This window comes from Pseudomonas sp. 58 R 3 (genome assembly GCF_900006605.1).
GTDB lineage: Bacteria > Pseudomonadota > Gammaproteobacteria > Pseudomonadales > Pseudomonadaceae > Aquipseudomonas > Aquipseudomonas salomonii.
Window position 1 is genome coordinate 1 of sequence record NZ_CVTT01000085.1, and the last position, 56,976, is coordinate 56,976.

The 56,976-nt window shown below is 59.8% G+C and carries 54 protein-coding genes and 1 rRNA gene (1 of these 55 only partly in view); 32 read left to right on the forward strand and 23 right to left on the reverse strand.

The window, feature by feature from the left end; genetic code table 11:
- The 3 genes from BFP92_RS27660 to BFP92_RS27670 form a co-directional block, all read right to left on the reverse strand.
- Positions 1 to 651 (reverse strand): 16S ribosomal RNA (locus BFP92_RS27660); the annotation flags it as partial.
- A 575-nt stretch (positions 652 to 1,226) separates the two neighbouring features.
- The gene (locus BFP92_RS27665) at positions 1,227 to 2,447 is read right to left on the reverse strand and encodes a CaiB/BaiF CoA transferase family protein (protein ID WP_065931938.1); all 1,221 of its coding nucleotides are present in this window, start codon (positions 2,445 to 2,447) and stop codon (positions 1,227 to 1,229) included.
- A 12-nt stretch (positions 2,448 to 2,459) separates the two neighbouring features.
- Positions 2,460 to 3,641: an acyl-CoA dehydrogenase gene (locus BFP92_RS27670; protein WP_053127241.1), complete on the reverse strand. Its 1,182-nt coding sequence runs from the start codon at positions 3,639 to 3,641 to the stop codon at positions 2,460 to 2,462.
- Positions 3,642 to 3,798: 157 nt separating this feature from the next.
- Here BFP92_RS27670 and BFP92_RS27675 point away from each other — a divergent pair, with 157 nt between their 5' ends.
- The 20 genes from BFP92_RS27675 to BFP92_RS27770 all read left to right on the forward strand — a co-directional run bounded on the left by BFP92_RS27675 (position 3,799) and on the right by BFP92_RS27770 (position 24,408).
- Positions 3,799 to 4,698 carry a LysR family transcriptional regulator gene (locus tag BFP92_RS27675; RefSeq protein ID WP_065931939.1) on the forward strand — a complete coding sequence of 300 codons (900 nt, stop codon included), beginning with the start codon at positions 3,799 to 3,801 and terminating at the stop codon, positions 4,696 to 4,698.
- Between the two features lie 452 nt (positions 4,699 to 5,150).
- Positions 5,151 to 6,272: a Re/Si-specific NAD(P)(+) transhydrogenase subunit alpha gene (locus BFP92_RS27680; RefSeq protein WP_065931940.1), complete on the forward strand. Its 1,122-nt coding sequence runs from the start codon at positions 5,151 to 5,153 to the stop codon at positions 6,270 to 6,272.
- A gap of 15 nt (positions 6,273 to 6,287) precedes the next feature.
- On the forward strand, positions 6,288 to 6,608 hold the full coding sequence (locus BFP92_RS27685; RefSeq protein WP_003187417.1) for an NAD(P) transhydrogenase subunit alpha part 2: 321 nt from the start codon (positions 6,288 to 6,290) through the stop codon (positions 6,606 to 6,608).
- Complete coding sequence (locus tag BFP92_RS27690; protein ID WP_065931941.1) at positions 6,608 to 8,044, forward strand: NAD(P)(+) transhydrogenase (Re/Si-specific) subunit beta; 1,437 nt, start codon at positions 6,608 to 6,610, stop codon at positions 8,042 to 8,044. Before BFP92_RS27685 ends, BFP92_RS27690 begins: the two co-directional genes overlap by 1 nt.
- Before the next feature lie 235 nt (positions 8,045 to 8,279).
- Positions 8,280 to 9,773: an acetyl-CoA hydrolase/transferase family protein gene (locus tag BFP92_RS27695; RefSeq protein WP_065931942.1), complete on the forward strand. Its 1,494-nt coding sequence runs from the start codon at positions 8,280 to 8,282 to the stop codon at positions 9,771 to 9,773.
- A 318-nt stretch (positions 9,774 to 10,091) separates the two neighbouring features.
- Entirely contained in the window at positions 10,092 to 10,307 is a 216-nt protein-coding gene (locus BFP92_RS27700) for a DUF1127 domain-containing protein (protein ID WP_048721398.1), read from the forward strand.
- Between the two features lie 263 nt (positions 10,308 to 10,570).
- The gene (locus BFP92_RS27705) at positions 10,571 to 10,756 is read left to right on the forward strand and encodes a DUF1127 domain-containing protein (RefSeq protein ID WP_065931943.1); all 186 of its coding nucleotides are present in this window, start codon (positions 10,571 to 10,573) and stop codon (positions 10,754 to 10,756) included.
- A 158-nt stretch (positions 10,757 to 10,914) separates the two neighbouring features.
- Positions 10,915 to 11,235: a DUF2388 domain-containing protein gene (locus BFP92_RS27710; RefSeq protein WP_056861033.1), complete on the forward strand. Its 321-nt coding sequence runs from the start codon at positions 10,915 to 10,917 to the stop codon at positions 11,233 to 11,235.
- 107 nt (positions 11,236 to 11,342) lie between these two features.
- The gene (locus tag BFP92_RS27715; RefSeq protein WP_065931944.1) at positions 11,343 to 11,651 is read left to right on the forward strand and encodes a DUF2388 domain-containing protein; all 309 of its coding nucleotides are present in this window, start codon (positions 11,343 to 11,345) and stop codon (positions 11,649 to 11,651) included.
- 39 nt (positions 11,652 to 11,690) lie between these two features.
- Positions 11,691 to 12,011 carry a DUF2388 domain-containing protein gene (locus tag BFP92_RS27720; protein WP_060756468.1) on the forward strand — a complete coding sequence of 107 codons (321 nt, stop codon included), beginning with the start codon at positions 11,691 to 11,693 and terminating at the stop codon, positions 12,009 to 12,011.
- Positions 12,008 to 13,969, forward strand: a complete 1,962-nt coding sequence (locus BFP92_RS27725) for a DUF7844 domain-containing protein (protein WP_058421921.1) — start codon at positions 12,008 to 12,010, stop codon at positions 13,967 to 13,969. Before BFP92_RS27720 ends, BFP92_RS27725 begins: the two co-directional genes overlap by 4 nt.
- A 256-nt stretch (positions 13,970 to 14,225) precedes the next feature.
- Positions 14,226 to 15,533 (forward strand): CitMHS family transporter, encoded by a 1,308-nt coding sequence (locus BFP92_RS27730; RefSeq protein WP_017139070.1) that lies wholly within the window; start codon positions 14,226 to 14,228, stop codon positions 15,531 to 15,533.
- Positions 15,534 to 15,598: 65 nt separating this feature from the next.
- Complete coding sequence (locus BFP92_RS27735; protein ID WP_017139071.1) at positions 15,599 to 16,366, forward strand: TerC family protein; 768 nt, start codon at positions 15,599 to 15,601, stop codon at positions 16,364 to 16,366.
- Positions 16,367 to 16,655: 289 nt separating this feature from the next.
- Positions 16,656 to 18,314: a Na/Pi cotransporter family protein gene (locus tag BFP92_RS27740; protein ID WP_065931945.1), complete on the forward strand. Its 1,659-nt coding sequence runs from the start codon at positions 16,656 to 16,658 to the stop codon at positions 18,312 to 18,314.
- A 58-nt stretch (positions 18,315 to 18,372) separates the two neighbouring features.
- Positions 18,373 to 19,755: a M16 family metallopeptidase gene (locus BFP92_RS27745; protein WP_065931946.1), complete on the forward strand. Its 1,383-nt coding sequence runs from the start codon at positions 18,373 to 18,375 to the stop codon at positions 19,753 to 19,755.
- Positions 19,756 to 19,825: 70 nt separating this feature from the next.
- Complete coding sequence (locus BFP92_RS27750) at positions 19,826 to 20,857, forward strand: DUF5924 family protein (RefSeq protein WP_065931947.1); 1,032 nt, start codon at positions 19,826 to 19,828, stop codon at positions 20,855 to 20,857.
- A gap of 54 nt (positions 20,858 to 20,911) precedes the next feature.
- Positions 20,912 to 22,060, forward strand: a complete 1,149-nt coding sequence (locus BFP92_RS27755) for an ABC transporter permease (RefSeq protein ID WP_065931948.1) — start codon at positions 20,912 to 20,914, stop codon at positions 22,058 to 22,060.
- Complete coding sequence (locus tag BFP92_RS27760) at positions 22,057 to 22,860, forward strand: ABC transporter ATP-binding protein (RefSeq protein ID WP_065931949.1); 804 nt, start codon at positions 22,057 to 22,059, stop codon at positions 22,858 to 22,860. Before BFP92_RS27755 ends, BFP92_RS27760 begins: the two co-directional genes overlap by 4 nt.
- A 1-nt stretch (position 22,861) precedes the next feature.
- Positions 22,862 to 23,800, forward strand: coding sequence for an MlaD family protein (locus tag BFP92_RS27765; RefSeq protein ID WP_056861024.1), 939 nt, complete (start codon positions 22,862 to 22,864; stop codon positions 23,798 to 23,800).
- Positions 23,797 to 24,408 (forward strand): ABC-type transport auxiliary lipoprotein family protein, encoded by a 612-nt coding sequence (locus BFP92_RS27770; RefSeq protein WP_065931950.1) that lies wholly within the window; start codon positions 23,797 to 23,799, stop codon positions 24,406 to 24,408. The genes BFP92_RS27765 and BFP92_RS27770 overlap by 4 nt, the downstream gene beginning before the upstream one ends.
- Before the next feature lie 92 nt (positions 24,409 to 24,500).
- Here the strand turns inward: BFP92_RS27770 and BFP92_RS27775 are convergent, their stop codons facing one another.
- The 5 genes from BFP92_RS27775 to BFP92_RS27795 all read right to left on the reverse strand — a co-directional run bounded on the left by BFP92_RS27775 (position 24,501) and on the right by BFP92_RS27795 (position 28,893).
- Entirely contained in the window at positions 24,501 to 25,730 is a 1,230-nt protein-coding gene (locus BFP92_RS27775) for a nucleoside recognition domain-containing protein (protein WP_065931951.1), read from the reverse strand.
- A 98-nt stretch (positions 25,731 to 25,828) separates the two neighbouring features.
- Positions 25,829 to 27,160: a glutamate/aspartate:proton symporter GltP gene (gene gltP, locus BFP92_RS27780; RefSeq protein ID WP_065931952.1), complete on the reverse strand. Its 1,332-nt coding sequence runs from the start codon at positions 27,158 to 27,160 to the stop codon at positions 25,829 to 25,831.
- A 729-nt stretch (positions 27,161 to 27,889) separates the two neighbouring features.
- A complete protein-coding gene (locus BFP92_RS27785; RefSeq protein WP_065931953.1) occupies positions 27,890 to 28,357 on the reverse strand; it encodes an inhibitor of vertebrate lysozyme family protein in 468 nt (155 codons plus the stop codon).
- Between the two features lie 2 nt (positions 28,358 to 28,359).
- Complete coding sequence (locus BFP92_RS27790; RefSeq protein WP_003170804.1) at positions 28,360 to 28,524, reverse strand: DUF1328 domain-containing protein; 165 nt, start codon at positions 28,522 to 28,524, stop codon at positions 28,360 to 28,362.
- A 78-nt stretch (positions 28,525 to 28,602) separates the two neighbouring features.
- A complete protein-coding gene (locus BFP92_RS27795; RefSeq protein WP_065931954.1) occupies positions 28,603 to 28,893 on the reverse strand; it encodes a hypothetical protein in 291 nt (96 codons plus the stop codon).
- Positions 28,894 to 29,269: 376 nt separating this feature from the next.
- On the opposite strand from BFP92_RS27795, the gene algB reads away from it, so the two are divergent.
- Positions 29,270 to 30,616, forward strand: coding sequence for a sigma-54-dependent response regulator transcription factor AlgB (gene algB, locus BFP92_RS27800; RefSeq protein ID WP_056861018.1), 1,347 nt, complete (start codon positions 29,270 to 29,272; stop codon positions 30,614 to 30,616).
- Positions 30,617 to 30,626: 10 nt separating this feature from the next.
- On the forward strand, positions 30,627 to 32,414 hold the full coding sequence (locus BFP92_RS27805; protein WP_065931955.1) for a KinB sensor domain-containing domain: 1,788 nt from the start codon (positions 30,627 to 30,629) through the stop codon (positions 32,412 to 32,414).
- 122 nt (positions 32,415 to 32,536) lie between these two features.
- Here BFP92_RS27805 and BFP92_RS27810 read toward each other — a convergent pair whose 3' ends face one another.
- The 6 genes from BFP92_RS27810 to BFP92_RS32245 all read right to left on the reverse strand — a co-directional run bounded on the left by BFP92_RS27810 (position 32,537) and on the right by BFP92_RS32245 (position 38,032).
- On the reverse strand, positions 32,537 to 33,313 hold the full coding sequence (locus BFP92_RS27810) for an N-acetylmuramoyl-L-alanine amidase (protein WP_065931956.1): 777 nt from the start codon (positions 33,311 to 33,313) through the stop codon (positions 32,537 to 32,539).
- A gap of 88 nt (positions 33,314 to 33,401) precedes the next feature.
- A complete protein-coding gene (locus tag BFP92_RS27815; protein WP_065931957.1) occupies positions 33,402 to 35,471 on the reverse strand; it encodes a GGDEF domain-containing protein in 2,070 nt (689 codons plus the stop codon).
- The gene (locus tag BFP92_RS27820; protein ID WP_065931958.1) at positions 35,468 to 36,346 is read right to left on the reverse strand and encodes an endonuclease/exonuclease/phosphatase family protein; all 879 of its coding nucleotides are present in this window, start codon (positions 36,344 to 36,346) and stop codon (positions 35,468 to 35,470) included. The genes BFP92_RS27815 and BFP92_RS27820 overlap by 4 nt, the downstream gene beginning before the upstream one ends.
- A 10-nt stretch (positions 36,347 to 36,356) precedes the next feature.
- The gene (dsbA, locus tag BFP92_RS27825) at positions 36,357 to 36,992 is read right to left on the reverse strand and encodes a thiol:disulfide interchange protein DsbA (protein WP_065931959.1); all 636 of its coding nucleotides are present in this window, start codon (positions 36,990 to 36,992) and stop codon (positions 36,357 to 36,359) included.
- Between the two features lie 170 nt (positions 36,993 to 37,162).
- A complete protein-coding gene (locus BFP92_RS27830; protein WP_065931960.1) occupies positions 37,163 to 37,789 on the reverse strand; it encodes a c-type cytochrome in 627 nt (208 codons plus the stop codon).
- Between the two features lie 33 nt (positions 37,790 to 37,822).
- Positions 37,823 to 38,032, reverse strand: a complete 210-nt coding sequence (locus BFP92_RS32245; RefSeq protein WP_236371297.1) for a cytochrome — start codon at positions 38,030 to 38,032, stop codon at positions 37,823 to 37,825.
- A 204-nt stretch (positions 38,033 to 38,236) separates the two neighbouring features.
- Here BFP92_RS32245 and yihA point away from each other — a divergent pair, with 204 nt between their 5' ends.
- Entirely contained in the window at positions 38,237 to 38,878 is a 642-nt protein-coding gene (gene yihA, locus BFP92_RS27840) for a ribosome biogenesis GTP-binding protein YihA/YsxC (RefSeq protein WP_065931961.1), read from the forward strand.
- Between the two features lie 268 nt (positions 38,879 to 39,146).
- Here the strand turns inward: yihA and polA are convergent, their stop codons facing one another.
- Positions 39,147 to 41,924 carry a DNA polymerase I gene (polA, locus tag BFP92_RS27845; protein ID WP_065931962.1) on the reverse strand — a complete coding sequence of 926 codons (2,778 nt, stop codon included), beginning with the start codon at positions 41,922 to 41,924 and terminating at the stop codon, positions 39,147 to 39,149.
- A 74-nt stretch (positions 41,925 to 41,998) separates the two neighbouring features.
- Between polA and BFP92_RS27850 the strand changes: the two genes are divergently transcribed.
- Both BFP92_RS27850 and BFP92_RS27855 read left to right on the forward strand, forming a co-directional pair.
- Positions 41,999 to 42,289 (forward strand): DUF2782 domain-containing protein, encoded by a 291-nt coding sequence (locus BFP92_RS27850; RefSeq protein WP_065931963.1) that lies wholly within the window; start codon positions 41,999 to 42,001, stop codon positions 42,287 to 42,289.
- 55 nt (positions 42,290 to 42,344) lie between these two features.
- Positions 42,345 to 43,298, forward strand: a complete 954-nt coding sequence (locus tag BFP92_RS27855) for a homoserine kinase (protein WP_065931964.1) — start codon at positions 42,345 to 42,347, stop codon at positions 43,296 to 43,298.
- Positions 43,299 to 43,407: 109 nt separating this feature from the next.
- On the opposite strand, the gene BFP92_RS27860 is transcribed toward BFP92_RS27855, so the two are convergent.
- Positions 43,408 to 44,337 (reverse strand): zinc ABC transporter substrate-binding protein ZnuA, encoded by a 930-nt coding sequence (locus BFP92_RS27860; protein ID WP_065931965.1) that lies wholly within the window; start codon positions 44,335 to 44,337, stop codon positions 43,408 to 43,410.
- Positions 44,338 to 44,383: 46 nt separating this feature from the next.
- Here BFP92_RS27860 and BFP92_RS27865 point away from each other — a divergent pair, with 46 nt between their 5' ends.
- The 4 genes from BFP92_RS27865 to BFP92_RS27880 are packed head-to-tail and all read left to right on the forward strand — an operon-like array spanning position 44,384 to position 47,201.
- On the forward strand, positions 44,384 to 44,878 hold the full coding sequence (locus BFP92_RS27865; protein ID WP_170875880.1) for a Fur family transcriptional regulator: 495 nt from the start codon (positions 44,384 to 44,386) through the stop codon (positions 44,876 to 44,878).
- Positions 44,878 to 45,663, forward strand: a complete 786-nt coding sequence (gene znuC, locus BFP92_RS27870) for a zinc ABC transporter ATP-binding protein ZnuC (protein WP_065931967.1) — start codon at positions 44,878 to 44,880, stop codon at positions 45,661 to 45,663. Before BFP92_RS27865 ends, znuC begins: the two co-directional genes overlap by 1 nt.
- Positions 45,656 to 46,444 carry a zinc ABC transporter permease subunit ZnuB gene (znuB, locus tag BFP92_RS27875; protein ID WP_058421933.1) on the forward strand — a complete coding sequence of 263 codons (789 nt, stop codon included), beginning with the start codon at positions 45,656 to 45,658 and terminating at the stop codon, positions 46,442 to 46,444. The genes znuC and znuB overlap by 8 nt, the downstream gene beginning before the upstream one ends.
- Positions 46,445 to 46,481: 37 nt before the next feature.
- The gene (locus BFP92_RS27880) at positions 46,482 to 47,201 is read left to right on the forward strand and encodes a PA5502 family lipoprotein (RefSeq protein WP_065931968.1); all 720 of its coding nucleotides are present in this window, start codon (positions 46,482 to 46,484) and stop codon (positions 47,199 to 47,201) included.
- Positions 47,202 to 47,313: 112 nt separating this feature from the next.
- Here BFP92_RS27880 and katE read toward each other — a convergent pair whose 3' ends face one another.
- Positions 47,314 to 49,455: a catalase HPII gene (gene katE / locus BFP92_RS27885; protein WP_065931969.1), complete on the reverse strand. Its 2,142-nt coding sequence runs from the start codon at positions 49,453 to 49,455 to the stop codon at positions 47,314 to 47,316.
- A 267-nt stretch (positions 49,456 to 49,722) separates the two neighbouring features.
- Between katE and BFP92_RS27890 the strand changes: the two genes are divergently transcribed.
- The 3 genes from BFP92_RS27890 to BFP92_RS27900 are packed head-to-tail and all read left to right on the forward strand — an operon-like array spanning position 49,723 to position 52,228.
- Entirely contained in the window at positions 49,723 to 50,730 is a 1,008-nt protein-coding gene (locus BFP92_RS27890) for a methionine ABC transporter ATP-binding protein (RefSeq protein WP_065931970.1), read from the forward strand.
- Positions 50,730 to 51,404, forward strand: a complete 675-nt coding sequence (locus BFP92_RS27895; protein ID WP_065931971.1) for a methionine ABC transporter permease — start codon at positions 50,730 to 50,732, stop codon at positions 51,402 to 51,404. Before BFP92_RS27890 ends, BFP92_RS27895 begins: the two co-directional genes overlap by 1 nt.
- Before the next feature lie 50 nt (positions 51,405 to 51,454).
- Positions 51,455 to 52,228 (forward strand): MetQ/NlpA family ABC transporter substrate-binding protein, encoded by a 774-nt coding sequence (locus BFP92_RS27900; protein ID WP_065931972.1) that lies wholly within the window; start codon positions 51,455 to 51,457, stop codon positions 52,226 to 52,228.
- Between the two features lie 338 nt (positions 52,229 to 52,566).
- Here the strand turns inward: BFP92_RS27900 and BFP92_RS27905 are convergent, their stop codons facing one another.
- The 6 genes from BFP92_RS27905 to BFP92_RS27930 form a co-directional block, all read right to left on the reverse strand.
- Positions 52,567 to 52,896 carry a BRO-N domain-containing protein gene (locus tag BFP92_RS27905; RefSeq protein ID WP_065931973.1) on the reverse strand — a complete coding sequence of 110 codons (330 nt, stop codon included), beginning with the start codon at positions 52,894 to 52,896 and terminating at the stop codon, positions 52,567 to 52,569.
- Positions 52,897 to 53,466: 570 nt separating this feature from the next.
- Complete coding sequence (locus BFP92_RS27910; protein ID WP_065931974.1) at positions 53,467 to 54,102, reverse strand: SCO family protein; 636 nt, start codon at positions 54,100 to 54,102, stop codon at positions 53,467 to 53,469.
- Positions 54,099 to 54,998, reverse strand: a complete 900-nt coding sequence (gene cyoE / locus BFP92_RS27915) for a heme o synthase (protein WP_065931975.1) — start codon at positions 54,996 to 54,998, stop codon at positions 54,099 to 54,101. Before cyoE ends, BFP92_RS27910 begins: the two co-directional genes overlap by 4 nt.
- Positions 54,986 to 56,065 carry a COX15/CtaA family protein gene (locus BFP92_RS27920; RefSeq protein WP_065931976.1) on the reverse strand — a complete coding sequence of 360 codons (1,080 nt, stop codon included), beginning with the start codon at positions 56,063 to 56,065 and terminating at the stop codon, positions 54,986 to 54,988. Before BFP92_RS27920 ends, cyoE begins: the two co-directional genes overlap by 13 nt.
- Positions 56,066 to 56,075: 10 nt before the next feature.
- A complete protein-coding gene (locus BFP92_RS27925; RefSeq protein ID WP_065931977.1) occupies positions 56,076 to 56,660 on the reverse strand; it encodes a hypothetical protein in 585 nt (194 codons plus the stop codon).
- Positions 56,626 to 56,976, reverse strand: partial view of an SURF1 family protein gene (locus BFP92_RS27930; protein ID WP_065931978.1) — the final stretch only. The gene runs 414 nt beyond the window's last position; only the last 351 of its 765 coding nucleotides appear in the window; its start codon lies beyond the right edge, outside the window; it ends in the stop codon at positions 56,626 to 56,628. The genes BFP92_RS27925 and BFP92_RS27930 overlap by 35 nt, the downstream gene beginning before the upstream one ends.

A 56,976-nucleotide genomic window follows, 5' to 3' on the forward strand; every position in this document is an offset into this window, starting at 1 on the left:
ACTCTAGTCAGTCAGTTTTGAATGCAGTTCCCAGGTTGAGCCCGGGGATTTCACATCCAACTTAACAAACCACCTACGCGCGCTTTACGCCCAGTAATTCCGATTAACGCTTGCACCCTCTGTATTACCGCGGCTGCTGGCACAGAGTTAGCCGGTGCTTATTCTGTCGGTAACGTCAAAACACTAACGTATTAGGTTAATGCCCTTCCTCCCAACTTAAAGTGCTTTACAATCCGAAGACCTTCTTCACACACGCGGCATGGCTGGATCAGGCTTTCGCCCATTGTCCAATATTCCCCACTGCTGCCTCCCGTAGGAGTCTGGACCGTGTCTCAGTTCCAGTGTGACTGATCATCCTCTCAGACCAGTTACGGATCGTCGCCTTGGTGAGCCATTACCTCACCAACTAGCTAATCCGACCTAGGCTCATCTGATAGCGCAAGGCCCGAAGGTCCCCTGCTTTCTCCCGTAGGACGTATGCGGTATTAGCGTCCGTTTCCGAACGTTATCCCCCACTACCAGGCAGATTCCTAGGCTTTACTCACCCGTCCGCCGCTCTCAAGAGAAGCAAGCTTCTCTCTACCGCTCGACTTGCATGTGTTAGGCCTGCCGCCAGCGTTCAATCTGAGCCATGATCAAACTCTTCAGTTCAAACATCTTTGGGTTTTTAAGAAACCCTAAACTTGGCTCAGCAATCGTTGGTTACATCTTTGATTTCTCGCGGAGTAACTTGTGATGCTGATAATCTTGTTGACTATCAGTCTGACTCCACAAGCACCCACACGAATTGCTTGATTCAGTTGTTAAAGAGCGGCTGGTTAAGATCTTTCGTCTCAACCGAGGCGCGCATTCTACAGCAGCCTCATTTGCTGTCAAGTGATTATTTTCAGAAGTTTTCGAAGAATTCTTCAACAACTTCAACCACTTGCGCTTACGATCTCTCGTTAGCGGGAGGCGAATTCTACAGCGTTACACGCTGCTGTCAACACCTCTTTTTCAACTTCCTTCTGGCTTCGATGAACTGAAGCAACCTGCTGCCGAAAACCTCATAACTCTTTGTTTACCAAGGAGTTTTCCGTTTCGACTGCGCCGGAAGTGGGGCGAATTATAGACTTCTAGAATCCGCCGTCAACACTTAATTTAACTTATCTATCAATAAGTTAGAATCGATCAAAAAACAACCAATCCGATCTGATTGATGAGTCTGCCTATATAGAAGAGCAACTTCAGATAACACCAGCAGCCTTCAGCGCAGCCACATTCGACGAATCCAACCCCAACACCCCCTGCAACACCTGCACCGTATGCTCGCCCAATAGAGGAGGCGCATTACGGTATTCCACCGGCGTCTTGGACAACCGCATCGGACTGGCGACCTGAGGCACCATCCCCGCCAATGCATGCGGCAACGCCATCGCCAACCCACGCGCCTTGACCTGCGGGTCGGCAAACACTTGCGCCAGATCATTGATCGGCCCACACGGCACGCCTACTTGCTCCAGCTGTGACACCCACTCAGCCGTCGTCTTGAACACTGTGGCCTGGCGGATCAGCGGAATCAGCTCCGCACGGTTAGCCACCCGCACCTTATTAGTGGCGAAACGCGGATCATCCGCCCACTGCGGCTGTCCGGCCACCTCAGCAAACTTACGAAACTGTCCGTCATTGCCCACCGTCAGGATGAAGTCGCCATCAGCCGTGGGAAAGTCCTGATAAGGCACAATATTGGGGTGAGCATTGCCCAGGCGCCTGGGCGCGACACCCGTCGTCAGGTAATTCATCGCCTGATTGGCCAGGCATGCCACCTGAACATCCAGCAACGCCATATCAATATGCTGCCCACCGCCGTCATGATCCCGGTGAGCCAGCGCCGCCAGGATCGCCACGGTCGAGTACAGCCCCGTCAGGATATCCGTCAACGCCACGCCTACCTTTACCGGCCCAGCCCCTTCATCACCCTCGGGCCGACCGGTCAGGCTCATAAGCCCACCCAGCCCCTGGATCATAAAGTCGTAGCCTGCACGCTTCGCATAAGGCCCGGTCTGGCCGAAACCCGTGATCGAGCAATAGATCAACTCTGGATTGATCTCCTTGAGCGATTCATAGTCCAGGCCATAGGCCGCCAGACCACCCACCTTGAAGTTCTCGATGAGGATGTCGGACTTGGCCGCGAGGTCGCGCACCAGCTTCTGACCCTCCGGACGCGTGAAGTCGATGGTCACCGATTCCTTGTTACGGTTGGCTGACAGGTAATACGCCGCCTCACTGGTATTCTCGCCATAGGCGTCTTTAAGGAAGGGCGGCCCCCACGCCCGCGTATCATCGCCATTGCCCGGTCGCTCAACCTTGATCACCTCAGCCCCAAGGTCTGCAAGGATCTGCCCGGACCACGGGCCCGCCAACACTCGTGACAAATCCAGTACCCGCAGATGTGAAAGCGCGCCCATGCCGTTCTCCTATTAATAGAACGCTTGAAGGCCGGTCTGCGCGCGCCCAAGAATCAAGGCGTGTACGTCATGGGTGCCCTCGTAGGTATTGACCACCTCAAGGTTGACCAGGTGACGCGCCACCCCGAACTCATCCGAGATACCGTTACCGCCCAGCATGTCCCGCGCCATGCGCGCAATATCCAGGGACTTGCCACACGAATTACGCTTCATGATCGACGTTATCTCAACCGCCGCCGTCCCTTCATCCTTCATGCGCCCCAAACGCAGACAGCCTTGCAAGGCCAGGGTGATTTCGGTCTGCATGTCCGCCAGCTTCTTCTGGATCAGCTGGGTCGCCGCCAAAGGTCGCCCGAACTGCTGACGGTCCAGGGTGTATTGGCGAGCGGTGTGCCAGCAAAACTCCGCAGCCCCCAACGCCCCCCAGGAAATGCCATAACGTGCAGAATTCAGACAAGTGAAAGGCCCCTTCAGGCCACGCACGTCCGGGAAGATGTTCTCCTCGGGCACAAATACGTTATCCATGACGATCTCACCGGTAATCGAAGCCCGCAGGCCAACCTTGCCGTGAATCGCCGGAGCGCTCAGCCCCTTCCAACCCTTCTCCAGGACAAAACCGCGGATATCGCCCGCGTCGTCCTTGCCCCACACCACAAACACATCGGCGATCGGGCTATTGGTGATCCACATCTTGGCGCCGGTCAGGCTGTACCCGCCATCAACCTTACGGGCACGGGTAATCATCGCGCCCGGGTCGGAACCGTGGTCAGGCTCGGTCAGGCCGAAACAGCCGATCCACTCACCCGATGCCAGCTTTGGCAGGTACTTCTGCTTTTGCGCCTCGGTGCCAAATTCGTTGATCGGCACCATCACCAGTGAGGACTGCACACTCATCATCGAGCGATAGCCGGAGTCGACACGCTCCACCTCACGGGCAATCAGCCCGTAGCTGACATAGCTCAAGCCACTGCCGCCGTACTGCTCAGGGATCATTGCACCCAGCAGGCCGGTTTCACCCATCTCGCGAAAGATCGCAGGGTCGGTCTTTTCATGGCGAAAGGCTTCGAGCACACGCGGCGCCAGCTTGTCCTGGGCGAATTGCTCAGCGCTGTCGCGCACCATGCGCTCTTCTTCGGTGAGCTGTTGATCCAGCAACAGTGGATCGATCCAGTTGAAGCTTGCCTTGCCAGCCATGAATAAGTCCTCGGGGAAGAAAACAGAAGTCGTGGATGCAGCCTAGGCCGGGCAGCCGCAGAGGGCAAACGAGGTTTACGCATAGGGTTGTGCTAATTTCTCACTTCGTAATGACCGAAGAGCGCACAAATGCGCTTTATGAGTGAGCACAACGTACATGCGCAGAAAAATTCCCAGCACCACCGCCCTGGTCAGTTTTGAAGCGGCGGCCCGCCACGAGAGCTTTACCAAGGCGGCACACGAGCTTTCACTCACCCAAGGCGCCATCTGTCGACAGATCGCCAGCCTTGAGGAGTTTTTGAGTGTCGAGCTATTTCGACGCTCACGACGGGGCGTCAAGCTGACGGAAGCGGGGCTGTCTTATAGCCGTCGCGTTGCCATGCAACTGGACGCCGTAGAGCGCGATACCTTGTCGGTCATGGGGCAGCAGGGCGCGAATGTCATCGAGCTGGCAGTGGTGCCAACGTTCGGCACCCAATGGCTGATCCCACGGCTCAAGGACTTCCAGCAGCAACACCCGGAAGTCACGGTCAACCTCACCAACCGCACGCGCCCTTTTTTGTTTGCCGACACCGAGTTCGACGCCGCCGTCTACTTTGGCGATGCCGATTGGTCAGGCACCGAATCCCACCGGCTGATGGGCGAAAACCCTGTTCCCGTGTGCAGTCCGCGCTTACTGGGCAGTCGTGCACACTTCAGCCCGGAAGAAATCGCCCAACTGCCGCTGCTGCAACAAACCACCCGGCCATACGCCTGGCGCCAGTGGTTCAGCGCGCAACAACTGAACATACCTCGCGACATGACAGGCCCTCGTTACGAGCTATTCTCGATGTTGTCGCAAGCGGCCATGCATGAAATGGGCATTGCACTGATTCCGCCCTTCCTTATCCAGCGCGAGCTGGAAGAGCAGCATCTGGTGATCGCGAGCCCCGAAGCGTTGAGCAGTACAAAGGCTTACTACCTGATGATTCCCGAGAGAAAAGTCGAATCTGCGTCGCTGCACGCTTTTAGAGACTGGCTTATCGACCAATCACAGCGCTACAACCCCAGCATTTAAAGGACAAGTCCACTTTGTTGACCTTGTAGTCAGATAAATTAAGATCCTACAGATATAACTATATGTCGTGTTTTGAAAGACTGTACCTCTCAGCGTCAAAATGAGCTTAACGCCATGACCAATAAGGCTTGTAGCGACAATCACCTGCCAATGCCCGACCATTCACGCCGAAGATAGGAAAACCGTCTATAACTCTCTACAGCCCTTTAAGCACCTGTATTTAAAGAGGTTATTTTGTCCTGTTGCGACAATCAGTCACAGGGTGACTTGTAGTTAATTTTTCGTCACCCGTCATAATCCCTTGAAGGCCGTAAAGTTCGCCTGCAAAATGCCGCGCCCCGCTGTCATTTCAGTGGGATCGTGCTGATCGGCCGCCCCAGCTGCGCCACTCGCGGTGCACTGGCCTTTTTACAAAAAGATCAAAAGCAAAAAGATCATGCAGGAGATTTGACGTGCACATTGGTGTTCCTCTCGAAACCCAGACCGGTGAAACGCGGGTGGCTGCCACCCCGGAAACCATCAAGAAGCTGATCGGCCAGGGCCATAAGGTCACTGTACAAAGCGGCGCAGGCATTACCGCCAGCATCGTCGACAGTGCCTATGAAACGGCAGGCGCAACCATTGGCAGCGCCAGCGAAGCGTTTGGCGCCGAGCTGATTCTCAAGGTGGTTGCCCCCAGCGACAGCGAACTGGCGCTGATCAAAAGCGGCACCGTGTTGGTGGGCATGCTCAACCCGTTCAGCAATGAAACCATTGGCAAGCTGGCCGAACGCGGCATCACCGCCTTCGCGCTCGAAGCAGCCCCACGCACCTCGCGGGCCCAGAGCCTTGACGTGTTGTCGTCACAGGCCAACATTGCCGGCTATAAAGCCGTATTGCTGGCAGCCCATCACTACCCACGCTTCATGCCGATGCTGATGACTGCCGCGGGCACCGTCAAAGCCGCGCGCGTGCTGATCCTCGGCGCGGGTGTCGCAGGCCTGCAAGCCATCGCCACGGCGAAACGTCTGGGTGCCGTGATTGAAGCGTCGGACGTGCGCCCTGCCGTAAAAGAGCAGATCGAGTCCCTCGGCGCCAAGTTCGTCGACGTGCCCTACGAAACCGATGAAGAGCGTGAATGCGCGGTCGGTGTCGGCGGTTACGCGCGCCCGATGCCATCGAGCTGGATGCAGCGCCAGGCCCTGGCCGTGCATGAACGCGCCAAACAAGCGGACATCGTCATCACCACTGCGCTGATCCCGGGCCGCAAAGCCCCGACCTTGCTCAGTGCCGAAACCGTCGCACAAATGAAGCCCGGTTCGGTGGTCATCGACCTCGCTGCCGCCCAGGGTGGCAACTGCCCGCTGACCGTCGCCGACCAGGTCGTCGTGGAAAACGGCGTGACCATTTGCGGCCCGACCAACCTGGCCGGTGCAGTCGCCGCCGATGCTTCTGCTTTATATGCGCGCAACCTGCTGGACTTCCTGAAGCTGGTCTTCACCAAGGAAGGGCAGTTTGAAATCAACCTCGAAGACGACATCGTCGCCGCGTGCCTGATGTGCCGCGACGGCCAAGTCATCCGCAAAAACGCCTAAGCAGGGATTCAGACGATGGAAGAGCTTATCTCCCCCGGTATCTACAACCTGATCATCTTTGTGCTGGCGATTTATGTCGGTTACCACGTGGTCTGGAACGTCACGCCCGCACTGCACACGCCACTGATGGCGGTCACCAACGCCATCTCCGCAATCGTGATTGTCGGCGCCATGCTGGCCGCAGCCCTCACCGTGACCCCACTGGGCAAGACCATGGGCACCCTGGCCGTGGCCCTGGCGGCGGTTAACGTATTCGGCGGGTTCCTGGTCACGCGCAGGATGCTGGAGATGTTCAAGAAGAAAGCCCCGAAAGTAAAAGAAGAGGCGCCAAAGTAATGAGCATGAATTTGGTTACGACGCTCTACTTGATCGCGTCGATCTGTTTTATCCAGGCCCTTAAAGGCCTGTCACACCCAACCACATCGCGACGCGGCAACCTGTTCGGCATGCTCGGCATGGCGCTGGCGGTGCTGACCACTGTGGGCCTCATCTATAAGCTCGGCGCTGAGCTTGCAACGGCCGGTATCGGTTACGTGATCGTCGGCCTGCTGATCGGCGGAACCGCCGGTTCGATCATGGCCAAGCGCGTAGAAATGACCAAGATGCCGGAGCTGGTTGCCTTCATGCACAGCATGATCGGCCTGGCGGCGGTATTTATCGCGATTGCCGCAGTGGTCGAGCCGCAATCCCTGGGCATCGTCAAACAGCTGGGCGACTCGATTCCTGCGGGCAACCGCCTGGAGTTGTTCCTCGGCGCGGCCATCGGTGCAATTACCTTCTCCGGTTCGGTGATTGCGTTCGGCAAGCTCTCGGGCAAATACAAGTTTCGCCTGTTCCAGGGCGCACCGGTACAGTTCGGTGGTCAGCACAAACTCAACCTGGTGCTCGGCCTGGCAACCCTTGGCCTGGGCCTGGCGTTCATGTTCACCGGCAACCTCACTGCGTTCGCGTTGATGCTGGCACTGGCTTTCGTGCTGGGCGTGCTGATCATCATCCCGATCGGCGGCGCCGACATGCCGGTGGTTGTCTCGATGCTCAACAGCTACTCCGGCTGGGCAGCGGCGGGTATCGGCTTCTCGCTGAACAACTCGATGCTGATCATCGCAGGCTCCCTGGTGGGCTCCAGCGGCGCGATTCTGTCGTACATCATGTGCAAGGCGATGAACCGCTCCTTCTTTAATGTATTGCTCGGTGGTTTCGGCAACACAGCAGATGCCGGCGCAGCGGCTGGCTCCAAAGAAGCACGCCCGGTGAAATCCGGTTCGGCGGACGACGCCACGTTCCTGCTGACCAACGCCGACACCGTGATCATCGTTCCAGGCTACGGCCTGGCAGTCGCTCGGGCTCAACACGCCCTTAAAGAGCTGACCGAGAAGCTGACCCACCGCGGTGTGACCGTGAAGTACGCGATCCACCCGGTAGCGGGCCGTATGCCTGGGCACATGAACGTGCTGCTGGCCGAGGCGGAAGTGCCTTACGACCAAGTGTTCGAAATGGAAGACATCAACTCCGAGTTCGGCCAGGCCGACGTGGTGCTGGTGTTGGGTGCCAACGATGTGGTCAACCCGGCCGCCAAGAACGACCCGAACTCGCCGATTGCCGGTATGCCGATTCTTGAGGCGTTCAAGGCCAAGACCATCATCGTCAACAAGCGCTCGATGGCCAGCGGCTATGCCGGCTTGGATAACGAGTTGTTCTACCTGGACAAGACCATGATGGTCTTCGGTGATGCCAAGAAGGTCATCGAAGACATGGTCAAAGCCGTCGAATAACACTGCGCCAGCGCAATACCCGAAACCCTGGCCTCCAGTAGGCTGGGGTTTTTTTATGGTTCCCAAGCTCTGCGTGGGAATGCATCCGGGAATGCTCTGCGTTCCGCTTTGCACACACCTGAAACCCGACCAAAGGCTCTAAATCGCTGCCTGGCATTCGACCATGGTAGCGGGCCGAAATTTTTTGAAATCACTACACTGCCCACCTTGCTTCCGTAGCCTGAGATAACACTTCATGTACCGTGATCGTATCCGCTTGCCTTCGTTGTTGAACAAGGTCATGAGCGCGGCAGACGCCGCTGCACTGATCGAGGACGGCATGACCGTCGGCATGAGCGGCTTCACCCGTGCCGGTGAAGCCAAGGCCGTCCCCCACGCCCTGGCCGAACGCGCCAAGACTTCGCCGCTGAAAATCACCCTGATGACCGGCGCCAGCCTGGGCAATGACCTGGACAAGCAACTGACCGAAGCCGGCGTGTTGTCGCGCCGTATGCCGTTTCAGGTCGACAGCACCCTGCGCAAGGCGATCAACGCAGGCCAAGTGATGTTTATCGACCAGCACCTCTCGGAAACCGTCGAGCAACTGCGCAACAACCAACTCAAGTTGCCGGACATCGCCGTGATCGAAGCCGTTGCGATCACCGAACAAGGACACATCGTGCCCACCACCTCTGTGGGCAACTCGGCCAGCTTCGCGATTTTCGCCAAACAAGTGATTGTTGAGATCAACCTCGCGCACAACCCGAACCTGGAAGGGCTGCACGACATCTATATCCCGACCTACCGGCCGACGCGCACACCGATCCCGCTGGTGAAGGTCGACGATCGCATCGGCAGCACCGCGATTCCGATCCCGCCGGAGAAAATCGTCGCCATCGTGATCACCAATCAGGCCGACTCCGCCTCAACCGTGACACCACCGGACGCCGACACCCAAGGCATCGCCAACCATCTGATCAACTTCCTCAAGCAGGAAGTCGACGCCGGGCGCATGACCAACAAGCTCGGCCCGCTGCAGGCCGGGATCGGCAACATCGCCAACGCGGTGATGTGCGGCTTGATCGAGTCGCCATTCGAAGACCTGACCATGTATTCGGAAGTGCTGCAGGACTCGACCTTCGACCTGATCGACGCGGGCAAGCTGAGCTTTGCTTCGGGCAGTTCGATTACCTTGTCGGAACGACGCAACGCCGACGTGTTCGGCAACCTGGAACACTACAAGGACAAGCTGGTGCTGCGCCCGCAGGAAATCTCCAACCACCCTGAAGTGGTTCGGCGCCTGGGCATTATCGGTATCAACACCGCGCTTGAATTCGATATCTACGGCAACGTCAACTCCACCCACGTCTGCGGCACGCGGATGATGAACGGGATTGGCGGCTCCGGGGATTTCGCGCGCAATGCGCACCTGGCGATTTTTGTCACCAAGTCGATTGCCAAGGGCGGCGCGATTTCCAGCGTAGTGCCGATGGTCAGCCATGTGGACCACACCGAGCATGACGTGGACATCCTGGTGACAGAGGTTGGCCTCGCTGACCTGCGTGGCCTGGCGCCACGTGAGCGGGCACGGGTGATCATCGACAACTGCGTGCACCCGGCTTACCGCGATGCGCTGAACAGTTACTTCGACGCTGCCTGCGCGATCGGCGGGCATACTCCGCACATCCTGCGCGAAGCACTGAGTTGGCACATCAACCTGGAAGAAACCGGGCATATGCTCAAGGCTTGATTGATACAGATCCGGGCTGATGCAAACACAGTTTGCTCAGCTCGGTGACCGCAGCCGCACTTTTTGAAAAAACTGTACTGCTGTACCGGTCATTTCCTACCGAATTATCCTACGCCCCATGTCGAAAATACCTATTTCGCACTAATTAAGTGCAGACAGGTACAGTTGCCCCAATTCCGTACAGTACAGCCGCGATAAACAGTTAACTGGCCCCTCACAATACAGGTGAACTGTATCTAGAGAGTCTTGCGCCGGAGGAGGATCATTGGCATCAGTTAAACCACTACCTAATCCCGCCACAAGCGGAAGGATGTCATCATGGAACGTACACTCAGTTCCGATCTGTTCTTCGAAGAAAAAGCTGTAAACACCCAGGCTTCCATGCCTTTGCGCGTTCTCGCCAACCTGATGTTGTGGCAGCGCCGCATCTCCAGCCGTCACCAACTGGCTCGCCTGGATTCGCGTCTGCTGGCTGACGCCGGTATCAGCGAAGCTCAACGCTACGAAGAGCTGAGCAAGCCGTTCTGGCGCTAATTGGCGCCCGCTGGCCCTGACCCGCCGGGTCCACCGCCAGCACCCTGATTTAACAAAACAAAGCCCGCCCCGGGAAACCGGAGGCGGGCTTTGTTGTTTCCGGAGTTCAGACTTTACACGACTAAAACAGAGGGCACACGCAAACACCAGTACAGTTTAAATATCACAACAGTTAATCGGTACAATTTAACTTTGTTGTATCTGTATTGGTAAAAGCTGGCCGCCCAAGATGGTGTTCCAAGACTTCATGGAAGGCCGTCGTCATGAGCACGCAAACCTCGCACCACAAACAGTTGATCATTCGAATGGCTCGCGCGCTCGGCAGATGGGCGCGGCAGGCCCATGAGCGCCGACAACTTGCGCAACTTGACCCACGTGAATTGGCCGATGCCGGCATCAGCCACGGCGACCGTACTGCCGAGCTGTCCAAACCTTTCTGGCGCGACTAGACAGATAGAGGCTTTCCGAACGGATAGCGGCAGCTTAAGATCCCCTTATTACGTGGCGAACCTTGTAGAACAGACGTCTGATGCTTAATCCGCAACAATGTCGGTTTCACAGTGGCCGCATTGCGCCGCTTTATTTGATCTTCTACAGGAGTTATTCCATGTCCCGTCTTCGCCTGCTGAGTGCTGCCACCCTGTTGGCCCTGGCCGCCAACGCCAACGCGAGCAGCTTTATCGTGACCACCGACTCGATTGTCGGCGCGCTCAAAGCCACTTCCGATGCCAGCTCCGACGCCACGTCGTCCCTGCGTGACAACAAAGTCGTACAAGCTGCCCGTGACGACGCCGCCAGCTTTGTGGCCAGCGAAGGCGCCATTCGTGGCGTGAAACTGGAAAGCGCCCTGGCCCAGATTCGCCAACAGGCCCCACAACTGAACACCGCGACCGACGCTCAACTGGCCCAGGCAATTCTGGCCATCTGATAAACCGGTAGACGCCAGGGCACGCCAGCCGCTACCAAATGTGTCAGCGCTGGCTCTCGCCCGGGCGTTGCGCTAGCCTTGGCGCTCGCTTTCAGTTGTCGAGTCCCATGGCTTTTACATACCGCCTGTTGATTGTTCCCGTGTTGGTTTCCGCCTGCTGGTCACCCTTGGCTTCGGCCTTTGACGTGTCCATCCAGAGCACCGTCATCAGTGCCTACGCCACCAGCAAGGTGACGTCGGCGCCCTTTGACAGAAAATTGGTACTGGCCGCCCAGGATGACGCTGCCGCTTTTATCGCCACTGACGGCCAATGGCGGGGAGCTCGTCTGGAATCTGCGCTGGAGTACTTGCGCCGAACCCAGCCAAAACTTCATGTCAGCGACCTTGAACTGGCGCAGGCAATTCTCGTCCAATAATCATCGTATATTTCTACCTTTGTATTTCGGAGTCATTCCATGCGTAGCCCGCTGATCGCTGCCGCTCTGGGCCTGCTGTTGTTGGCCGATGTCGCCCACGCGCAAACCCTGAAAGCCACCAGTAACATCATCGTGCGTGCCTCGGCGCGTACCATTGATTTCACTTCGGACACCACCACTTCCATCCGCGACTCCAAAATCGTGCGCGAAGCCCACGATGACGCTGCCAGCTTCGTCGCCTCCAACGGCGAAATCCGCGGCGCACAGTTGGAAGCAGCCTTCGATACCCTGCGCACCCGCGTACCGGAAGCCCGCGACGCCAGTGACCAGACCCTCGCCGAAGCTATCCTCGCTCTGTGAGGCGCCTGTTCGCCTGGCTACTGGCCGGGACTGTGCTGCTTTGTGCAGGCGCAGCCCAGGCCAGCCTGCAACTGCGGCTCAAGACCGATGGCTTGAGCCCGGCCGAACAGCAGGCCAGCCAGGCGTTGCTTGATGAAGCGATGCGCGCTTTGCCGCCGCGCTTTATCGAGCAGCTGGATCGGCGCATTGATGTCGGCTGGACCGACAAGATGCCTGAAAACGCCTATGGCCAGGCCTCCCTGGTGTCCGAACTGGACCTGAACCAGAACCTGCTCGCCAGCCTCACCGACGGCAGCGCCGCCACCCAAAAGACCAACCGCCCCCATGGCACTGTGCGCCGCGAAATGCTCGCTACCGTGCTGCATGAACTGACCCACATCTATGACCGTGCGCGCCTGTGGTCCACAGACGAGCGCCGCCTGATCCAACGCTGCAGCCGCCAGAACAACATCACCGGTCTGATCGGCCTGCCCGATCAATGCCGTGGCCAGAACGACCGTCGCTTCACCTTGAGTGACGACCCGCGCTTGCTGGACATTGCCGGCTGGCCCCAATACGTGGGCCGTCGCGGCGAGCGCGAGCAACACAACCACCAGGTCGCCCGCAGCCCGGACATCTACGAAACCACCAGCCCGCTGGAGTTTGTGGCGGTCAATATGGAGTATTTCCTCCTCGACCCGAGCTACGCCTGCCGTCGCCCCGCGCTGTTTCGTTATTACAAGGAACACTTCGGCTGGGCACCGCCCGAACAGGACACCTGCGCCAAAACCTACGCGTTCCTGAACGCCGGCAATGACTTCGCCAAAACGCCGCTGGGCCAGATCGACCCGGAGCGCGTGTATGAAATCGACTACCTGTTGGCCGAAGCCAACCAGAACCTGGTGAGCCGCTGGGGCCACAGCATGTTGCGCCTGGTGATCTGCGCACCCGGCCGCCCGCGTGGCCCGGATTGCCGATTGGACCTGGACCAGCACTTGGTGTTGTCTTACCGCGCTTTCGTCGGTGACGTACAGCTCTCAAGCTGGGATGGACTGGTGGGCAAGTATCCATCACGCTTGTTTGTGCTGCCGCTGGCGCAGGTGATCGACGAATACACCAAGACTGAACTGCGCGGCCTGGCCTCGGTACCGCTCAAGCTCACCCGCCAGGAAATCAACGACACCGTCGAACATGCCGCCGAAATGCACTGGAGCTACGACGGTAATTACTTCTTCATCTCCAACAACTGCGCGGTGGAGAGCCTCAAGCTATTACGCAGCGGCAGCGCCAACCCGCAATTGACCAGCCTGGACAACATCACCCCCAACGGCCTGCTCGAGGTGCTCAGCGCCCGCGGCCTGGCTGACACCAGCGTACTCAATGACAAGCGTGAAGCCTTGCGCCTGGGTTATCACTTCGACTCGTTCCGCGAGCGCTACCAGGCGATGTTCGACGTGCTGCGCAAACATCTGCCGATCAAGCAGACCCAAGTCGAAGACTGGCTCGCCCTCAGTGCCGCAGAACGCCGCCAGTGGTTCACCCAGGCCGACCTGCGCACCAGCGCCGCACTGCTGCTGCTGGAACAAGCCAGCTATCGCAAACAACTGATGCTGGCCCAGGACGAAGTCAAGCAACGCTACCTCAATGCCCGTGAGCTGAAAAACGGCGGCATGGAAAGAGCCAACAACACCCTGCAACAGATCCTCGCCAACAGCGGCTTCCTCAGCCGCCCGGCGGAATTGCTCGATAGCGGCGGCTACGGCCTGCCGCAACCGTCGGAAGCCAAACGCCTGGAATCGGAAAGTGCCGAGCGCCAGAAACAGCTGCAGTCCTTGACCGGCGATCTGGATAAAGAGGTGAGGGCGTTGCTGGACCCTGCACGCGCCGACGAGATTGCCGCCTGCGAAGCCAACCTCAAGCAGATGGGCGAACACCTGCGGGCCTTGCACAAAGCCTCGGGCGGTTTGGAGCTGCCCTGAGTCACCTTAATCAAAATTCCTACAAGCCTTCCATCATCTGACTTACACAGCGAAAGCTGGCTGAAAGCTTCCCCGTCTAGGATCGCCCCCACTGCCGGCAACAGACCGGCTGTAAACAACAACAATGGTGACCCCTGATGTCCGCTACTACCCGCCTGTTCGCTCCAACTCCATTCGTACGCCACGTGCCTTTCGTACTGCGCTGACCCCAACCCGGTTCGCCATTCCCTAGCCGCGCTACGCCTGGAGTATTCCTATGCTGACTTTCCTTGGCTTTGCCATGGTCATCACGTTCATGTACCTGATCATGACCAAGCGCCTGTCCGCGCTGATTGCCTTGATCATTGTGCCGATCCTGTTCGCCCTGTTCGGCGGCTTTGCACCCGAGATCGGACCGATGATGCTTGCGGGCATCACCAAGCTTGCGCCGACCGGCGTGATGCTGATGTTCGCCATTCTCTACTTTGCCCTGATGATCGACTCCGGCCTGTTCGACCCGGCCGTGCGCAAGATCCTCAAGATGGTCAAGGGCGACCCGCTGAAAGTTTCGGTCGGTACCGCCGTGCTGGCCCTGGTGGTGTCTCTGGACGGTGACGGCGCCACCACTTACATGATCTGCGTGGCCGCCATGCTGCCGCTGTACCAGCGCATCGGCATGAGCCCGCGGATCATGGCCGGCCTGATCATCCTCGCCGGTGGTGTGATGAACATGACGCCATGGGGCGGCCCGACGGCCCGTGCCGCCAGTGCGCTGCATGTAGACCCTTCGGATATTTTCGTACCGATGATCCCGGCCATGGCTGTCGGCGTAGTGGCGATCCTGGTGATTGCCTATATGTACGGCAAACGCGAACGTGCCCGCCTGGGTGAACTGCACCTGCAGGGCGACGAGATCGATCACAGCGAGATCAGCGTGTCGCAATTCCCGGACGCCCGTCGCCCCAAGCTGATCTGGTTCAACGGCGCACTGACCTTCGCGCTGATGTGCACCCTGATTGCCGGCCTGTTGCCGCTGCCAGTGCTGTTCATGGTGGCGTTCAGTATCGCGATGATCGTCAACTACCCGTGCCTGCAACAGCAGAAAGACCGCGTCGCCGCCCACGCCGGCAGCGTGCTGGCAGTCGTCGGGCTCATCTTCGCCGCGGGCATCTTCACCGGCATTCTGTCCGGTACCGGCATGGTTGATGCAATGTCCAAGAGCTTGCTGGCGGTTATCCCGGAAGCGCTGGGCCCGTACCTCGCAGTGATCACCGCGCTGGTAAGCATGCCGTTTACCTTCTTCATGTCCAACGACGCGTTCTACTACGGCGTACTGCCTGTGCTCGCCGAAGCGGCCAGCCATTACGGTATCACCGCCGTGGAAATGGCCCGTGCGTCCATCGTTGGCCAACCCGTACATTTGCTCAGCCCGCTGGTACCATCGACTTACCTGCTGGTGGCCCTGGCCGGGATCGAATTTGGCGATCACCAACGCTTTACCCTCAAGTGGGCAGTGCTGGTGTGCCTGTGCATAATGTTCGCCGCTTTGCTGATGGGGATTTTTCCGCTGTTCAGCACTCTATAATCGTAACGACCTGACCGCGCGGCGCTGCAGCTTGCGCGGTTTCACATTTGCTCAAAGGAATACACATGGAATGGCTGACCAATCCGGAAATCTGGATTGCCTTCTTCACCCTGACGGCTCTCGAGATCGTCCTGGGCATCGATAACATCATCATGATTTCGATCCTGGTCAGCCGCATGCCCAAGCATATGCAGGCGCGCACCCGGATCTTCGGCCTGGCCCTGGCCATGGTCACGCGAATCCTGTTGCTGCTGTCGATCACCTGGGTCATGCAACTCACTGCGGACCTGTTCGTGGTCTTCGGCCAGGGCATTTCCGGTCGCGACCTGATTCTGTTCTTCGGTGGCCTGTTTCTGCTGTGGAAAAGCTCCCAGGAGATGTACCACGCACTCGAAGGTGAAGACGAAACCCACGACGAGCCGGGCGGCAAGGGTGGCAAGTTCATCTACACCATCATCCAGATCGCGATCATCGACATCGTGTTCTCCCTGGACTCGGTGATCACTGCGGTCGGCATGGTTTCCCATGTGCCAGTCATGGTCGCTGCGATCGTGGTAGCCGTACTGGTGATGATGCTGGCTGCGGGCACCATCAGTGAATTCATCGACAAGCACCCGTCGCTGAAGATGCTGGCGCTGTCGTTCCTGCTGGTGGTGGGTACGGTGCTGATCGCTGAATCCTTCGACGTGCATGTGCCAAAAGGCTACGTCTACTTCGCCATGGCGTTCTCGCTGGCAGTAGAAGCGGTGAACATCAAGATGCGTACCGCCATCGCGAAAAAGAAGAAACAGCAGGATCCTGTGAAACTGCGCAAGGACATTCCGGGTCAATAAACCTGACCCGCTGCTGATGATCGTTGTTGATCGTTCCCACGCGCCGCGTGGGAATGCCGCCTCAGGACGCTCCGCGTCCGCCCTCAAAGCGACGCAGAGCGTCGCGGGATGCATTCCCACGCAGAGCGTGGGAACGATCTTCATGACAGTTTTGTTTCAATCCCCACTTTAGCTATGCGATGCTGGCGCAGAGCCCATTCGCCAACTACAGCTTAAGTACAAGACGTAGAACGGCACGCGGCAATTCTCATTTGCTCTTTCTGGAGCACACCCACACGGGGGGCCGAGCATGCTGACCTTGCTCAATCTGCTTTCCGCCGTGACCCTGCTTATCTGGGGCACGCACATCGTCCGTACCGGCATCTTGCGGGTCTACGGTTCCAACTTGCGCCAAGTCATCGGGCAGAACATGTCCAAGCGCTGGCTGGCGTTTATCGCCGGTATCCTGGTGACGGCCATGGTCCAGAGCAGCAACGCCACGGCGATGCTGGTGACGTCGTTTGTCGGCCAGGGCTTGATGGGCCTTACGCCGGCGCTGGCGACCATGCTCGGTGCCGACGTCGGTACGGCATTGATGGCGCGGGTACTGACCTTCGACCTGTCCTGGCTGTCGCCACTGCTGATTTTTCTTGGGGTGATTTTCTTCCTGTCGCGCAAACAAACGCGGGCAGGGCAGATGGGCCGCGTCGGTATCGGCCTGGGCCTGATCATTCTGGCCCTGCAACTGATCGTCGAAGCCGCCGGGCCGATTACACATGCCCAAGGCGTCAAAGTTATCTTTGCCTCGCTGACCGGCGATATTCTGCTGGATGCCTTGGTCGGCGCTCTGTTTGCGATGATTTCCTACTCCAGCCTGGCCGCCGTACTGCTGACCGCCACCCTGGCCGGCGCCGGTGTGATCGGCCTGCACGTGGCCATCGGCCTGGTGATCGGCGCCAACATCGGCAGCGGCGTGCTGGCCTTCCTCAGCACCAACATGCAGAACGCCGCCGGCCGACAGGTCGCGCTGGGCAGCTTGTTGTACAAACTGATCGGCCTGTTGCTGATTATTCCGGTGCTGGACCCGCTCGTACGCTGGATGGATGGTTTGGACTACAGCGCCCAAGGCATGGTCATCACCTTCCATGTGCTCTACAACACCACGCGCTGCCTGATCCTGCTGCCGACCATCGGGCCAATGGCGCGCCTGTGCGCCTGGTTGCTGCCGGAGCAACAGGAAACCAACGGCAAAGCCAGGCCCCGTCACCTGGACCTGGCCTCGCTCGCCACCCCAAGCCTGGCGCTGGCCAACGCGGCCCGTGAAACCCTGCGCCTGGGCGACCTGATCGACAACATGCTCACCGCCATGCTCGAAGTGCTGCGCGGCAAGCAAACCGCGATCACCCAGGAAATGCGCAGCCTCAGCGACGACGTCGAGGCCCTCTACAGCGCGATCAAGCTTTACCTGGCGCAAATGCCCCGCGAAGACCTGAGTGAACAGGACAGCCGCCGCTGGGCCGAGATCATCGAGCTGTCGATCAACCTCAAGCTGGCCGGCGACCTGATCGAGCGCATGCTGCGCAAAGTCCAGCAGCAAAAAACCTCACAGCGCCGGCAGTTCTCCGAAGTCGGCCTGGAAGAACTCACCGGTTTGCACAGCCAGTTGATTGCCAACCTGCGTCTGGGCCTGTCGGTGTTCCTCAGTGCCGACCCGGAAAGCGCCCGCCAACTGCTGCGCGAAAAGCGCCGTTTCCGCGCTCAGGAGCGTCGTCTGGCCCACGCCCACGTCAGCCGTTTGCAGCGCAAAATCGTACAGAGCCTGGAGACCAGTTCCCTGCACCTGGAGCTGATTGCCGACATGAAACGCCTGAACTCGTTGTTTTGCAGCAGTGCTTATGTAGTGTTGGAAACTTCAGACACCGGCGCGCTCTCCGCCGAAGATATTGCCGACATCACTCATTCGCCCTGAACGTACGATGGCCCGTGAAGTCAGTTAACAATGGACCTCACCCGCCAGGAAGCTTGTTATGCGTCGCCTGTTACTTGCCTGCCTGCTCATGGGCTCGGCACACACCTTTGCCTTCGACCGCCTGCAAGTCGAAGGCTACACCTTGCCCAACGGCCTGCAATTGCTGCTCAAGCCGGGCACCGAGCGTGGGCACGTGGCGATCCGCCTGGTGGTGGGCGTCGGCCTGGATGACTTTCCCTGCGACGAAAAAGAACTGCCGCACCTGCTCGAACACTTGCTGTTCAGCGGCATCGACGGCGGTGGTGAAGGCGACCTTGAAGACCGCATGCAAGCCCTCGGCGGCGAATGGAACGCCTACACCAGCAATGCCGACACCACCTTTGTGATCGAGGCACCCGCGCAGAACCAGCGCAAGGTGCTGGACCTGTTGCTGGCGATCCTCACCCGCACCGAACTGACCGACGCGAACATCAATGCGGCCAAAAAAGTGGTCGAGCGCGAAGACGGCGGCCATTACTCGCACCTGCAACGCTTGCTCGACCGCCAGGACCTGGGCCACACCGCCAGCAACCAATTAGCCGTCGAACTGGGGCTAAAATGCGCCGAGCGTGCCGAAGTCAGCCAGCTGACCCGCGACCAGTTGCAAACCCTGCGCACGCATTGGTACGCCCCCAACAACATGACACTGATCATCGTCGGCGACCTCGACAAACTGCTGCCGGCGTACCTGGAACGCACGTACGGTCAACTTGATCCGGTCGAACCCTCCGAGCATCGACCGCTGCCGGACATCCAGCACACCGCCGCCAGCCATCGCGACCTTATCCACGGCTGGGTCGGTGACAGCGCCAAACTGCACTGGCTGTTCCCCGAACCGGTATTGGACGATCAACACGATGAAACCTACGATTTGCTCAAGGACTACCTCGACTGGGCGCTGTACCGTGAGCTGCGCCTCAAGCACGGTTTGTCCTACGGCCCATGGAGTGAGCGCGAAGTGCTCGGCGGCGTCGGCTTCCTCAGCCTGAATGCCGACCTTGAGCGCGACAATCTTCCTGAAGCCGAACAGGTGTTGCAGGACCTCACGGCGCAACTGCTCAAGGACGGCCTCGACCCGGCGGTCTTCAACCGCTTGCAGCAAGCCGCTATTGCGCGCCAAGCCTGGGCAGTGCAGGGCAACAGCGCGCTGGCCGACTATTACTGGAGCGCTGCCGGCGACTATGCCGATGGCCATATCAGCGACCCGACCAAGCGCATCAAGGCCGTCAACCTGGCGCAAACCAACCAGGCCATGCGCGAGGTGTTTAACCAGAAGGGCTACTGGCGCGTCGAAAAACCGCTGCTGAGCTATGACGCCCTGAGCTGGATCGGTGCCGGCCTGTTCGCGCTGATCGCCAGTGTGTTGATCGGCGTGCGTCTTTATCGCAAACGGATCACGTAATGACGCACCGAACACAGGGCTAAGACGTTATTCTGTCTGAGATTTTTCCTACACCAATTGTGAACCGCCAATGCCAAATCTACCGCCCCTTATCCAGCGCATTATCGAACTGATCAAGCGCTATCCAGGGGTGATTGCACTCGGCGGTTTTATCTCGGGTGTGTGCAGCTTCATCCTGGTGGATCGCCAGCAGGGCATGGCCAGTTGGATTGCGGTGATCATGCTGGTGAGCTGGCTGTGGTTGATGCTGGAAAACAGCTTTACCCAGCTGTTCGCCAAAGTCTTCAAGCGCGAAATCCCCGAGCCGCTGCTGCGCTACGCGACCCAGATGATCCATCAGGAAAGCCTGTTCTTCGTATTGCCGTTCTTTTTCGTCACCACTGCCTGGAACAGCGGCCAGTCGGTGTTCACCGGCCTGCTCGGCGCGGCGGCGCTGGTGTCGATCACCGACCCGCTGTACTACAAGTGGCTGGCACCCAAGCGCTCGCTGTTCCTGGCGCTGCACACCCTGACCTTGTTCGCGGCACTGCTCACCGCACTGCCGATCATCCTGCACCTCACCACCGCCGAGAGTTACAAGTTGGCGCTTGGCGTGGCCATGGCATTGTCGATCCCGAGCCTGGCCGTGAGCCTGCCGCTGCGCAGCATCAGGGGCTGGGTGATGCTGCTCGGGGTGACGGCCGCCATTGGTTGCGCCGGCTGGTTCCTGCGCAGTTGGGTGCCGCCGGCCACCTTGTGGATGACCGAAGTGGCGATCAGCACCCAGTTGCAAGACCGCACACCAGGCGATGATCTCAAGGAAGTCACCGCCGCCCAACTGCGCAGCGGCGGGCTGTACGCCTACACCGCGATCAACGCGCCACGCGGGCTGGATGAGCGGATCTTCCATGTGTGGAAATACAACGGCCAGGAGGTCGACCGTATCGCCCTGGATATCCATGGCGGGCGCAAGGAAGGCTATCGCGCCTGGACCCACAAGCAGAACTTCCCGGCCGACGCCGTGGGCCGCTGGCAGGTGCAGGTGCTGACGGAGGATGGGCAAGTCATCGGTGTGCTGCGCTTCAAAGTCACTGACCCAGCACAAACGGACAACCCAAAGTAGACCGTATCGTGCTATTACGTACGGATTGTGGATAGCCAAACAAGCTCGGAGCTTATGACCACTCGTACCACGGCCGGCGCAGCCCACCTCGACACCTCCAGCGTTCCCCCGTTACTCAGGATTACGGGGGACTGGACGCTTGCCCACTACGCCAATCTTAAAAAACTGAGTGACAAGCTCGACGGCCAATACGACGCCGGTGCACGCATCGACCTCAATGGCCTCGGCGCCCTGGATACCGCGGGTGCCTCGCTGCTGGTCGAGTTGCTGGGCCCGGACCGTATCGAGCGTTCCGCCGAGCAGACCGATTGCAGCTTATCTACCGCCGACCGGGCACTGCTCAAAACCGTCTACCGCTCTCTGAACGATTTCTGCGTACCCGACAAAGAGCCGGAAGAAGCCGCCGGTATCCAAGTGCTGGCACGTATCGGCCGGGCCGTCGACACGGTATGGCAGGACGGCATGAAACTGCTGGGCTTTATCGGCCTGATCCTCGAAACCTTCGCCCGCGGCGTGTTCCGTCCCAAGCGCTGGCGCATCACGCCGATGGTCGCGCATATCGAACAAACCGGCCTCGACGCTGCGCCCATTGTCGCGTTGCTGACCTTTCTGGTGGGCGCCGTGGTGGCGTTCCTCGGCGCCACCGTGCTCAAGAGCTTCGGCGCGACGATTTTTACCGTGGACCTGGTGGCGTTTTCCTTCCTGCGTGAGTTCGGCGTATTGCTTACCGCCATCCTGATCGCCGGTCGCACCGCCAGTGCCTTTACCGCACAAATCGGCTCGATGAAAGCTAACGAAGAAATCGACGCGATCCGCACCCTGGGCCTGGACCCGATGGAGCTGTTGGTATTGCCACGGGTGATGGCGCTGCTGGTGTCGCTGCCGATGCTGACATTTTTGGCGATGCTCTCGGGGATTGTCGGCGGCGGGGTGGTGTGCGCCGTGGCCCTGGATATTTCACCGGCGATGTTTCTCTCGCTGCTGCAATCGGACATTGGCGTGCAGCACTTTTTGGTGGGCATGGTGAAAGCGCCGATTTTCGCGTTCCTGATCGCGGCGATTGGCTGCCTTGAAGGCTTCAAGGTCAGCGGCAGCGCCGAGTCGGTCGGCGCCCACACCACCTCCAGCGTGGTGCAGTCTATTTTCGTGGTGATCGTGCTGGATGCGGTTGCCGCGATGTTCTTTATGGAGATGGGCTGGTGAGTCGTCTACACCGTGCGCCCACTGAGGCGGTGATCGAAGTGCGCGGCCTGTGCAATCGCTTCGGCAGCCAGAGCGTGCACGAGCACCTCGATCTGGATTTGTACAAAGGCGAGATCCTCGCGGTGGTCGGCGGCTCCGGCAGCGGCAAGTCGGTGCTGCTGCGCAGCATCGTCGGCCTGCGTCGGCCCAGCGAAGGTGAGGTGCGGGTGTTCGGCAAGAACCTGCCCAACCTGCCCGAGCATGAACGCTCGCTGGTGGAACGGCGCTTTGGCGTGCTGTTCCAGAAAGGCGCGCTGTTTTCCTCGCTGACGGTCACCGAAAACGTCGCCCTGCCGTTGATCGAACACGCCGGCCTCAGCCGTCGCGATGCCGAGCACCTGGCGGCGGTCAAGCTTGCCCTGGCGGGGCTGCCGTTGTCGGCGGCGGATAAATACCCGGCGTCACTGTCCGGCGGCATGATCAAGCGCGCCGCTTTGGCGCGGGCGTTGGCACTGGACCCGGACATTCTGTTTCTGGACGAACCCACCGCCGGCCTCGACCCGATTGGCGCGGCGCAATTCGACCAACTGATCCTGACCCTGCGCGATGCGCTGGGCCTGAGCGTGTTCCTGGTCACCCACGACCTCGACACGCTGTACACCATCACCGACCGCGTGGCGGTGCTGGCGCAGAAGAAAGTGCTGGTGGCCGATGCCATTGATGTTGTCTCGGAAACGGACGACGCCTGGATTCACGAATATTTCCACGGCCCCCGTGGCCGCGCGGCATTGGATGCCGCTCAATCGCTTAACGAGGTATGACATGGAAACCCGAGCCCATCATGTGATGATCGGTTTGTTCAGCGTGATCGTGGTGGTCGGCGCAATGCTGTTCGGCCTGTGGCTGGCCAAATCCAGCGTCGACAGTGCCTTCCAGGACTACGAGGTGGTGTTCAACGAGGCCGTCAGCGGCCTGTCGCAAGGCAGTTCGGTGCAATACAGCGGGATCAAGGTGGGCGATGTCACCAGCCTGCGTCTGGACCCGAAAGACCCGCGCCGGGTACTCGCACGCATTCGCCTGGCCGGGCAGACGCCGATCAAGGAAGACACCCAGGCCAAACTGGCACTGACCGGCATCACCGGCACCTCGATCATCCAGCTCAGTGGCGGCACGCCGCAAAGCCCGGAACTCAAGGGCAAGGACGGCAACCTGCCGGAAATCATCGCCTCGCCGTCACCCATCGCGCGTCTGCTCAATAACAGCAACGACCTGATGACCAGCATCAATCTGCTGCTGCACAACGCCAACCACATGTTCTCACGGGAGAACGTCGAGCGCCTGAGCAACACCCTGGACAACTTGCAACAAACCACCGGCGCCATTGCCGACCAGCGCGGTGATATCAAGGTGGTGATGCAGCAGTTGATGCAGGTGAGCAAACAGGCGAGCGCCGCGCTGGAACAGACCACCACGCTGATGCGCAATGCCAACGGCTTGCTCAACGACCAGGGCAAGCAAGCCTTCGGCAGTGCCGAGCAGGCCATGAAGTCGCTGGAACAAAGCACCACGACCATCAACACCTTGCTGACCAACAACAAAGACTCGGTGAACAGCGGCATGCAGGGCCTCAACGAACTGGCACCGGCCGTGCGCGAGTTGCGCGAAACCCTCGGTTCGCTGCGCGCCATCTCCCGTCGCCTCGAAGCCAACCCCAGCGGTTACCTGCTGGGCAGCGACAAGAACAAGGAGTTCACGCCATGAAGCGTGCTTACCAACTAATCGCCCCGCTGGCCTTGGTGCTGATCAGCGCTTGCTCGATCCTGCCCAAGCCGGACCCGTCTGACGTGTACCGCCTGACGTCGGCGCCCACCAGCACCCAAGGCACGCCGGTGAGCTGGTCGTTGCGTGTGTCCAAGCCGCAGAGCAGCGAGTTTCTCGACAGCCCGCGTATTGCCGTAGTGCCAAACGGCGACCTGATCAGCAGCTACGCGAACTCACGCTGGAGCGACCCGACGCCGGTGTTGCTGCGCAATCGGTTTATGGACGGTTTCCAGCGCGATGGGCGGGTGACGCTGCTGAGTACCGACGAAACCAATCTACAGGCTGATTACGAGCTGGGCGGGCAGTTGCAGGCGTTTCAGAGTGAGTACCACGGCAGCGCGGTGGAGGTGGTGATCCGCCTGGATGCGCGGTTGGTGCGTGGCAGTGATCAGCGGATTATTGCCAGTCGGCGGTTTGAGGTGAAGCAGCCGGTCGGCGATACAAAGGTGCCAGCGGTAGTGGCGGCGTTTGGGCAGGCGGGGGATCAGTTGAACAAGCAGGTGGTGGATTGGGTGGTGCAGCAGGGCAATGCTGCTGCGAAACGCTGAGGGCCTCTTCGCAGGCAAGCCAGCTCCCACCTTTTGATTTGTGAACACCGTCAAATGTGGAAGCTGGCTTGCCTGCGATAGCGATCTAAATCTTAACCAAAGAACCAGTAGCACACCGCAATCGCCGCCACGACACCGGCAAACTCCGCCAGCAACGCACACCCAACCGCATGCCGCGCCCGCTGAATGCCCACCGAACCAAAGTACACCGCCAACACATAAAAGGTGGTCTCGGTACTGCCCTGAATCGTCGCCGCGACCAACGCCGGGAAGCTGTCCACGCCCTTGGCCTGCATGGTCTCGATCAACAGCGCCCGCGCTGCGCTGCCGGAAAACGGCTTGACCATCGCCGTCGGCAACGCGTCGACAAAGCGTGTGTCCATGCCGGTCCAGGCCACCACATGGCGAATGCCTTCCAGGCCGAAGTCCAATGCCCCGGAAGCGCGCAATACGCCCACGGCGCAAAGCATCGCCACCAAATACGGCAGCAGGTTCTTGGCAACGTCGAAACCTTCTTTGGCGCCTTCGACAAAGGCCTCGTACACCTTCACCTTGCGCAACGCACCGATCACCAGAAACAGCATGATCAAGCCAAACAGCGTCAGGTTGCCGAGGATCGACGACAGGCCCGCCAGCGCCGTGGCGGACAAGGTCGCCAGCAACGCCATAAAGCCGCCCAGTGCCAGCGCGCCGGGAATCAGATAGGCCAGCACCACCGGGTCCCACAAGCGCAGGCGCTGCATCACCGCCACCGACAGCAGGCCCACCAGCGTGGAAGCACTGGTGGCCAGCAGGATCGGCAGGAACACCAGCGTCGGGTCGGCGGCGCCTTGCTGGGCGCGGTACATGAAGATCGTCACCGGCAACAGTGTCAGCGAGGATGCGTTAAGCACCAGAAACAGAATCTGCGCGTTGCTCGCGGTGTTGGGGATGGGGTTGAGTTCCTGCAACGCCTTCATGGCTTTCAGGCCAATCGGCGTGGCGGCGTTGTCCAGGCCCAGGCCGTTGGCGGCGAAGTTGAGGGTGATCAAGCCGATAGCGGGGTGGCCGGCGGGCACTTCCGGCATCAAACGGCGAAACAGCGGGCCTAGGGCCTTGGCCAGCCAGTCGACGATCCCGGCTTTTTCGGCGATGCGCAAAAAGCCCAGCCATAAGGTCAGGGTGCCGAACAGCAGCACCATCACGTCGACAGACAGTTTGGCCATGGCGAAAATGCTTTCGACCATCGCCGCAAAAATCCCGGCATTACCGCCCACCAGCCATTGCGCCAGTGCTGACACCATTGCCACGACAAAGAAGCCAAGCCACAGGCCATTGAGCATCAGTTGAATCCCCCGAAAGATGGGGCGAATGATAGCGGGGCTGGCAGAAACGACAAACCCCGGAATTTTCCGGGGTCTGTTTCAGAGCAGCGGTGGTATCAGCCGCGGGTAGCTTGTGCGGTCGGCACGGCTTCTTTGCTGCGCCAGTGCGGCAGCGAGTTCCAGTAGCGCTCGCCCTTGGCATCGTCGTACATGCCTTCCCAACGAGAGATAACCAGAACGGCCAGGGCGTTGCCGATCACATTCAGTGCGGTACGCGCCATGTCCATCACACGGTCGACACCGGCGATGAAGGCCAGGCCTTCCAGCGGAATACCCACGCTGCCCAGGGTGGCCAGCAGCACCACGAAGGACACGCCCGGCACGCCGGCAATACCTTTGGAGGTGACCATCAGGGTCAGTACCAGCATCAGTTGTTGGCCGATCGACAGGTCGATGCCATACAGCTGGGCGATAAAAATCGCCGCGATGCTCTGGTACAGAGTCGAACCGTCGAGGTTGAACGAGTAGCCGGTTGGCACTACGAAGCTGCAGATGGCCTTCGGCGCACCGTAGGCTTCCATCTTCTCGATCACACGCGGCAGCACGGTTTCGGAACTGGCGGTGGAGTAGGCCAGCACCAGCTCATCCTTGAAGATGCGCATCAGCTTGAGAATCGAGAACCCGAACAGGCGGGCGATCAGGCCCAGTACCGCAAAGGCGAAGAACAGGATGGCGACGTAAACCAGGATCACCAGCTTGGCCAGCGGCAGCAAGGAAGCAAAGCCGAAGTTGGCGACGGTTACCGCGATCAAGGCAAATACACCGATCGGGGCGTACTTCATGATCATGTGGGTCACTTTGAACATGCTCTCGGACACGCCCTGGAACATGGTCACCAGCGGCTCGCGCAGCTCAGGCTTGAGGCTCGACAAGCCCAGGCCGAACAGCACCGAGAAGAAGATGATCGGCAGCATGTCGCCACGGGCAACGGCGGCGAAAATGTTCGACGGGATCAGGTTGAGGATGGTTTCGATGAACGCATGCTCATGCTGCACTTCGGCGGCGGTGGCGGTGTATTTGGAAATGTCGACGGTACCCAGGGTACTCATGTCGATGCCGGCGCCCGGGTGGAACACGTTGGCTAACAGCAGGCCGACCACAATGGCGATGGTGGTGACCACTTCGAAGTAAAGAATGGTTTTGACGCCGATTCGACCGAGTTTTTTCGCATCACCTACGCCGGCGATGCCGACAATCAGCGAGGAAATCACAATCGGGATCACGATCATCTTGATCAGGCGGATAAAGATATCGCCTGCCGGCTGCAACACATTGCTGATCCACCAGGCTTTTTCAGCACTGAAATGGTTGAGCACTGCACCGATTGCGATCCCCAGTACCAAACCGATGAGGATCTGCCAGGCGAGGCTTAGCTTTGCCTTCTTCATGTCATTACCCTTACTTCAAGTGGACTTAAGGCAAATGCGCCACTCGCAACGCTCGCAAGCGAAAAAGTGTGCGCATTTGCCTCCATGGAAGGTCACCGCAGCATGGCCGAAATGGCTTACTGGCAGGCGAAAAAAGGCGCAACTATTCCCATGCAAGGGTTCGACGTCTAATGCCGTAAACGCCTACCCTATGCCGAATCGGCATGACTTTTTTTGAAATTAACTGTCCGAACGGTCAGTTCAAATCCGCCATTAAATCCCGTGAATATGCCGTTAACCGGCCAATACCGGCTCGCTCAGAGATGTTGGACGACTTATAAAGGTTGGCGAAAATGCCCGGGAATTCACTGACCTGGCGCCAGAAATGTCCTATGGCGCAGCTAAAATTTTCTCGATAGATGGTCGCCACGAAACACCAAGTAATGGTTAGGCGCGCGCAAAAGAGAAATTGTCGGCTATGAGCCGTATAAGAAGCGGAGCATGAGAGTGACAAGCCCGTCGCAAGTTCAGCAAGCGTGAGGGCTTGTGAACTTGCGTCGCAGCTTTTCACCTGACCCGGCCCTTGCGCAGGCACTCCCTGTACCCGTAGGTCACGCCGATCTCGATTGATCAGAGCAACCCGGCCCCCTGGTCATGCATCACCCTTGGCGGGTGATGCAGACAGAAAGAAGCAAAGGGCTTCTTTCTATGGACGCCGGCTCCGCAGACGACAGACGCGTCAGACGGAACCTAGTACCAATTCGGATCTTTCTTCAGTTGCTCCATCAGCAACTTCTGCATGCCTTCGTTCGGCTTACCGATAAAACGGTAATCGGCGTGCCGTGTCGGGGACTTGTCTGCCGGTAAACCGGCCGGGACTTCCACCAACATGGCGTAGGCATCTTCCTTGTCGTAGCTGAAGGCAACGATCAGGCGCTTGTTCAGGCACGTATCTGCGGTTTCACAGAGCGGCCCCACCAAGTACTTTTCGCCATCCTCTTCCACTGCGTTCATTTGTTCGGCCGTACCGGACAGGTTCATCACCCATTCCGGCAGGCGCTGTTCTTTCTTCACCACGCTTTGCCAGGTTTCGCGGTACTGCTTGTCCGCACTGAGCAATTCGTTGGCTCGGGATTGGCCGTCGTTGGCGGCCATTACCAAGCCGCTACCGCCCAAGAGCAGGGCGGCAGCCATGGCTTTAAAGGACAAATGGGTCATATTCAGCCTCGGCCGCGACGACCAAAGAAGAACGAAGCGATGAACATCACCAGGAAAACCACAAACAGAATTTTTGCGATACCCGTGGCGGTGCCCGCGATACCACCGAAGCCCAGGACTGCAGCCACAATGGCGATGATCAGAAATGTGATTGCCCAACTCAACATGGTGATTCTCCTTACGCTTTTTTAGAGGTAACAGCGGTAGTGCCGTGCAGCCGCTCAACACAAGCGACCTTTTCTTGCTTAGAACACCCAACGCTCTTGGGCTGGCAATTCACCCAGGGTTGAACCCTGGTCTGCCACTCTCAATTGCGGGGCGGTTACATCGGTAGTAGCGCCGGCACTGCCAACGGAACGGAAATGGGTTTGGGTCATCGACGGACGTTCGAATTGCGGGGTTTGCTGCTGACTTTGCTGCCAATGCTGCATTTGCTGGCCGGCAATCAACGTGACCATCAAAGCCAGGCTGGCAAACAGACCTTGCTGCATGCGCAGTGGCGAGACACGTAATTGGCTGAGGCTTTGGCGAGTCATGCTGCATTTCTCCCGCATTCTGATTATTCGTTGGGAGAGCTATTGCAGAGTGCATGCCAGTTTTTTTACAAAATAAAACCCAATAAAATCAGCATGTTATGAATACGCCGTGGCTGTTGCGAACAGCATCCTGCACGATGCCGCTTTGCAGGCCGTGCGAAATGCACGATGGTCAGTGGTCGGGTCAACGGATCGAAAGTGCAGGAGGCGTTGCCGAAGTGGCAGGAAGGCATGAAAACGCCATCAGTCGGCGTCTTTGGGAGAACGTGAAGATACCTGCGCGAAGATGCCTTTTATGAATCAGAATAAACCATGCAACTTGCCCGATTAATCCGGGACTAAACACCATCATTTATAGTTAAGGAGCGCGGGACAGATGGAATCAGCCAAGGAACTTCAAGGCCGCATTCTTTTAGTGGATGACGAATCCGCAATCCTCCGCACCTTCCGTTACTGCCTGGAAGATGAAGGCTACACCGTAGCCACTGCCAACAGCGCCGCCCAAGCCGATGCCCTGATGCAGCGTCAGGTCTTCGACCTGTGCTTCCTGGACCTGCGCCTGGGTGAGGACAACGGCCTGGATGTGTTGGCCCAGATGCGCATCCAGGCGCCATGGATGCGCGTGGTGATTGTGACCGCGCATTCGGCCGTGGACACCGCCGTTGACGCGATCCAGGCCGGCGCCGCCGACTACCTGGTCAAGCCGTGCAGCCCCGACCAACTGCGCCTGGCCACCGCCAAGCAGTTGGAAGTGCGCCAGCTCTCGGCACGCCTGGAAGCGCTTGAAGGCGCAGTGCGCCAACCCAAGGACGGCCTCGACTCCCACAGCCCGGCGATGATGGTGGTACTGGAAACCGCGCGCCAAGTGGCAGGCACCGATGCCAACATTTTGATCCTCGGTGAGTCCGGCACCGGTAAAGGCGAGCTGGCCCGGGCCATACACGGGTGGAGCAAGCGCTCGAAAAAATCCTGCGTGACCATTAACTGCCCGTCACTGACGGCGGAACTGATGGAAAGCGAATTGTTCGGCCACAGTCGCGGCGCCTTTACCGGGGCCAGCGAGAGCACGCTGGGCCGGGTTAACCAGGCCGACGGCGGCACGCTGTTTCTCGACGAGATCGGCGACTTCCCCCTGACTTTGCAGCCAAAACTGCTGCGATTCATTCAAGACAAGGAGTATGAACGCGTAGGCGACCCGGTTACTCGACGTGCCGACGTGCGCATCCTGGCGGCCACCAACCTGAACCTGGAAGACATGGTGCGCGACGGCCGTTTCCGGGAAGACTTGCTCTATCGCCTCAACGTCATCACCTTGCACCTGCCGCCGCTGCGTGAGCGCAGTGAAGACATCCTGACCCTGGCCGACCGTTTCCTGGCGCGCTTCGTCAAGGAATACGCCCGGCCTGCGCGCGGTTTCAGCGATGCCGCCCGTGAGGCGCTGCTTAACTACCGCTGGCCGGGCAATATCCGCGAACTGCGTAACGTGGTGGAGCGGGCCAGCATTATTTGCCCACAGGAAAAGGTTGAAATCAGCCACCTCGGCATGGCCGAACAGCCGACCAACAATGCCCCGCGTATCGGCGCAGCGCTGAGCCTGGACGAGCTGGAGAAAGCCCATATCGGCGCCGTACTCGCTACCAGCGACACCTTGGATCAAGCGGCCCGCACGCTGGGCATCGACGCGTCGACCCTGTACCGCAAACGTAAACAGTACAACCTGTGAGCTGTACCTTATGAAGCTTGCGATGAAACTGCGCACTCGGTTGTTCCTGAGTATCTCAGCGCTGATCACCGTCGCCCTGTTGGGACTGGTCCTGGGACTGGTCAGCGTCATGCAAATGGCCAAGAGCCAGGAGTCGGCGATCCGTAGCAACTTCATCACCCTGGACCTGGGCCTCAAGCTGCGTCAGACCTTGGGCGACCAATTGATCCTGATGCTGGAGGAGCAGCCCGACCCCGCTGCCCTGCAGACGTCCAAGCAAAACTATTTTGCCCTGCTGGACCAAGGCATCGCCCATGAACAGCAGGACGGCAGAACCAGTGGCTTCAGCCAGGCTCGCATCGACTACCTGAATTTTCTCAAGGCGTTCGACGAGGCTCAGCGAAGCTCACTGGCCAACAGTAAAAACGACAAGCTCACCGAAACCTTCAATACATTGCGCAATGGTTTGATCGCCGAGCACAAACAAGCTTTGGAAAATATCAACGACAGCGAACACAAGTCGCGCAACCGCGCCTTGTTGATCGCCGGCCTGCTGGGGCTGGTCGGCCTGGCGGTGTTGATCATCGGCTTTGTTACCGCCCATGGCATCGCCCGGCGCTTTGGCGGGCCGATTGAAGCCTTGGCCAAGGCCGCCGACAAGATCGGGCAAGGCGATTTCGAAGTGACGCTGCCGATCTCATCGGCGGCAGAAATGAATCAACTGACCCGCCGCTTCGGCATCATGGCCGAAGCACTGCGCCAACATCAGGCAACCAATATCGATGAGTTGCTGGCCGGTCAGCAACGCCTGCAAGCGGTGCTCGACAGCATCGACGACGGCTTGCTGATGATTGACCGCCAAGGCCGTCTGGAGCACCTTAACCCTGTGGCACAGCGCCAGTTGGGCTGGGACGTAGAGCGCCTCGGCCAGGGCTTGGGTGAAGCCTTGGGTCGCCCTGAAATGGATGAGCAACTGCAACTGGTGCTGCGCGGCGGCAACCTGGAGCGCGCGCCGGACGATCTGGAAGTGGAAGTCGAAGGCGAACTGCGCCTGCTGACCTACAGCCTGACGCCGGTCAGCCATACCCAAGGGCATATTCTGGGCGCAGTGATGGTGCTGCATGACGTCACCGAACAACGCGCGTTCGAACGGGTGCGCAGTGAGTTCGTCCTGCGCGCCTCCCACGAGTTGCGTACGCCGGTGACGGGCATGCACATGGCCTTCGGGCTGTTCCGCGAACGGGCGAAGTTTCCCGCCGAGTCCCGTGAAGCGGACCTGCTGGATACGGTCAATGAAGAAATGCAGCGCCTGATGCAGTTGATCAACGATTTGCTCAACTTCTCGCGCTACCAGAACGGCCTGCAAAAACTCACTCTCGGGCCGTGCGATGTCACCGATCTGCTGGAGAACGCGCGAGGCCGGTTCACGGAGCTGGCGAACGCACAGGACATCGAACTGCTGGTAGAAGCCCAATCCGAGTTGCCCAGGCTGTATGCCGACCAGGTTCAGCTCGAACGTGTACTCGATAACCTTCTAGGCAACGCTTTGCGACATACCGCCAATGGTGGCCAGATTCGCTTGCAGGCGCGCCGCCACGGCGAACGAGTAATTATCAGCGTCGAAGATAACGGCGAGGGTATTGCTTATGGCCAACAGGGGCGCATCTTTGAACCCTTCGTACAGGTAGGCCGCAAGAAAGGTGGCGCCGGCCTCGGGCTGGCGTTGTGCAAGGAGATCGTACAGCTGCACGGCGGCCGTATGGGCGTGTATTCGCGGCCGGGGCAGGGTACGCAGTTTTATATGGCGTTGCCGTTGTAGCCTGGCTACAAAAAATGTGGGAGCGGGCTTGCTCGCGAATGCGGTCTGTCAGTCAGCATATATAGCGACTGATCCACCGCTTTCGCGAGCAAGCCCGCTCCCACATTCGAATAGTGTTACACCTAGCGGCGGTTCAATGCGCTCAGGATCGCCGCACTTTCAGCATCCGGCGTGCCGTCAAACCGTGATGGCCGAAAGTGCATCTGGAACGCCGCGATCACATGTCGTGTAGCCACATCCAGCTCACCTGTCTGCGGCGTCTGGTAGCCCAGGCGCGCCAGTTCTTCCTGGAACCACGTGATACTCGGCAGGCTGACGGCATATTGCTGCTGGAGCCGAGCCACCGCCTGTGCATCCGGCCACACGCCCAAACCTTCAGCCGCCAGGCGCTTCCACGGGAACAACGGGCCCGGGTCGAGCTTGCGCAATGGCGCAATGTCGCTGTGGCCGATGATGTTCTTGGGGTCAATGCCGTTGCGCTTGCTGATGTCCTTGAGCAACACCACCAACGACTGCACCTGGGCCTCTGAGTACGGGTACCACAGGCGGCCGGTCGGCGAGTCCGTATAACCCGGGTTCACGATCTCGATGCCAATGGAGCTGGAGTTGAGCCAGGTGCGGCCCGCCCACTCGCTTTCACCGGCGTGCCAGGCGCGCTGGCTCTCGTCCACCAGCTTGTAGATAGTGCCTGAGGCGTCGTCGCCGATAAGGTAATGGCTGCTGACCTGGCCGTGCGTGAGCAGCGCCAGGGAGCGCTCAAGGCTGGCCGAGGTGTAATGGACAATGACGAACTGCACCCGGTTGTCGTGGTTCGACGAAGGATGGCTGGTGTTCAGCCGCGGGCCGCTGGCGCAGCCGGCGAGCAGGAGAAACACAAAGGCGACGCAAAAAGATTTCATGGCGGAAGACAATACGCAGAAGACGATAATGCAACAGTGTAACGGATGGTTCGGGGCTCGATGGTCAAATCATAAAATGGAACATCTTTTACGCCGCCTGCACCCGGTTGCGCCCAGCTGCCTTGGCCCGGTACAACGCCTCATCGGCACGCTTGAGCGCCAGGTCACTGCGTTCGCCCGGCTGAAACTGCGCCACGCCCATGGACACCGTGATGGTCACCGGCTCCCCTTTGAAGTGGAACGGGCATGCTTCGATGGCTGAACGCAGCACCTCACCCACGTCCAAAGCATCTGCCAGGGCTGAATCCGGCATCAACAATACAAACTCTTCGCCCCCAAATCGCGCGATAAAATCGTCGGGGCGCAGGCGCTTGCGCAACACATTGGCGATGATCTTCAGCACCTTGTCGCCCGCCAAGTGGCCGTAGCCATCGTTGATGCGCTTGAAGTGGTCGAGGTCGAGCATGGCCAGTGACAGGCTGTTGCCGCGCTGATGCCAGCTATTCACTTCATGGTCCAGGCGCTCGCTCCAGGCCGCACGGTTGGGCAGGCCGGTGAGCGGGTCGATCAAGGCTTTCTGACGCTGCACTTCCAAATGCTCGCGATAACCTTGGGCTTCCTGCTCCATGTTCGCCACCCGCTCGGCCAGGCTTTTGAGCCGCGCCGCGACTTCCTGCTCGCGCTGGTCACGCTGCTGCTGGTGTTCGTCCATGGTGCCGAGCAGGCCTTCAAGGTGGCTTTCCAGTACCTGCTTGAGGCTGTCCAGGTCAGCGGCTTCCTGCACGCTGCTTTGCAGGCCGTCGACCTGTTCACGGATTTGCGTATCCAGCTCCCGCGCGGCCGAGCGACTGTCGGCGTGCCCCTCGCTGGCCACCTGCAAGTGGCCCTGAAAAGCTTCAAGGCGTTCATTGAGCTGCTTGAGGTAGGCCTCGAACTCATGCTGGCCGCTGTCGGTGATCGCCAGCATCAGCACCGCCAGATCATCGAGGATCGGCAGCAATTCGTACCAGTTCAAGCCGTGGGCCAAGCGCTCGCGCATGGCTTCGGCCTGGGGCCGGTGGCGCTCGGGTAAGGACAGATCCTCCAGCAAGCCGAGCAAGGTGTCTTCGATATGCTTGGCGACCGAGCTGTAGGACGGCTCGGGGGAGTCGGGCAGGGCATAGGTGCCGTCCGGTTGCAGCGCATCGGGGTCGGGCTCGCAGGTTTCCAGCACGGGCGGAAGCGACAGACTGCCGATGACCGTTTGATCTGGCGTGTCGACCTCAACCTGCGGTTCTTCGATAAATGCAGCAAGGGCGCTTTCGGGCGCGGCTTCCTCTACCGCAGGCTCGGGCACCTCTGGCTCAGAGACTTCAGCAGGCGCGACGGAGTCTTGCTCCAGCGCCGGAGCCTCGAAGACAAAGGTTTCGCCAGCGACTTCAGCCACTTTGACCGGTTCAGCCGGTTCAGGCTGCGCGGCGGCCGGCGTTACCGTCAATGGCGCGAAGGCGCGCAAGGCTTGGGTCAGCTCTTCGGATTGCGCGGGCTCCAGAGCCTCGGGCGCGGCTTTGGCAGCGTCAGGTTTCGGCGCCGACGGTTGCGGTGCATAGAGCGGGGCAGATTCAACCACCGGCGCCTCATTCGACACATCCTTTGCACCAAACAGGCGTTGCAGCAAGCCTGGCCCAGGGCGCGCGGCTTCGCCTTCCGGCTCCAGGTTATTCAGCGCCTGCCCTTGCAGGCTGCTCAATTCGCTGAGCAGCAGCGGGATCTCACGCGCCTGGCCGACTCGGCCATCAAGCTGCTTGGCGAAGATTTTCAGCGGGCGGGCGACTTCACGCGGCAGGGGCAGCTTCTGCAACTGCGCGACCAGGGCAGTCAGCGCGGTACTGATCTGGTCGACCCGGGTTTCGCGGCGCTGCTCCGAGTCGAGCACGGCCTTTTCCAGGCGTGGCAGCAAGGCGGCGAGGGCGGCGTCCATGTCGTCGGTGCGCACCACATCGCGCATCTCCTTCATGCATTGGTCAACCGCACGGTCAGTGCCTTCTGCCGCCAGCGTGCTGCGCACCAGACCTCGGCGCAGCAGGTCAAGGCGTGCGGCCCAGCGGCGTTCGAGCTTGTCTTGCTGCTCAACGCTTTTAAGGTATTTCTCTTTCCAGCGCTGGGCGTCGTCGCTCATGCAAGGGGTCCGCGAGGGCCTGGGCTCAACGCGGGCAATGCATCAGCCGTGAGCGAACCCGGCAGACGAATCTCTACCGCGACCGGCAGGTGATCGGAAATGGGCTGCGCCAGCACCTGCACACTTTCCAGTGTGAGGCTCGGGCTAAGCAGGATATGGTCGAGACAACGTTGCGGGCGCCAGCTGGGGAACGTGGCTTCGACTTGGGGCGCCAGTAACCCGAGGTCGCGCAACGGCGAATTCTGCAACAGGTCGGTGGCATGGGTGTTCATGTCACCCATCAGCACCTGGTGTTTGTAGTTGCCGATCAGATCACGCACGTAGGCCAACTGGAGGTTGCGTGTACGCGCTCCAAGCGCCAGGTGCATCATCACCACCACCAAGGCTTCCGGGCCTTCGCCGAAACGCACAAGAATCGCGCCGCGCCCTTTTGGGCCGGGCAACGGGTGATCTTCGATGGCAGTCGGCTTCAGGCGGCTGAGCACGCCATTGCTGTGCTGCGCCAGGCGCCCTAGGTTGCGGTTGAGTTGCTGATACCAATAAGGGAAAGCACCGAGATGGGCGAGATGCTCCACCTGATTGACATAACCGGAGCGCATGCTGCCGCCGTCGGCTTCCTGCAAGGCGACCAGATCGAAGTCGTTGAGCAGGTCGCCGATTTTCTGCAGATTGCCGGTACGCCCTTTGTGCGGCAGCAGATGCTGCCAGCCACGGGTGAGGTAGTGCCGATACTTCTCGGTACTGTTGCCCACCTGGATATTGAAGCTGAGCAGCCGCAGACGGCTGTCTGCCGGCAAGCCCGTGGACTCCAGGTGGTGTTCGTTGACCCGCGCTTCATGCAGGCCAACGCTACGTTCAGTACCCCAGCCGCGCATGATGGCCCCCTTACTTGGCTGCGCGCTCTTTAGCGATCAGTTGGTCGGCAACATTAAGGGTTTGCTCAGGACCGCCGGTAGTGCCCAGGTCGAAACGGTATTTGCCGTTGACGATCATGGTTGGTACGCCTTGTACGCCATACTTCTTCGCGAGCTCCTTGGCCTGTTTGATTTGGCCCTGGATAGCGAAGGAGTTGAAGGTGGCCAGGAACTTGTCCTTGTCGACGCCTTGGGTGGCAACAAAGTCAGCCATTTCGTCAGGCTTGGTCAGGCGCTTGCCTTCTTTCTGAATCGCATTGAATACAGCGTTGTGAACCTTGTGCTCAACACCCATGGCTTCCAGGGTCAGGAACAGTTGGCCGTGGGCATCCCATGGGCCGCCGAACATGGCTGGAATGCGGCGGAAATTCACATCAGACGGAAGTTTTTCAACCCAAGGGTTGATGGTCGGCTCAAAAGCATAGCAATGCGGGCAGCCATACCAGAACAGCTCCACCACTTCGATCTTGCCTGGCTCCGAAACCGGCACCGGGGTAGCCAATTCAACATAGGTTTTACCGGCTTCAAGCGGCACATCGGCAGCTTGTGCGGTCATGCCGAAGAGGCTGGCAGTGACGAGAGCGGCGCTGAGGATCAGATTACGCATGCTTTACTCCTGGACAAATAAAGTCGCCTCACGCGACCTTTAGTTGTGACAGGTCTACGCGGGCATGAGTTCGTTAGTGTAACGGCACCGGCCACAAAAAAGGGCGGCCTAAGCCACCCTTTTTATGCTTGCATCGATGGATTAATCGAGCGTTAACGTCCCAGGCCCAATCAGTGCAGGCCCTGAATATAGCTGGACAGCGCTTCGATATCTTTATCCGAAAGTTTCGCCGCAATGTCAGTCATCATTTTGTTGCTGGCATCGCCATCGATGGAGCGAACCTTCTCGCGGAAGTCCTTCAATTGCTTGGCAGTGTATTGGGCGTGCTGACCACTCAGATGAGGGAAACCCGCCTCGGCCAGCCCACCGCCACCTGCAATGTGACAAGCCTTACAGGCAGGCATGCCACCAATAGGCTGGTCTTCGGCGAGCTTGCCGCCTTGGAACAACGCCTGGCCTTTATCAACGAGCTTCGGATCAGCAGCTCCCACACTGCCTTTCTGGTTGGCAAAATACGCCGCGATGTCCGCCAGGTCCTGATCGCTGAGGTTGGTCAGCAGGCCGGTCATTTCCAGCACCGTACGCTTGCCGTCCTTGATGTCGTGCATCTGCTTGGTCAGGTAACGCTCGCCCTGGCCTGCCAGTTTGGGGAAGTTCGGCGCCGGGCTGTTGCCATCCGGTCCATGGCAAGCACCACATACGGCGGCTTTCGCCTGGCCCGCTGTAGCGTCGCCTGCAGCATGGGCAACACCGGTGATGCCCAAGGTCAACAGCAGACTCACGATCAGTTTGTTCATCAGCTAATCCAACTACGGCTAAGGGTTTAAGAGTTATCTACCGGGTTTACTCACCATCAATTCGTTGATGGCCTGGTAATCCTCAGTACTGCAGTCCATGCACAAACCACGCGGCGGCATTGCCTTGAAACCCTGAGTCACGTGTTGCATCAGCTTAGCCATGCAAACTCGGTTGTACAGCGCCTCCGGATCCTGTGTAGCCTGAGCGCCCAAAAGCGCGATCAGGACACCAAAAGCGCGCAACCATCAGGTCATACATCGACCTTTTCAGGGTTTGAGAGCGTTTTGCGTTCTAATGCGCAATGAAGGTCTTTCGCTCCCGTGAACTTCATCCTTCGCTGGGACAAAGCACACACAAAATCTGCGGCATTATATACTGGCGCTACTGAAACGGAAACGACACCGCTTGCCGCACCCTTTCTCGGCACCGCCCACATCGGAAATCTCATGCAACTCAAGAATCCCATCCTCGGCCTGTGCCAACAGTCCACGTTCATGCTCAGCGCCGCCAAAGTGGACCAATGCCCCGATGACGAAGGCTTTGAAGTCGCCTTTGCCGGCCGTTCCAACGCCGGTAAGTCCAGCGCGCTGAACACCCTGACCCACGCCAGCCTGGCGCGCACCTCGAAAACTCCGGGCCGCACGCAACTGCTCAATTTCTTCAAGCTAGACGATGATCGGCGTCTGGTCGACCTGCCGGGCTACGGTTATGCAAAAGTCCCTATCCCGTTGAAGCTGCACTGGCAGCGTCACCTTGAGGCTTACTTGGGTGGCCGCGAGAGTTTGAAGGGTTTGATTCTGATGATGGACATCCGTCATCCAATGACCGATTTCGACCTGCTGATGCTCGACTGGGCCGTCGCCAGCGGTATGCCAATGCATATCCTTTTGACCAAGGCCGACAAGCTGACCTACGGCGCAGCCAAGAACACCTTGCTCAAAGTGCAGTCTGAAATCCGTAAGGGTTGGGGCGATGCGATCACCATCCAGTTGTTCTCGGCGCCCAAGCGCATGGGCCTGGAAGACGCTTACACCGTGCTGGCCGGCTGGATGCAATTGGCAGACAAGGGCGCGGAAATCGCCGAATAACTTTTCTGCGGGCAAAAAAAACCCCGGACTTCGTATGGGGAGGGGAAGTTCGGGGTCCAAGTTCCGGACCGCTAGGGCGGGGTCCAGATATCTGCCAACACTTAACACAACATAGGAGCATTGAAGGGCTTCACCACCCATTCAGTAACTCTGAGTAGCAGTTCACGGGTTAAGTTCCGGCAGGTCAAAAAACTATTGGAAATAACCTGAGGCGCTTTCTGATCTAAAGCGCTCTGCCATTACCCTCGGCAATGGCAGAGCCGCGCTGTCAGTGTGCTTCGTCCCAGTTATCGCCCACACCCACGTCCACCACCAACGGCACGTCCAGCCTGGCCGCCGCGCTCATATGCTCGCGGATCTTCTCGCTGACTTGCTCCACCAGATCCTCACGCACCTCAAGCACCAATTCATCGTGCACCTGCAGGATCACCTTGGCGTCCAGGCCCGACTCGGTCAGCCAGTTGTCCACCAGCACCATGGCTTTCTTGATGATATCCGCCGCAGTGCCTTGCATCGGTGCGTTGATCGCCGTGCGCTCAGCGGCTGCGCGCTCCTGGGGCTTGTTGGAGTTGATGTCCGGCAGGTACAGCCGCCGCCCGAAGAAGGTTTCAACATAACCCTGATCGGCCGCCTGGGCGCGGGTGCGCTCCATGTATTCACGAACGCCCGGGTAGCGCGCAAAGTACACATCAATGTAGGCCTTGGCGGTCTTGGTATCGACGCCAATGTCCTTGCCGAGCTTCTGCGCGCCCATGCCGTAGATCAAGCCAAAGTTAATGGCCTTGGCACTGCGGCGCTGGTTCGACGTGACCTCTGTCAGCTCAACCTTGAACACTTCGGCGGCGGTGGCGGTGTGCACGTCCAGGTCATTACGGAACGCATTCATCAGCCCCTCGTCCTTGGACAGGTGCGCCATGATCCGCAGCTCGATCTGCGAATAGTCCGCCGCCAGCAATTTGTAGCCTTTGGGCGCGACAAACGCCTGGCGAATGCGCCGCCCTTCGGCAGTGCGCACCGGGATGTTCTGCAGGTTAGGGTCACTGGACGACAAACGCCCGGTGGCCGCCACCGCCTGATGATAAGACGTGTGAATACGCCCGGTACGCGGGTTGATCTGCTCCGGCAGGCGATCGGTGTAGGTGCTTTTGAGCTTGCTCATGCTGCGGTACTGCATCAGTACCTTGGGCAGCAGGAAGTCATCTTCGGCCAGCTTGGCCAACACTTCTTCAGCCGTGGATGCCTGGCCTTTGCCGGTCTTTTTCAGTACCGGCAAACCGAGTTTTTCGTAGAGGATCGCCCCGAGTTGCTTGGGCGAGCCCAGGTTGAACGTTTCACCGGCGATCTCAAACGCCTGGCGCTCCAGCTCCACCATCTTGTTGCCCAGCTCGATACTCTGGATGCCCAGCAGCGCCTTATCCACCAGTGCGCCCTGGCGCTCGATACGCGCCAGCACCGGCACCAAGGGAATTTCGATGTCGGTCAGCACACTGGCAAGGCTTGGAATGGCTTCAAGCTGTGCATGCAACGCCTGGTGCAGGCGCAGCGTCACGTCGGCATCTTCGGCCGCGTAAGGGCCAGCCTGCTCAAGCGGGATCTGATCAAACGTCAGCTGCTTGGCGCCTCTGCCGGCGATGTCCTGGAAACTCACGGTGTCGTAGTCCAGGTACTTCTTGGCCAGGCTGTCCATGTCGTGCCGGGTCGCGGTGGAGTTCAGCACGTAGGATTCGAGCATGGTGTCGAAAGCGATCCCGCGCACGGTAATACCGTTGGCCTGATCGCCGCCGATGGCACAGTTGGCCAGGATGTTCATATCAAACTTGGCGTGCTGGCCGACCTTGAGCTTGGTCGCGTCCTCCAGCAACGGCTTCAAAGCCAGCAGTACTGTGTCACGGTCCAGTTGTTGCGGCGCGCCGATGTAGGAATGGGTCAGCGGGATGTAGGCCGCTTCATGGGGCTGCACGGCAAAGGAGACGCCGACCAGTTGCGCCTGCTGCGCATCGATCCCGGTGGTTTCGGTGTCGAACGCGAACAATTTTGCGGCGTTGAGCTTTTTCAGCCAGGCATCGAATGTCGCCTGGTCGAGGATCGTGGTGTAGGACGCTTCTGCGGGTGCCGCGACGTCGACGGCCTCTTCAACAACAGGCGCAGCCTTGAGCTCAACGCGCTTGGCATCACGCTGAATCTCATCAAACCAGCTCTTGAACTCCAGCAGCGTGTACAGCTCCAGCAGCTTTTCGCGGTCCGGCTCGATCAGGTGCAAATCATCCAGGCCCACATCCAGCGGCACGTCGACCTTGATCGTCGCCAACTGATAGGACAGGAATGCCATCTCCTTATGCTCTTCCAACTTGGCCGGCAGCGTCTTGGCACCACGGATGGGCAAGGTCGGCACGATATCCAACTGCTCATACAGCTCTTTGATGCCGCCATTCACGCCCACCAGCAAGCCGGAAGCCGTCTTCGGACCAATCCCCGGCACGCCTGGGATGTTGTCGGACGAATCGCCCATCAACGCCAGATAGTCGATGATCTGCTCCGGAGCGACGCCAAATTTCTCTTTAACGCCCTCGATGTCCATCGAGCTACCGGTCATGGTGTTGACCAAGGTAATGTGCCCGTCGACCAGCTGCGCCATGTCCTTGTCGCCGGTAGAGATCACCACCGGACGGTCAGCCGCCGCGCTGCTGCGGGCCAGGGTGCCGATCACATCGTCGGCCTCGACGCCTTCAACGCACAGCAACGGGAAGCCCAGGGCGATCACACTCTGGTGCAGTGGCTCGATTTGCAGGCGCATGTCATCGGGCATGCTCGGGCGGTTGGCCTTGTATTCAGCGAACATCTCATCGCGAAAAGTCCCACCCTTGGCGTCGAACACCACCGCGAACGGGCTGTTCGGGTACTGCTTGCGCAGGCTTTTGAGCATGTTCAACACGCCCTTGACCGCACCGGTGGGCAGGCCTTTGGACGTGGTCAGCGGTGGCAACGCGTGGAAGGCGCGGTACAAATAAGAAGAACCGTCCACCAGGACGAGGGGGGCTTGGCTCATGAGCAGGATCAACCTTTTCGGCGGGTCAGGCGCTAGAATAGCCGGACCAATGACGACAAAGGGACAAGGTTATCATGCGTACAGTAAATCGCCTGTTGTTGACCGGCTTGATTGCACTCACTCCGATAGTGGCCACGGCGGCAGATACTGCACAGTCGGGCGACCCGGAAGTTACCATTCGCACGGAAGGCGGCAGGACCATTCAGGAATATCGCCAAAACGGCTTCCTGTACGCAATCAAGATAACCAAGAAGGGTTTCAAACCGTATTTCCTGGTGCGCTCGGACGGAACCGATGCGAACTTCATCCGCTCTGACCAGCCGGATATGCTGATCCCGTCATGGAAGATCTTCGAATGGAAATGATTTCTTAATTTTAACCGGCGCCGCACACCGCGGCGCCCGTACTGGCAGTTTAAACATGTCTGTGTTCACCCCCCTGGCTCGGCCCGAGCTGGAAACCTTTCTCGCCCCTTACGGGCTCGGCCGCCTGCTTGATTTCCAGGGGATTGCCGCAGGTAGCGAAAACACCAACTTCTTTATCAGCCTGGAACAAGGCGAATTCGTCCTGACCCTGGTTGAGCGCGGCCCAGTGGCGGAAATGCCGTTCTTCATCGAACTGCTCGATGTACTCCACGACGCCGACCTGCCGGTGCCTTACGCCCTGCGTACCACCGACGGCGTGGCACTTCGCGAACTCAAGGGCAAACCGGCGCTGTTGCAACCGCGCCTGGCCGGCAAGCACATCAAGGACGCCAACGCGCAGCATTGCGCCCAGGTCGGCGACCTGCTCGGCCACCTTCACCTCGCCACGCAAGGCGACAAAGTGCTGGAGCGCAAGACCGATCGCGGTTTGGAGTGGATGCTCACTGAAGGCGCGCAGCTTATTTCACACCTGAACGACGCCCAGCAGCGCCTGCTGCAAGCGGCCTTGAGCGAAATCCAAGCCCACAAGGCCGACATCCTCGCCCTGCCGCGCGCCAACGTGCACGCCGACCTGTTCCGCGACAACGCGATGTTCGAAGGCACGCACCTCACCGGCTTGATCGACTTCTACAACGCCTGCTCAGGCCCGATGCTGTACGACGTGGCCATCGCCCTGAATGACTGGTGTTCGGATGCAGACGGCGTGATAGACGGCCAGCGCGCCCGCGCCTTGCTGGGCGCCTACGCGGGGCTGCGGCCGTTTACCGCCAAGGAGGCCGAGTTGTGGCCGACCCTGCTGCGCGTGGCGTGTGTGCGCTTCTGGCTGTCACGCCTGATCGCCGCGGAATCATTTGCCGGGCAAGATGTGTTGATCCATGACCCGGCCGAGTTCGAGCATCGGCTGGTGCAGCGTCAGCAGGTCACCGTCCACCTGCCGTTCGCACTTTAAAATGTGGGAGCGGGCTTGCTCGCGAATGCGCAGTGTCAGTAAATACATCTATTACTGATCCACCGCATTCGCGAGCAAGCCCGCTCCCACATGGGTTATGTATTTGCAGTTAGAGCGACTCCAGGCACCCGGCCAAGTCATTCCCCAGCTTCTCCAGCACCTGCTCGTAACCCTGCGCCGTCGCCGGGGTATAACCGCCCAACGCATCCAGCTCCGCCAACTTCACCGGCAAACCCGCCACCAGCGTTTCGGCCAAACGCGGACGCAACGGCGGCTCGCTGAATACACAGGTTTTACCCACTTCCTGCAAACGCGTACGCATCGCCGCCACATGCTGGGCGCCCGGCTGCACTTCGGCGGCCACGCTGAACACGCCGGTGTGCTTGAGCCCGTAAGCGTCCTCGAAGTAGTCAAATGCCTCGTGGAACACGAAGTACGGCTTGTCGCCGACGGTGGACAGACGCGACTTCAAGCGTGCGTCCAACGCATCCAGGCGCTCATCGAATGCCTTCACGTTGCTCTGATAACGCGCGGCATTGGCCGGGTCGGCAGTGCTGAGGTCAGACGCCATACGCGCAGCAATCACCCGAGCGTTGACCGTCGACAACCACAGGTGCGCATCCAGGCTGCCAGGGCGGTGATCGTGGTCGTGTTCGTCGGCATCATCGGCATGGGAGTGGCTATCTTCGGCGAACCGACGCAATTTCATCCCAGGCAGGTCCTGAACTGCCACGGTCGGCAGGCTACGCCCCTTGAGCACGCGCGGCAGGAAGCTTTCCATGTCCGGGCCGATCCAATACAACAGGTCCACCGACTGCACGCGCCGTACGTCGGATGGGCGCAACGCATAGTTATGCGGCGATGCACCGGGCGGTAACAGCACCTCTGGAATCGCCACGCCGTCCTGCACGGCGGCGGCAATCAACTGCAATGGTTTGATGCTCGTCAGCACCTTGACCTCAGCCTGAGCGGCCCCAGCGATGAACAAACTGGTGACAAATACGACAAAAACGGGAAAAAGTCGGGACACGATGACCACTCAATGGCGTAGGAACAGGTAACATAATAACGTCTCTATCAAATGTCTGTCGCCGCTCATGCCTAAAACACCGCTTGCCAGCCGTCCCCACGACCACTCTCACTGCGTACACACTGCGCTGTCAGAGGCCGATAGCCTGTGCGCGCAGAAAGGCTTGCGCCTGACCGCCCTGCGTCGTCGGGTGCTGGAGTTGGTGTGGCAAAGCCACAAGCCGCTGGGCGCCTACGACATTCTTGGCGTGCTCAGCGAGCAGGACGGCCGCCGTGCCGCGCCGCCGACGGTGTACCGCGCGCTGGATTTTTTGCTGGAAAATGGCTTGGTACACCGTATCGCCTCGCTCAACGCTTTTGTCGGTTGCAGCCACCCGGAACACGCGCACCAGGGCCAGTTTCTGATCTGCCGCGAGTGCCATGCCGCCATCGAGCTTGAACAAAAAAGCATCAGCGACGCCATCGTCAAAAGCTCCGCCGACGTGGGCTTCAAGGTCGAAGGGCAAACGGTCGAAGTAGTGGGGCTCTGCTCCGGTTGCCAGGGGGCTTGATGAGCAACGCGTTAATCCGCCTGGAACAGGTTGGGGTCACGTTCGCCGGGCAAAACGTGCTGGATAACATCGCCCTGAGCGTGGAGCCTGGGCAGATCGTGACGCTGATCGGCCCCAATGGCGCCGGCAAGACCACGCTGGTGCGCGCCGTGCTTGGCCTGCTCAAGCCCGACACTGGCAGCGTGTGGCGCAAGCCCAAGCTGCGCGTCGGTTACATGCCGCAAAAATTACACGTCGATCCAACGCTGCCGCTGTCGGTACTGCGCTTCCTGCGCCTGGTGCCTGGCGTCGACCGCGCGCGCGCCCAGGCGGCGCTCAAGGAAGTCGGCGCCGAACAGGTCATCGATAGCCCGGTGCAGAGCATCTCCGGCGGCGAGATGCAGCGCGTATTGCTGGCCCGCGCCCTGTTGCGCGAGCCCGAACTGCTGGTACTTGATGAGCCCGTTCAAGGCGTCGATGTTGCCGGCCAGGCCGAGCTGTACAGCCTGATCACCCGCCTGCGCGACCGCCATGGCTGCGGCGTGCTGATGGTCTCCCACGACTTGCACCTGGTGATGAGCACCACGGATCAAGTGGTGTGCCTCAACCGCCACGTATGCTGCTCCGGCCACCCGGAACAGGTGAGCGGCGACCCGGCATTCGTCGAGCTGTTCGGCAAAAACGCCCAGAGCCTGGCGATTTACCACCACCATCACGACCACGCCCATGATTTGCATGGCGCCGTGGTCGACGATCCCGCTACGCCTAAACCCCACGTTCATGGAGATAGCTGCAAGCATGGCTGATTTTCTGCTCTACGCCCTGCTGGCAGGCTTGGCTTTGGCACTGGTGGCGGGCCCCTTGGGCTCGTTCGTGGTCTGGCGGCGCATGGCCTATTTTGGCGACACGTTGTCGCATGCCGCGCTGCTGGGCGTGGCTATGGGGTTTTTGCTGGATGTGAGCCCGACCATCGCCGTCACCGTAGGCTGCCTGCTGCTGGCAGTGCTGCTGGTAACCCTGCAACAGCGCCAGCCGCTGGCCTCCGACACGCTGCTGGGCATCCTCGCGCCAAGCACGCTGTCGCTGGGCCTGGTGGTGCTGAGCTTTATGCATGAAGTGCGCATCGACCTGATGGCCTACCTGTTCGGCGACTTGCTGGCGATCAGCCCTACCGACTTGGCCTGGATCCTCGGCGGCAGCGCTGCCGTGCTGGTGCTGTTGGTCACCCTGTGGCGCCCGTTGCTGGCAATTACCGTGCACGAAGAGCTCGCCACCGTGGAAGGTTTGCCCGTGCCGGCGCTGCGCATGACCCTGATGCTGTTGATCGCCGTGGTGATTGCTGTCGCAATGAAGATTGTCGGCGTATTGTTGATCACGTCGCTGTTGATCATTCCCGCAGCCGCCGCCCAGCGCCATGCCCGCTCACCCGAGCAGATGGCGATTGGCGCCAGCCTGCTGGGCATGCTCGCCGTGTGCGGGGGCCTGGCGCTGTCCTGGTTCAAGGACACGCCGGCCGGGCCGTCGATTGTGGTCACGGCCGCCGCCCTGTTTCTGCTGAGTTTTGTCCTGCCCCGTCGAGGGGTGTAGACTTGCTCGCTTTTTGCGCAAATAGAGAGTCGCAGGAATGAAGCCGTTCAACTCCCGTTATCTGCTCCTTGCCGCATTTTCCCTGCTGCTGGGCGCCTGCCAAAGCACACCGCCCGTCGCCCCTCAGGCGCAGGACCCGCGTGCTGCGGCCATCGCGCAGCTGGAGCAAAACCTGGCCAGCAGTGAACTGGCCACCGCCGAAGACGAACTGGCCGCGCTGCAAGCCCAATCGCCCAACGACCCGGCGCTGGAAAACTATCAGCGCCAATTGGCCGAAGCCTACCTGCAGCGCAGCCAGATCGTGTTGCAAAAAGGTGACGTGAATGCCGCCGCTACGGCGTTAAGCCGCGCACGCGCCTTGATGCCCAAGGCCCCGGCGCTCACGGGCGGCGTCAACAGCGCCATCAGCCACGCCCGCAAAGCCGAGCTGGATAAAGCCGAAGCCGCCCTGAAAGCCGCTGAAGCCAAGCCACCCGCCAAGGTCATCGACCCGGCGGCTCAAAGCACCACGGTTGCGTTGAACCTCACCGATATTGAAGAACTTCGCCATCAGTTGGATGCGATCGCCACCGATGTGGTGAATTACCAGTGCGATGTGACCATTCAAGCGCCGCGCACCCAGGATTACCCGTGGCTGGCCACGTTGCTGACCAAACGGGTGAAGCGCATTGATTCGGCGTATGACCTGAAGATTCACCGGCAGATTGTGAAACACATCCCGGCGCAGGTTGTGTTGATTCCGCGCAAAACCGAATAAAGCCATTCGCGAGCAAGCCCGCTCCCACCTTTGACCGCATTCCAAACTTGGAACTCGGTCAAAGGTGGGAGCGGGCTTGCTCGCGAAGGCGGTCTAACAGCCAACCAAAAGCTTAAGCCGGAATCGCCTTGGCCTTAGGCTCCCGCGCCCACACCCGATGCTGCGCAATCGCCGCAAAGAATGCCTTGAACGCCTTGGCATCCGCGCCAACGATCAACCCCGCATCCGCCTCCAGCTTGAGCTGATCCAGCAACGACTTGGCCTCACTGGCAACCGCAATCGCCTTCAAGTGCTTGTACGCCTCCAACAGGAAGTGCAACGCCACGCCATCACCGCTCAGCGCCTTGATCGACTCTTTACCGCCCGGTACGAACACCGCATCAAACGCAACCGACGGCATGCCTTCCATCGACGCATCCACCGGCAGGCTCTTGCCGTCCGCAGTCTTCACCGGTGCCGACGTCGGCCCCAGCAGCTTGGCATGCGCACCTTCGGCGGCCAGCGCCGTCTTCAGCGCCGCGATCGCCGCGCCATCCACACCGTTAGCCGCAAGAATCGCGACTTTGCGCGTTTTGATATCGCCCGACAGCAGGTTCACCTGGCTCAACGCCGGCGACTCTTTGAGCGACGTCTTGCGTGGCGGTACGGTGCCTTTGGTCGGTGCCGGCAAGCCGAGGTTCTGGGCAACGCGCTTGGCCAGTTCCAGGTCGATATTGGCGAGGATCTCGTTGACCTGACGCGCGCGAATAAACTCACGCTCCACCTTGCCCAACTCGAAGCTGTAAGCCGCGATGATGTGCTCTTTCTCGTGGTGGCTCATGCTGTGGAAAAACAGCGTGGCTTGGGAGAAATGGTCGCCGAACGACTCACTGCGCTCACGCACCTTGTTGGCGTCGACACGCTCGTAATACGTTTCGAACCCGCCATCTTGAGCCGCTGGTGGCGTTTCTTTCGGCCAACCGCCATCAATCGAGTTCGGCTCGTAGGACGCACGACCCTTGTCGATCACCGTGCGATGCTGGGCATCACGCTGGCCATTATGGAAAGGCGTGACCGGCCGGTTGATCGGCAGCTCATGAAAGTTCGGGCCACCGAGTCGGCTGATCTGCGTATCGGTGTAGGAAAACAGACGGCCTTGCAGCAGTGGGTCGTTGGTGAAGTCGATACCCGGCACGATATGGCCGGGGCAAAAGGCGACCTGTTCGACCTCGGCAAAGAAGTTGTCCGGGTTGCGGTTGAGCACCATTTTGCCCAGCGGCGTAATCGGCACCAGCTCTTCGGGGATGATTTTGGTCGGGTCGAGCAGGTCGAAGTCGAACTTGTGCTCGTCCTCTTCGGCGACGATTTGCACGCCCAATTCCCACTCAGGGTAGTCGCCGCCCTCGATCGCTTCCCACAGGTCGCGACGGTGGTGATCGGTGTCTTTACCGGCAAGCTTTTGCGCTTCGTCCCACACCAGCGAGCAGGTGCCGACTTTCGGGTGCCAGTGGAATTTAACGAAGCTGGACTTACCTTCGGTATTGATCAACCGGAAGGTGTGAATGCCAAACCCCTGCATCGAGCGCAGGCTTTTCGGAATGGCACGGTCGGACATGGCCCACAGCACCATATGCGCCGATTCCGGCTGCAGCGAGACGAAATCCCAGAACGTGTCGTGGGCCGAGCCGCCGGTAGGAATTTCGTTGTGCGGCTCAGGTTTTACGGCGTGCACAAAGTCAGGAAACTTGATTGCATCCTGAATGAAGAAGATCGGCATGTTGTTGCCCACCAGATCGAAGTTGCCTTCGTCGGTGAAGAACTTCACGGCAAAGCCACGCACGTCACGCACGGTATCGCCCGAACCACGCGGGCCTTGCACGGTAGAGAAACGCACGAACACCGGGGTTTTATGCTCCGGGTTGCGCAGGAACCCGGCCTTGCTCAGCGCCGAATGGTTCTGATACGTCTGGAAATAACCATGGGCGCCGGTGCCACGGGCATGCACGATGCGCTCCGGGATGCGCTCATGGTCAAAGTGCGTGATTTTCTCACGCATGATGAAGTCTTCCAGCAGCGAGGGGCCACGGGCGCCGACTTTAAGGGTGTTCTGGTTATCGGAAATCTTTACGCCCTGGTTGGTGCGCAGCGCCTGGCCGGTCGCATCGGAGCGAAATTCTTCCAGGGCCTGCAGCTTGGCGTTGGTGTTGCCGCGGTCCACGGTATCGGTGCCCGCAAGCTCACTCTTGGGCGGGGTGGCTGGCTTCTTGGTACTCATCAGGCAAAACTCCTTAATCAAAGTGGCCAGAGCGGACCCCCGGCTCGTTTGAGCAAAACCCCAGGCACGGCACCTGAGGAAATCGCGTTGCTTAAGTAGTGACTGATGGGGTTTTTAGCCGTTCCTTTTTTATGACCTTTGATCGCGTTATTGCCAAATCGCTGGTTGAATGCGAAATAAATGCTAAGAAACGCTATACGGACAGGCTAAAATGCGCGCCCGGCTAACCGCTGATCCCTTTTCCATGCGCCCCACAAGGTTCGCTACGTGATCGAGTTTCATAACGTCCATAAAACCTACCGCGTCGCCGGTAAGGAAATCCCCGCACTGCACCCCACCAGCCTGCGCGTCGAGAACGGCCAGGTGTTCGGCCTGATTGGCCACTCCGGTGCGGGCAAAAGTACCCTGCTGCGCCTGATCAATCGCCTGGAACAGCCAAGCGGCGGTCAGATCAACGTCGATGGTGAAGAAGTCACCGCCCTGGACGCCAACGGCCTGCGCCGTTTTCGCCAGCAAGTCGGGATGATCTTCCAGCACTTCAACCTGCTGGCGTCCAAGACCGTTGCCGACAACGTGGCGCTGCCACTGACCCTGGCCGGCGAATTGTCGCGTAAAGACATCGACCTGCGCGTGGCTGAGTTGCTCGCCCGCGTGGGCCTGTCGGACCATGCCAGGAAGTACCCGGCGCAGTTGTCCGGCGGCCAGAAGCAGCGTGTCGGCATCGCCCGCGCCCTGGCGACCAAGCCAAAAATTCTGCTGTGCGACGAAGCCACCAGCGCTCTCGACCCGCAAACCACCGCCTCGGTGCTGCAACTGTTGGCTGAGATCAACCGCGAGCTGAAGCTGACCATCGTGCTGATCACCCATGAAATGGACGTGATACGCCGCGTGTGCGACCAGGTGGCCGTGATGGACGCTGGTGTGATCGTCGAGCAAGGCTCGGTGGCCGAGGTGTTCCTGCACCCCAAGCACCCGACCACCAAGCGCTTTGTGCAAGAAGCCGAGCAAGTCGATGAAGGCGAGCAGCGTGACGTGTTTGCCCATGTACCGGGCCGCATCGTGCGCCTGACGTTCCAGGGCGAAGCGACCTACGCGCCATTGCTGGGGACCGTCGCCCGCGAAACGGGCGTGGACTACAGCATCCTCGCCGGTCGCATCGACCACATCAAAGACACCCCCTACGGGCAACTGACCCTGGCCATCACCGGCGGTGACATGGAAGCGGCCTTCGCCCGCTTTACCGCAGCCGATGTGCACATGGAGGTACTGCGTTAATGGACGCGTTACTGCATTATTTCGACAAAGTTGACTGGGCCGACATCTGGGTTGCCACCGGCGACACCATGCTGATGCTCAGCACCTCGCTGGTTTTCACCGTACTGGTTGGCTTGCCGCTGGGCGTTCTGCTGTTTCTGTTCAGCCCGCGTCAGTTGCTCGAGCAGAAAGCCACCTATGGCGTGCTGGCATTTATCGTCAACGCCATACGCTCTCTGCCGTTTATCATTCTGCTGATTGTGATGATCCCTACGACGATCTTCATCACCGGCACTTCGCTCGGCGTGGCCGGCGCGATTCCACCCTTGGTGGTGGGCGCTTCGACGTTCTTCGCGCGCCTGGTGGAAACTGCATTGCGCGAGGTGGATCGCGGCATCATCGAGGCGACTCAAGCCATGGGCGCCACCACTCGGCAGATCATCACCAAGGCACTGCTGCCCGAGGCTAAACCCGGCATCATTGCGGCAATCACCGTCACTGCCATTGCCCTGGTGGGTTACACCGCCATGGCCGGCGTCGTGGGTGCTGGCGGGCTGGGTGACCTGGCGATCCGCTATGGTTACCAGCGCTTCCAGGACGACGTGATGGTCGTCACCGTGGTGATGTTGATTGTGCTGGTACAGATTCTGCAAACCATCGGCGATAAGCTGGTGACACACTACTCTCGAAAATAACGGCCATTGTCGGCCCCCGCCGGCACATGCCCGAACAAGGAGCTTGTTGGATGAAAAAACTACTGGTTGCTTTCGCCGCCGTTGCCGCGTTTTCTGCCCACGCTGCCGAGACTATTACAGTCGCTGCATCGCCGGTGCCCCACGCGGAAATCCTCGAATTCGTGAAGCCTGAACTGGCTAAAGAAGGCGTGGACTTGCAGGTCAAAGTCTTCACCGACTACGTGCAGCCAAACGTACAGGTGGCTGAAAAGCGCCTGGACGCCAACTTCTTCCAGCACCAGCCGTACCTGGATGAGTTCAACAAAACCAAGGGCACACACCTGGTGAGCGTTGCCGCGGTACACCTGGAGCCTCTGGGCGTCTACTCCAGCAAGTACAAGAAGCTGGAAGACCTGCCAAGCGGCGCCAACGTCGTGATCCCGAATGACGCCACCAACGGCGGTCGCGCCCTGTTGCTGCTGGCCAAGCACAACCTGATCACCCTGAAGGACCCGACCAACATCCTGTCGACCATCAAGGACATCAGCGGCAACCCGAAAAACCTGAAATTCCGCGAACTGGAAGCCGCGACCCTGCCGCGCGTGCTGACCCAGGTCGACCTGGCGCTGATCAACACCAACTACGCCCTGGAAGCCAAGCTGGACCCATCCAAGGACGCCCTGGTGATCGAAGGCAACGACTCGCCTTACGTGAACATCCTGGTGACCCGCGACGACAACAAGGATTCGGACGCGGTGAAGAAGCTGGTTGCAGCCCTGCACACGCCGCAAGTGAAAGCGTTCATTCTTGAGAAGTACAAAGGCGCGATTCTGCCAGCGTTCTGATCAAACCCGATCGTCACAACACCGAAGATCAAAAAATGTGGGAGCGGGCTTGCTCGCGAATGCGGAGTGTCAGTCACCCAATTTATTGACTGAACCACCGCCTTCGCGAGCAAGCCAGCTCCCACAGGGGATTTGTGTAGTTGGTTGGGGTGGCGACTGATCGTTCCCACGCTCCGCGTGGGAATGCAGCCCGGGACGCTCTGCGTCCCGCTGTTGAGGTCGTGACGCAGAGCGTCACAGGAGGCATTCCCACGCAGAGCGTGGGAACGATCATCCTGCTGACCCGCCGCTATCGCAGGCAAGCCAGCTCCCACATTTGTTTTGTGTGGCTTTTACTGTCAGCGCAGGGCCGGTATCACCTCATGGGTTAACCATTGGCGCAGGCACCGATTCTCCGGGTAATAGTGGTAGATAAGCAGCGCGTAGACGCCAGACTCACTGACCATCAACGTCGGCGCACAGTGGCCATGAGTGATCAGGGGCAGGGTGTGTTGCTGGTCGGGATCGAGCTTGCGCAGTAGCGCAGGGTTCAGGTGCAGGCCCATCAGGTGGCCGATGTCGGAGGCGCTGAACCATGGCTGGTCTTCTATCAGCACGGCATGCAGCTGGTGATGGTGTCGAGTGAAGACTTGGGGTGTGATCGGTGGATCAGGGGTAAGTGTTTGCACGGTCTAGCTCCTAACGTATCAAGGGACCGCCAAGCACTACTTCCACGTAATGGGTGGCGGCTGTACGCAGGTGTGGAAGACCGGGACGTTAGGCACCCGGCGCACTCGAAAGCGCCCCGCGCACAGCCACCATAAAACACAGACAAGAAAAAGCGCCTGACACTAGGTGGCGCTTTGTGCGCCTAACGATATAAGGGCTTCCACACCCTGTCACTGAATTTGCAGCGACAGGCCAAAGACTAGCCACCCCAAGACCGTCCAACAAGTTCACGCACAGCGCGACAACACGTGGGAAATCTCCGACGACACCCTGTTCAACCCTTGCACAAAAACCACTGTGGGAGCGGGCTTGCTCGCGAATGCGGAGTGTCAGTCACCCAATTTATTGACTGAACCACCGCCTTCGCGAGCAAGCCAGCTCCCACAGGGGATTTGTGTAGTTTGCTAGGGAGGCGAGTGATCGTTCCCACGCTCCGCGTGGGAACGCAGCCCGGGACGCTCTGCGTCCCGCTGTAGAGGTCGCGACGCAGAGCGTCACAGGAGGCATTCCCACCCAGAGCGTGGGAACGATCATTTGCGCTGTAGCAAACCCGGCAACTGCGCCACCAGCTTTTGATTATTCAGCGGCGCACGAATAAACCCACGCTGCGTCCCATCCGGGCCGATCAGCGCCAGGTTGCCGCTGTGGTCCACGGTGTAATTGGGCTTGCTGGTATCGGCCGGAATAAACGGAATGCTCACCGCGTTCGAGACCTTCTGCACATCCTCCACATTCGTACCGGTCAGGCCTTCGAACTGCGGGTCGAAATAGCCCAGGTACTGCTTGAGCTGGGTCGGCGTGTCGCGGTTCGGGTCAACGCTGACCAGGATCACCTGCAACTTATCCACCGCCTCTTTAGGCAGCTCGCTCTTGATCTGGCGCAGTTGCGCGAGGGTGGTCGGGCAGATATCGGGGCAGAAGGTATAACCAAAGAACAGCAGGCTCCACTTGCCTTTCAACTCATTGACCACCACTGGCTGGCCGTCCTGATTGGTCATGGTCACCGGCGGCAGCTGGCGGCTTTGCGGCAGCAGGATAATGCCGGCGTCGATCAGTGCGGTAGGGTCGCCCTGGCCTTTGCCACTGAGCACTTTGTTAACGGTCAGGCCCATGATCAACGCGACGATGGCCACCAGGATAAAGACGGTTTTTTGAGTTCGAGTCATAGGTTCAACAATAGGTAGTGGTCGACGAGCAGCGCGATAAACAGCAGCAGCAAGTACCAGATAGAGTACTTGAAGGTGTTGATCGCCGCGTGCGGCTTGCTGCCACGGTACAGCACCCAGGCCCATTGCAGAAAGCGCCCGCCCAATACCAGCGCACACGCCAGGTACAGCAGGCCGCTCATATGGATCACATAGGGCATGAAGCTCACCGCCAGCAGGGCGAAGGTGTAGAGCAGGATATGCACCTTGGTGTAGTGCTCGCCGTGGGTGACCGGCAGCATCGGGATATCGGCCTTGGCGTATTCCTCTTTGCGGTGAATGGCCAGGGCCCAGAAGTGCGGCGGGGTCCAGGCAAAAATGATCAGCACCAGCAGCAGCGGCTCGGCGCTGACATGCCCGGTGACAGCCACCCAGCCGAGCAGCGGCGGCGCAGCACCGGCCAGGCCGCCGATGACGATATTTTGCGGCGTGGCGCGCTTGAGAAAGCCGGTGTAGATCACCGCGTAACCCAGCAATGAGGCCAACGTGAGCCAGGCCGCCAACGGGTTGGTGAACGCCAGCAACAAGGCCAAACCTGCAACAGCCAGAAACAATGCAAAGGCCAATGCCGCCACCGGTGACACGCGCCCTTCTGCCAACGGCCGTTTATGGGTGCGCGCCATTACCGCGTCGATGCGCCGATCCACCACATGGTTGACCGCTGCCGCGCCACCGGCGCACAGGGCTATACCCAAATTGCCGAACACCAGCACCGTCCACGGCACCCCGGCGCGGGTCGCGAGGAACATGCCCACCAAGGACGTGATGAGCATCAGCACCACCACTTTCGGCTTGGTCAGCTCCAGGTAATCCCGCCAGATCGCCTGATCGTGACGCGCGCCGATCAAGGTCGCCATGGCATCTCTCCTTTAAGGGTGATGAGGCCCGACACGTGTTTGCGCGGGATAAAACGCCAGCCAAACGGCAGCTGATTGCGCACCCGCACCAGGCTGGTTCGGGCGTGGTAATTGACCAGCACCAGCGTCAGCAATAAACCCGCCCCACCGGCGTTGTGCCCGACCGCCACCGGCAGTGGCAAGCCGAACGCCACATTGCTCACGCCCAGGCAGATTTGCGCCGCCAGGGCGATCAACAGCAAGCCTGCCAGCCGCGTCATGCCCACGGCGCGCAATTGCCAGGCCAGGCCCAGCAACACCAGCGTCACCAGTACCGCGCCGATGCGATGGGTCAGGTGGATGGCCGTGCGCGCTTCACTGTCGAGCTGGCCGCCGAGGTAATTGGGGCCGATATGCTGAGTGAGGTGAAACCCGTTGGCAAAGTCCGCCGCCGGCCACCACTCGCCATGGCACGTCGGCAGGTCGACACAGGCCACGGCCGCGTAGTTGGAACTGACCCAACCACCCAACGCGATCTGCCCGATCACCAGCACCAACCCAGCTGTCGCCCAATATTGCAGGCGCTTGGGTACGATCAGCGCGGGCAACACGCCGGACAGTCGCAAGGTGAGTAAAAACAACAGGCTCAATGTGGCAAAGCCGCCGAGCAAATGCCCCGTGACCACTTGCGGCCACAGCTTCAATGTCACCGTCCACATACCGAACGCCGCCTGGGCAAACACCACCGCCAACACAAACAGCGGCAATTTCACTGGCTGCCCCGGATCACGCCGATGGCTCCACGAACGCGCCGCCAGCAGCAGGATCAGCAAGCCCAAGGTGCCGGCAAAGTAGCGATGGGTCATCTCGGCCCAGCCCTTGTCGGCCTCTACCGGCGTATCGGGAAAATGCAGCTCGGCATGCGCCAGCTGGGCTTCGCTTTGCGGCACGCTGATAAACCCGTAGCAGCCCGGCCAGTCCGGGCAGCCAAGGCCGGCGTGGGTCAGGCGCGTATAGGCGCCCAGCAGCACGACCAGCAGCGCCAGCAAGGTGGCAAACAACGCGAGGCGAAATCCAGGTTTGGCCATGACGATGCCCTTATCCGATGTTCGACAGTTTCAGCAGCAGGCGCAGGTCGTTGAGCAAGTCCTTGCCCTTGACCTTGGCGTCGTAGCGCAGCACCAGGTTGCCGTGGGGGTCGACGATCCACAGTTGCGCCTCACCCGGCGCGGCCGCGTTTTTACTGAAGGTGGTCAGGTCCAGCGGGTAGCGCTGCAGTTGCGGGTATTCGGCCTTGAGCTTGGCGTCGTAATCCGTGCTCACCGGTTGCGCGCCGGCCAGTGCATGGCTGGCGCGCGAGGCATCGCGGCCCAGGCTGATTTGCAGCTGGCGCGCCAGGTACACCAGTTGCTGGCAGTCGGCGGCGCAGGCGGTGGGCGCGGTAACCAGCAGTTGCCAACGCTCTTCATCGGCCTGCACGCCGATGTCGGCGCGGGTCTGGCCGTTGCCGATCATCTCGCCGTGGTAGCTGCGGCTGTCGGGCACCCAGAACTGCAACTTGTACATAAAGGTGGCCAGCGCCATCGGGCCGATCACCATCATCAAAATCAGAATCAGCTGCCAGCGGCCTTTGCGCCGGTCGGGCGCCTCAGACGTGCTGGGTGGATTCATGGCCGCTCCCATGGGGTTTCTCCTTTTTGTTATGCCATCCGAGGTAGAGGTAAAGCGCCAGCAACGCCAGTGCCATGGCGAACCACTGCACGGCGTAGCCCAAGTGTTTTTCCGGGCCCATGGCGACCACCGGCCAGGTCGTGTCGTAGGTGCCGGGGCCAGGCTCGGCGCGCAGCTCAAAGGCAAAACCGCTGCGGCCCAACTCCGCCCAGAGCGCGGCGGGATGCAGCGCAGTCAGCAAGCGCGGCCACTGCGTGGTGGCGGGGTCGGCGTGCAGTTGGAAGGTTTCGCCGGGGGCGACGTACACCCAGGCATCCAGATTCAACGG

Bases quoted from the DNA above. Each gene is read 5' to 3' on its own strand.
- BFP92_RS27665 (WP_065931938.1), bottom strand. From the start codon at position 2,447: ATGGGCGCGCTTTCACATCTGCGGGTACTGGATTTGTCACGAGTGTTG.
- BFP92_RS27670 (WP_053127241.1), bottom strand. From the start codon at position 3,641: ATGGCTGGCAAGGCAAGCTTCAACTGGATCGATCCACTGTTGCTGGAT.
- BFP92_RS27675 (WP_065931939.1), top strand. From the start codon at position 3,799: ATGCGCAGAAAAATTCCCAGCACCACCGCCCTGGTCAGTTTTGAAGCG.
- BFP92_RS27685 (WP_003187417.1), top strand. From the start codon at position 6,288: ATGGAAGAGCTTATCTCCCCCGGTATCTACAACCTGATCATCTTTGTG.
- BFP92_RS27690 (WP_065931941.1), top strand. From the start codon at position 6,608: ATGAGCATGAATTTGGTTACGACGCTCTACTTGATCGCGTCGATCTGT.
- BFP92_RS27695 (WP_065931942.1), top strand. From the start codon at position 8,280: ATGTACCGTGATCGTATCCGCTTGCCTTCGTTGTTGAACAAGGTCATG.
- BFP92_RS27700 (WP_048721398.1), top strand. From the start codon at position 10,092: ATGGAACGTACACTCAGTTCCGATCTGTTCTTCGAAGAAAAAGCTGTA.
- BFP92_RS27705 (WP_065931943.1), top strand. From the start codon at position 10,571: ATGAGCACGCAAACCTCGCACCACAAACAGTTGATCATTCGAATGGCT.
- BFP92_RS27710 (WP_056861033.1), top strand. From the start codon at position 10,915: ATGTCCCGTCTTCGCCTGCTGAGTGCTGCCACCCTGTTGGCCCTGGCC.
- BFP92_RS27715 (WP_065931944.1), top strand. From the start codon at position 11,343: ATGGCTTTTACATACCGCCTGTTGATTGTTCCCGTGTTGGTTTCCGCC.
- BFP92_RS27720 (WP_060756468.1), top strand. From the start codon at position 11,691: ATGCGTAGCCCGCTGATCGCTGCCGCTCTGGGCCTGCTGTTGTTGGCC.
- BFP92_RS27730 (WP_017139070.1), top strand. From the start codon at position 14,226: ATGCTGACTTTCCTTGGCTTTGCCATGGTCATCACGTTCATGTACCTG.
- BFP92_RS27735 (WP_017139071.1), top strand. From the start codon at position 15,599: ATGGAATGGCTGACCAATCCGGAAATCTGGATTGCCTTCTTCACCCTG.
- BFP92_RS27740 (WP_065931945.1), top strand. From the start codon at position 16,656: ATGCTGACCTTGCTCAATCTGCTTTCCGCCGTGACCCTGCTTATCTGG.
- BFP92_RS27745 (WP_065931946.1), top strand. From the start codon at position 18,373: ATGCGTCGCCTGTTACTTGCCTGCCTGCTCATGGGCTCGGCACACACC.
- BFP92_RS27750 (WP_065931947.1), top strand. From the start codon at position 19,826: ATGCCAAATCTACCGCCCCTTATCCAGCGCATTATCGAACTGATCAAG.
- BFP92_RS27755 (WP_065931948.1), top strand. From the start codon at position 20,912: ATGACCACTCGTACCACGGCCGGCGCAGCCCACCTCGACACCTCCAGC.
- BFP92_RS27765 (WP_056861024.1), top strand. From the start codon at position 22,862: ATGGAAACCCGAGCCCATCATGTGATGATCGGTTTGTTCAGCGTGATC.
- BFP92_RS27770 (WP_065931950.1), top strand. From the start codon at position 23,797: ATGAAGCGTGCTTACCAACTAATCGCCCCGCTGGCCTTGGTGCTGATC.
- BFP92_RS27775 (WP_065931951.1), bottom strand. From the start codon at position 25,730: ATGCTCAATGGCCTGTGGCTTGGCTTCTTTGTCGTGGCAATGGTGTCA.
- gltP (WP_065931952.1), bottom strand. From the start codon at position 27,160: ATGAAGAAGGCAAAGCTAAGCCTCGCCTGGCAGATCCTCATCGGTTTG.
- BFP92_RS27785 (WP_065931953.1), bottom strand. From the start codon at position 28,357: ATGACCCATTTGTCCTTTAAAGCCATGGCTGCCGCCCTGCTCTTGGGC.
- BFP92_RS27790 (WP_003170804.1), bottom strand. From the start codon at position 28,524: ATGTTGAGTTGGGCAATCACATTTCTGATCATCGCCATTGTGGCTGCA.
- BFP92_RS27795 (WP_065931954.1), bottom strand. From the start codon at position 28,893: ATGACTCGCCAAAGCCTCAGCCAATTACGTGTCTCGCCACTGCGCATG.
- algB (WP_056861018.1), top strand. From the start codon at position 29,270: ATGGAATCAGCCAAGGAACTTCAAGGCCGCATTCTTTTAGTGGATGAC.
- BFP92_RS27805 (WP_065931955.1), top strand. From the start codon at position 30,627: ATGAAGCTTGCGATGAAACTGCGCACTCGGTTGTTCCTGAGTATCTCA.
- BFP92_RS27810 (WP_065931956.1), bottom strand. From the start codon at position 33,313: ATGAAATCTTTTTGCGTCGCCTTTGTGTTTCTCCTGCTCGCCGGCTGC.
- BFP92_RS27815 (WP_065931957.1), bottom strand. From the start codon at position 35,471: ATGAGCGACGACGCCCAGCGCTGGAAAGAGAAATACCTTAAAAGCGTT.
- BFP92_RS27820 (WP_065931958.1), bottom strand. From the start codon at position 36,346: ATGCGCGGCTGGGGTACTGAACGTAGCGTTGGCCTGCATGAAGCGCGG.
- dsbA (WP_065931959.1), bottom strand. From the start codon at position 36,992: ATGCGTAATCTGATCCTCAGCGCCGCTCTCGTCACTGCCAGCCTCTTC.
- BFP92_RS27830 (WP_065931960.1), bottom strand. From the start codon at position 37,789: ATGAACAAACTGATCGTGAGTCTGCTGTTGACCTTGGGCATCACCGGT.
- yihA (WP_065931961.1), top strand. From the start codon at position 38,237: ATGCAACTCAAGAATCCCATCCTCGGCCTGTGCCAACAGTCCACGTTC.
- polA (WP_065931962.1), bottom strand. From the start codon at position 41,924: ATGAGCCAAGCCCCCCTCGTCCTGGTGGACGGTTCTTCTTATTTGTAC.
- BFP92_RS27850 (WP_065931963.1), top strand. From the start codon at position 41,999: ATGCGTACAGTAAATCGCCTGTTGTTGACCGGCTTGATTGCACTCACT.
- BFP92_RS27855 (WP_065931964.1), top strand. From the start codon at position 42,345: ATGTCTGTGTTCACCCCCCTGGCTCGGCCCGAGCTGGAAACCTTTCTC.
- znuC (WP_065931967.1), top strand. From the start codon at position 44,878: ATGAGCAACGCGTTAATCCGCCTGGAACAGGTTGGGGTCACGTTCGCC.
- znuB (WP_058421933.1), top strand. From the start codon at position 45,656: ATGGCTGATTTTCTGCTCTACGCCCTGCTGGCAGGCTTGGCTTTGGCA.
- BFP92_RS27880 (WP_065931968.1), top strand. From the start codon at position 46,482: ATGAAGCCGTTCAACTCCCGTTATCTGCTCCTTGCCGCATTTTCCCTG.
- katE (WP_065931969.1), bottom strand. From the start codon at position 49,455: ATGAGTACCAAGAAGCCAGCCACCCCGCCCAAGAGTGAGCTTGCGGGC.
- BFP92_RS27895 (WP_065931971.1), top strand. From the start codon at position 50,730: ATGGACGCGTTACTGCATTATTTCGACAAAGTTGACTGGGCCGACATC.
- BFP92_RS27900 (WP_065931972.1), top strand. From the start codon at position 51,455: ATGAAAAAACTACTGGTTGCTTTCGCCGCCGTTGCCGCGTTTTCTGCC.
- BFP92_RS27910 (WP_065931974.1), bottom strand. From the start codon at position 54,102: ATGACTCGAACTCAAAAAACCGTCTTTATCCTGGTGGCCATCGTCGCG.
- cyoE (WP_065931975.1), bottom strand. From the start codon at position 54,998: ATGGCGACCTTGATCGGCGCGCGTCACGATCAGGCGATCTGGCGGGAT.
- BFP92_RS27920 (WP_065931976.1), bottom strand. From the start codon at position 56,065: ATGGCCAAACCTGGATTTCGCCTCGCGTTGTTTGCCACCTTGCTGGCG.
- BFP92_RS27925 (WP_065931977.1), bottom strand. From the start codon at position 56,660: ATGGGAGCGGCCATGAATCCACCCAGCACGTCTGAGGCGCCCGACCGG.